Raw genomic sequence first — 54,738 nt, forward strand, 5'->3', positions numbered from 1 at the left:
ATAAACATCCTGAGTGTCTAAGTTCAAATTCGTTAAGTGATATAATTTGTTCTGGTCAATGTTATAAAGAACAAGAAGTCCAAAAACAAAGAGAGGTAACTAAATATAGGTCAACGACTAAATCTCGTTTGGTGACAAGCACAGAAGATAGAAACTTTTGTGGCGAATCTATTAGGCATGTTTGTACTATAAGTTCAGAAGGACAAATTACTTGCCCTGAAAGTTGCAAAGAAACAAGTTTAGGAGATATCACTTGTCAAACCAAAAGGTAATGAGAAAGAAAATGCCTAAAAAAGTAACAACAAAAGAACATCGGATGTTATTTGTAACTATATTCGCCACTATTTTAGTTGCTCAAATTGCCGATAAAATTTTTGATTCTTTTTTAAGAGTATGGGGTTCACCAGATTTTAATTTTATTAGTAAAATAGCAGGTATTGTTGCTTACGTTTTGCTTGTAGGCATTATTTTGTTTTTTACAATGCTCATTGCATTAAAACTTTTTGGGTTTAAGACAAATAAATATTTTTAGGGTGATTTAAATGGCTAAATTTGAAGGTTCAGCAAAAATATCGAAAAAAGAAGGTGATACCTCTATCAATGTTAGTTTGGGTAAAAAAGGATTTTTTGAAAGATTAAGAGAAAGAAGAGAATCTCAACTAAAACAAAAGCAACAATTTTGCGGTAATTGTGGTAAATTTATGAAAGAATCCTTTGCTATTTGTGCTGAAGATCAGAGAAAGCTGATGTATGATTGGCAAAGAACTTTTTTGTGTAAAGATTGTGCTAAAAAATGCAACAAATGCGGTAAATATTATTGTCCTACACATTTAAAGAAGCATAAATGCATTTGATAGAAGACGAGTATAAAAAGTAAAAGGTAATGCAAAATGATATTAGATGTTTTATTTGGTTTAGTGCCAAAAGAATACTATATTTTGATTAGTCCAATCTCATTGATTATTTTAGGCATAGTGATAGACACAAAAATAAAAGAAGGCGAAGGTTTTGTTGGGCGTCTTAGTATGTTTTCACATTCTATGGCCTTAGCTAGCTTTTATTCATCTATACCAAAAACACCTTTAATTATGAAAATAATTGTGAATATTGCGATCATCTTAGGTCTTATTGGGGTAATTGCATATGCTATGAATAAAAGTTTAAGCCATGAAAATTACTATAAATTTACAAAAATATTTAATCCTTTAATAACAGGTCTATTGATTTTAATTTATTATATTTTTCCAACGTGGTTTATTTAATTACAGCCAAGATTACTACATCATCGCAGAACTTACCGTAAACTTTATAAATTCTGAAATTATTATTCTCTATTATGCCAAAAACAAGCATTCCAGAATGCTGCATTGACTGCATCAAATGGGAAAAGTTCAGGGAAGACTGCCATGTCTATTGGGAAGGGAAGAAGAACTGCACCCAGCATTCCAGGCTTTGGGGCAGTGAACAGCCTATTCTCTGACAAAATAAGGAAAATAAACAAAAACATTTATAAATAAATTTCAAATCTTTATTTCTTAAGCCCTCGTAGCTTAGACGCATTGGGTTTAGGCTCATGTGGAGCAATAGGTAGAGCGCATGACTGTTAATCATGAGGTCGGCAGTCCGAGTCTGCCCGAGGGCGCTTTTGGCCCCGTAGCTTAGCCTGGTTAGAGCGTACGAGTAGAAGCTACGAAACTGATAACCGGCTTAGACATCGTAAGGATGAAAAATCCCGATTAAGGTCTGGAGTTCAAATCTCCGCGGGGCCATTTTCTTATGAAAAAAACAAGTATGCCTCCGAAAGAAATAGAGCAATTGACAGATGACCCTTCGCTAAATATTGCGCTCGACACAATCAAAATAAAAAAACAGGCTTTGATTTTCGTAAATACAAAAAGATCAGCTGAAAAAACAGCTGAAGAAATTGCAAAAAAGCTCAGAATAGGGGATGAAAGCCTTAACGAGTTATCAGAAAAAGCATTGCATGCAATTGCGCAGCCGACAAGGCAATGCATAAGGCTTTCAGAGTGCCTAAAAAAAGGCGTCGCATTCCATCATGCCGGGCTGCATCACAAGCAGAAAGAGCTGATTGAAGAAAGTTTTAGGAAAGGTGCAATAAAAATAATTTGTTCTACACCAACACTTGCATATGGTTTGGATTTGCCGGCATTCCGCTCTGTGCTGAAGGATCTCAAAAGATACGGGCATCAGGGCTATCAATACATTCCTGTGCTTGAATTCTTGCAGATGGCTGGCAGAGCCGGGCGCCCTAAATTCGACAGCTTCGGGGAAGCAATCTGCATTGCATCATCAGAGCCTGAAAAAGAAAAGATATATGAAAAATTCATTTTAGGCGAGCCGGAAGAGATATCTTCAAAGCTTGCAGTTGAGCCTGTTTTAAGGACTTATCTGCTTTCGTTAATCGCTTCAAATCTTGTAAATACAAAAATCCAGATAATGGAGTTTTTTGAAAAAACATTCTGGGCATTCCAGTTCAAGGACATGGAAAAGTTAGAAGCGATAATTTTGAGGATGCTTGGCTTATTGGAAGAATGGAAATTCATAAAAAGCTCCGCAAAAGAGGATTTTAAATCTGCGAATGCTCTTGAAAACGAATCTTATGACGCAACATTGATTGGAAAAAGAGTTGCAGAGCTTTACATTGATCCATTGACAGCGCATCATCTGATAACATGCCTAAAAAACAGCAGCGTTGTGACTGTGCATTCTTTTTCGCTTCTGCAAATTATATCGCATACTTTGGAAATGCGGCCTTTGCTGACTGTCAAAACAAAAGAATGGGATGAAGTGCAGGAAAAGCTTGCAAGTTACGAAAATAATCTGCTGGAAAAAGAGCCGACTCTTTACGAAGAAGAATATGATGAATATCTTAATTCTGTTAAAACAGCATTGTTTTTTGAAGAATGGGTTAATGAAAAGAACGAGGAATATTTGCTGGAGCAATACAATATAAGGCCTGGCGAAACCAGGGCAAAGCTGAATATTGCAGACTGGCTGCTTTATGCTTCTGAGGAATTGTCGAGAATTTTGGAAATAAAGCCTATGCTTAAAGAAATTCTGAAATTAAGGTTCAGGCTGAAATACGGCGTTAAGGAAGAATTATTGCCTTTGATGAAATTAAAGCACATTGGGAGAGCCAGGGGAAGAATGCTTTTCAATAATGGAATCAAAGATATTGCAGATGTCAAAAAAGCTGATTTGACTGCATTGACGCAGATCCTTGGATCCAATACTGCAATAGACATTAAGAAGCAGGTTGGAGAGGATTTTGAGAAGATGAAAGTCAAGGAGAACAAAAGAAAAGGGCAGATTTCTCTGGCAGATTGGGGCGAGTAAGTTGTTTTTATTTATTTGATCTGTAAAATATTTCTCTTACAGACTGATTGTAGTGTAATCTGTTAATTGTGTAAGTAATTCTTTCCGTCAATGCGTGAACCTTTACAAACGGCAGTTCTAAAACTTCTTTTGTCTGAGGAATTGAGTCTGTAACATGCAACTCTTTAAGATTGTACTTTTCATTGGCTTCAATTAGTTTAGGTATTGATTTTTTATTTAACTTATTATGAGAAATAGCGGCATATATTTCATTAATATTGCGCTCCTCCGATAAAGACTTAGCAGCGCCTATTATTGAGTTGGCTGTGACTGTTTCATCATCTGTTATTAATGCTATATTTTTCCCATCTAGTTCACCTATGACTCCTAAAATATTTGCTTCTTGATCTTTCGGCCTGACTTTGCTTGTGATGCCATAGTCGATACCCATTGCTTCTGCATAATGTATTGTAAATTTAGCTCCACCTGCATCTGTTGAAATAGCTATCACATTTTTTAAGCCCCTGAATTTTTCAGATGTTTCGATAAACAAATCCAGGCCAGTTAGTGCTATTACCCCGTGAGGCTCATAAAATCCTTTTATAGCGTCTGTATGCAAATGGTAAAATAAAATCTCATCCATGCCTGCAGTTATTAACAAATCAGCAACTAGTTTCGCTAATGTTGCCTCTCTTTGATGAAATGTTGGCTTATCTTGCCTCGAGTATGCAGAATAAGGAGTTACAGCAGTTATTTTTTTTGCTCTATGTACTTTTAAAGTCCTAATCATTTGTAAAAGCTGCATCAGATTATCATTTACAGTTATGTTGGATGTTCTGTCAAGGACAGACTGGAAAACAAATGCATTTGAGCCTGCAACATGTTCGGGAAGCCTGGGTCTTGTTTCTGTATCATCAAATATCATGGTCATTGGCTCTCCATTTTTGCCTCCGCATAATAATGGAACCACTTTTAATTCGCTTTTGTTCTCTTTAAGTCTTTTTTCATAACTTTCTTCTACCTTTTTAGCCAATTCTATTCCAGAATTACAGGCTACAAATAACAGCCAGCCATTAGGCCCTGCCAATTCTTTGAATTTAAGCTCTTCAAATTTTTCAGGTGTTATAAATGTGTCTTTAAAATTAGCCATGCACTCCCCCTTAAGTTTTAAATCACATTGTAATTTAAATATCTTTCTCTTTTATTAACTACTTAAAAACAATAATTACGTAATGGAGCGTAAAAATTAAATAATAGCATCACGTATAACTAAAATAAAATGGCATCACTTAATTTCAACGAAAAGGTTCTTGCTCTTGTCAGGAAAATACCTGAAGGAAACGTAACGACATACAAGGAGATCGGCAGGGCATTAAAGAGAAAAGGACAGATTTACAGGGCAGTCGGAAGAGCATTGCATGAGAATAAATGTCCTGTGATCATACCATGCCATAGGGTTGTGAAAAGCGATGGAAGCATTGGAGGGTATTCAGGAGGAGTTAAGGAAAAAATAAAATTATTAAGAAAGGAAGGGATTGAAATAAACAAGAACAAAGTTGTGGGGTTTGAAAAGAGAATGTTAAAATTTTGATTATTTTTCAGTCCTATAAGCAACCAAATGCCCTAATGATGATAATTCTTCTATTCTGTTCCATGTATCAAATATGTTCAAGAAAGGATCGCCAAATCTATTGAACATCTGCACCCTTTCATATTTTTGATTTTTTGTGTTAAATCTTTTCAGGCTATCAAGAAATCCCCCAATCACTTGTACACCTTCATAACTGGCTTTAATCATTTCAGACATTTCATGATCTGACTTTTTTTCGCCGCTTAATATTGCAGTTAGCAGGTTATTGACATTTTCTAATTTCTCTACATCTAGCTTCTCTAAACCAGGAGGTACAGCAGGTGAGAACCTGATCTTTTTATTTTTATACCGGGGGTGATTTTTATTGTGAAGATAAAAGACATCCACTCCTTCTTTATAGCATTCTACTCCATGAGGGACACATTTTGCAAGCGGAAATACCCTCCTTATTTTAGTTAGTTCTCCATCTGGAATTTTCGTGGTGTCTAAATATTCCTTGTATCTTCGTATATCTGGATTAAATGGCTTAAGCGTCTCTTTTATAGTATCACCTATTTCTCTTTCAAAATAAACTTCAATGCCAATGGGGTGGCCCATTATTTTGTCTGTTCTTTCTTCTGCAATCTTGGCATAGTTGCCTAAAAATTTGTTTAGTCTTTTATGCAAATCATCAAATCCTTGAAGGTCACCTGAAAGAGCTAGATTTTCTAGATGGTCTAAATTCTTCTTTAATAAAGCATATACTTCTTTAGTTATTGGATTTTCAATTTGTATGGCGCCATACATTTTGCCTTGATTGGGATTTGCTACAACTCTTCCAGCTGCATCCAGCATCAGCCTAAAAAGCAATGTGGAATGCTTCTGCAGCCTTTCAAGACCGACCTTTTCAGACAGCTGTTCAAGCATTGACAGGAATAAATAAGCTATTGCCTGGGGCTTAACCTGTAAAGGGCCCATTTCTAAATCATGGTCGTGAGAATCGCGTAATATGTCTGTATTCGCCCTATTTTTGTCAAAAATAGCCATTAATCTGTTAAACCAGGGGCCGCCCTCTTTAGGCCTCTCGGGAACAAACAGCACATTCTGCCCTAAAGGCGATACAGTCGGCCTATACATTCCATGGACGCTAAATATCTCTACATTCGGCTTTGAATATTTAATCATGGCTTGGACAGACTTTGTTTTTGTAGAAGTAAGATCAGCTATGGCTTCATTAGCTTTGCCAGCCAATCTTTTTATTTCTGATTCCGTAATCCTCTCAATATTTTTTCCGATAATGTCCATGATCGGCAAAGAAAAAATCACAAGATTGCTTTTATCAACTAGCTCTTCAGAACTCATATGAATATAGCCCCTTTCAGAACATAATCTTTTGGCTTTTTCAACATCAATATCAGATATGGCAATTTCTAAATTCTGCTTTTTTGCATTTTTTATAATGTCTGCAAAATGAGATCCCTCTTCCCCCGCTCCGCCGATTATTCCAACTAGTTCTGTCATTTTATTACTTCTAGATCATTCCTTCTAAATTTCTAAGCCCATCTAATACGTTCTTTTCATCAAGCCCGCTGTTTCCTACAACCTCTTTGCGCAATTCATCAATTCTTTTTTGAATTCCATGCACTTCCTCTTTTGTAAAACCGTCTCCGGCGGCCACGTCTATTTCGTGTTCAATACTTTTAATCTCTTTGTTTTTTGAGGTATATTCCTCCTTTGTTAATGAACCAGTCACAACAGTCAGAATTATGTATTTGTCAATTATCGATAGTTCGTACCTAAGGCTGTTAGCCATACAAGGCGTAGATAACTGGCTTACGTCTTCTCTTAGATCTTCTACATCCCTTTGGTTATTCTTCATTACTTCTATAGCTCTATGATCATACCTGCTGAGAAAATAAGCAGAAATCAACATACCAGACACAAAAGTTAAAGCGTAGGTAATGATTTTTCCAATTGGTTTCATTTTGCCTGCTAAATAACTTCCCTAAGAACGATCTTAGAGGATATTTATGCCCCTCTTTTTTTAATTTAATCAAACATATTTAAATTTATTTCTTCCTTTTCTTCTTCACTTTCTTAATCTCTTTCTCAAGATCAAGCTCATCCAGTAATTCCTTGTATCTGTTCCTGATCGTGACTTCTGTCACGCCTGCAACATCTGCGACTTCCCTCTGCGTTCTTTTCTCTCCGTGCATCAAGGCTGCGACGTACAAAGCAGCTGCTGCAATTCCTGTTGGCCCTCTTCCGGATGTTAATTCGGCTTTCTGCGCCCTTTCCAATATCTCAACAGACTTGCTCTGTGTTTCAGGGCTTAATTTCAGGGCAGATGCAAATCTTGGAATGTAATCAGCAGGATTTGAAGGCAGTATTGTTATGCCCAATTCTCTTGTTACAAAACGATAAGTTCTTCCGATTTCCTTTTTCTCAATTCCAGATGCCTCGCTTAATTCATCCAATGTACGAGGAACTTCATGCCTTCTGCAGGCAGCATATAAAGCTCCGGCAACAACAGATTCCATGCTTCTTCCTCTAACCAGACCGCGCTGCACAGCCAAAGTGTAAATTCTTGATGATTCTTCTTCAACAGACTTTGGAAGCTTCAGATAAGAGCTGACTCTTTTCAATTCAGCCAGCGCAAGCTTTAAGTTCCTTTCAATAGCTGTAGAAATCCTATACTGCCATTTTCTTAACCTGAAAAACTTGTTTCTGGCTTTGCTTCCTAATTGATATAAATCGCCATGCTGGCCGACTTCTGTACCTAATCCCTGATCATACTGCGTGTATGTCATAGGAGCGCCGCCCCTTCTTTTTGATTCGCCCCCTTCGTCTTCAAAATTACGCCATTCCTGCGTGAAATCAACCATTTTGTCTTCAATAACAAGTCCGCAGTCTTTGCAGATAATCTCCCCTTTATCTTTATTCCAGAATAAGTTTATTCCGCCGCATTCAGGGCATTTTTTGACCATTTCAGGCATTTTTTTCACCAGATAGCTTTATTCTTATAGCTCAAATATGGATCTTTTGCTGTTATACCCTTTTTCTTTCCCCAACATATATAATGAAGTATAACAATATTTATAAAGGAAATGCGTAACTCATATTTAAAGCTTTCGGTATTTTTGGACTTTTAGACGGTGAATTTTTTCAAAATTTTTATAGAAAACTTTAAAAAAGTTGTTATTTTCAAAATGAATGATACAAAAATTTATATAATAACCCCTTATACGTTCTTTCATGCCGCGATGGCACAACCTGGTACTGCGTCAGCCTTGAGAGCTGATGGCCGAAAGGCCTTTCCGGTTCAAAACAATGATGTGTTAAATGGTCCTTAAAAAGATTTTTTGCACAGAGCCTGCTTCGCAGGCTCGATTGTCGAAAGTCCGGATCGCGGCGTTTTTATTTTACAATAAATGGCAAAAAACATGGCACAAGCATTAAAATTAAATGACTCAGTCAAGTACCAGAAAGGATCTGTTGTAAGCAAGGAAATAATACGTAAAGGCACAGGAACAATCACTCTGTTTGCTTTTGATCAGGGCCAGGGATTGAGCGAGCACACTGCTCCGTTTGACGCATTTGTTTATATACTTGACGGAGAAGCTGAAATCTCCATAGATAAGAAGCCATTTCAGTTAAAAGAAGGCGAAATGATCATAATGCCTGCCAATCATCCGCATTCATTGAAAGCAAAAAAGCAGTTCAAGATGATGCTTGTGATGATAAGATCTTGAGTTGAAACTGTCTGGAGAAAAAAGAGCGCTAAACGAAAAGTTTATATTTAACTACTCAATACTAGTGAATTATGTTTAGAAAAGGAATAGAGGGCATCACAAAAGATGCGCTAAAGGAAATCGAAAATGGGCACATTCATACTTCTGAAAGAGATAGGCCAGGAGAAACTTACGTCAAAGTGAACAAAGGGTATAGAGTATATTTTGAACACTATGGCCCCCGCCATATTCCTCCGCAGATAACCGGCATTTATAAAAAAGAATCCTGTGGTGAAAGATTTAGCAGAAGGACAAGAAGATTTATTCATAATTTAAAATATATGAAAACAAGCCACGCTCTTTTGCTGGCCAGTGCAACTATTTCTGTTTTTTCAATGTTCTATCTTATGGGACCACCTTCGCATAAAGAAAAACTTTTGTCTCTTCTGCTCCCCGGGCGTGTTGAATATAATGATGGAAGCATAGTTATGAAAGGTGTTAGAACAAGGTCGTCAAATGGAACTAAAGAAGAATGCGACATTATCTGGAATCCCGGCGAGTGGTTAACATACCAAAAAGGAGGCCTACAAATTGAAAGAGAAGGAGTTGGAAAACCATGGGACATGTCTTGGGGGGAAAGAGGTAATTTTTATTTGGGAACGCATGATAGAGGCACTATTGAAGGCCAGATGACCCGAGATGGTGTTAAATACAATCAATCTCAAGGGGCAAACAGGCAGATTCAAGGAGAAGAAATAACTTCGAAAGACAAGAAGATTGAAATCAAAGATTATTAAGCTAGTATAAATGTTATTTAGTGAGAAAATGAAATGCTTTACATGCGGAAAATCGGAATTAGTCAGGAAAAAATCAGAATATATGCAGTTTGGAATGAGCCTTGGCAGATTCGATGCTTTAGTCTGCCCGCAATGCAGGGAAACTTTGTTTGAAGGCAACGTAAGCGAGCAAATTGAAAAGAAGGCAAAAGAACTGGGGATCTGGGGCTTAGCGAGAAAGACGCGGATCGGCACTTCAGGATCGTCACTTGATGTTAAGCTACCAAAGCAGATCGCTGAATTCTTGGGCTTAAAAAAGGGCCAGGAAGTTGTTATAGAGCCCACAGCAAAGAGGAAGATAGAGATAACGGTGGTTTGATTTATTTCTGAATTTTTAATAAAAAGATTAATAAAGAACAGATAAAATAATTGCATTGCAATGGATAAAGAAAAAACAAAGGCAGAAATAAAGGAACTTATTGATAAGTACAATAAAGTTGTAGAAGAAAAAAGAGTTAATAAATACAATGAAGAAATGACTAAAAAGGATTTTATTCTGCCTTTATTCCGTGCTTTGGGCTGGAATATTGAAGAGTCTAACGAAGTTTCAGCAGAAGAAAAAATCTCTAAAGGCAGAGTGGATTATTCTTTCAGGATAAATGGGATTCCTAAGTTTTTCTTGGAAGCAAAAGCTTTGAAAGAGGACTTGGATGACCCTAAATTTATTGAGCAAACCATAAACTACGCATGGCATAAGGGCTGTACTTGGGCGGTTCTTACTGATTTTGAAAGCGTTAGGATATTTAATGCAGAATGGAAAAGTGCTAATCCTTTACAGGCTCAATTTGGGCAATCATTGCCTTGCCATTTGTTTTTAGAGAGATTTGATCAATTATGGCTTTTGTCAAGAGAGAGCTTTGAGCAGGGTTTGATAGACAAAGAAGCAGAAAAATGGGGAAAGAAAACTAAAAAGACTTCTGTTGATAAACAGCTTTTGGCAGATTTTACTAGGTTCAGGGAGTTGCTTTCCAAAAACATAATGAAGCTTAACCAAAGCAGGAATTTAAAAGAAGAAGAACTAGACGAGTCTATCCAAAGGATTTTGGACAGATTGATTTTTATAAGAAACTGCGAAGATAGAGAACTAGAAGAAAGAAAATTATGGGAAGCTAAGAACGAAGCAAACATCCTTAAAAAGCTCAGGGAAGTTTTTGTTTATTTTGATAAACAATACAACAGCAAAATCTTTGCCAATCATTTATGCGATAGTTTGGGTATAGATAATGAGGTTTTACATGAAATAATTGAAGGAATATATCACACCAAAGATAAATCAGTTTCTTACGATTTCTCAGCTATTGAGGCAGATGTTTTAGGCAACATTTACGAGCAGTATCTAGGGCATATTTTAAAGAAAAGCGAAAAAAGGGCAAAACTTACAGAAAATCACGCACATAGAAAAGAGCAGGGAATTTACTACACACCCACTTACATAGTGGATTATATTGTAAGAAACACTTTGGGAGAATTACTCAAAGATAAAAATATGAATGCTGAAAAGATAAGGATTTTAGACCCTGCCTGCGGCTCTGGTTCGTTCTTGATTAAGGCTTTTGATGTTCTGAACGAACACTACTCAAAAAATGACAAAGACTACAATCAGACAAAGCTGGACTTGAAGACAGGAACGCCATTTACAACAAAAGTAAAAATTTTGCAGAATAATATTTTTGGCGTTGATTTGGACAAGCAGGCAGTTGAAATAGCGCAGCTTAATCTTCTATTGAAAATCGCAGAACGAGGGCATCGGTTGCCTTTGCTTCAGCAGAATATCCAGAATGGAAACAGCCTAATTGATGACTCAAGTATCGCAGGTGATAAAGCTTTCAATTGGAATGAGAAATTTAAGCAAATAATGGACGAAGGTGGTTTTGATGTTGTTATTGGGAATCCGCCGTATGGTTATCGTGGAATTCCAACTCCTGAAATAAAGGGAGCGTATGGCAAAAAATATGTAACCGCTGAAGGTAATTTTGATATGTATCGCTTCTTTATCGAACGTTCGATTAATCTTCTGCGGGAAGGAGGAACACTGGGTTTTATCATCCCTAACACCTTTTTAACTGCAATATCATACAAAAAATTACGAACGTATATCCTTGATAACTGCACCATAGAAGAAATTGTGGATGTAGGCTTAGCCGTTTTTGAAGGAGTGACAGTTGAGAGTATTATATTGATACTCGAAAAGAATTCTGTCAAGAACGAAAGAAATAGACAGAATGTCAGTATATCCATCTGTCGCTCAAGAGATAAGTCCATAACCGACCCTACTAGCACTTACTTTATATCTCAATCAAAATTTAACGAAACGAAAGACAACAACTTTAACATTTATCTAGACCAGAAGACAAGCCACATAACTAAAAGGATTGAAAACAGCTCGGTATCTCTTGAAAAGATAGCCTATGTAACTGTGGGGATAAATACGGGTTACATAAAAAACGTTTTGGTGGCCAACAAGAAGGTAGACAACAGATACCATAAACTTCTAAGTGGAAGGGACATATCTCGGTACTTCCTTAAGTGGCCTGGGCAATGGATATTATACGATAAAAAAGTTGTAGACAGTTATGGGGACAAAGGACGAACATTACCTGATGAATCAATCTTTAAAGAAGATAAGATACTTGTACAAAGAACAAGAAGAGGTATGGCAAGAAAACTTATCTGCACTCTTGATAACGAGCAGTACTACAATCTCAATAGGCTTGGCAATATAGTAATGCGAGACAAAGGTTTTTCATTAAAGTACTGTTTAGGTATCCTAAACTCAAAGCTAATGGATTACTATTTCCAAAAAACGTTTAATGAATATGAAGTAAAACCTGCACACCTACGGCAGCTACCGATTAAGCAAGTCACTCTATCTCAACAGCAACCCCTAATAAAACTTGTAGATAAAATGCTCTCCCTAAACAAACGCCTAAACGAAATCGGCGAGAAGAAGACAGATGAAAGGGCTAAAATCGAGGAAGAAATAAAGAAAACTGACGCTGAAATTGACGAGCTTGTCTATAAGATTTATGACATAACTACAGAAGAAAAGAAGATCATTGAGGAGAATTTGAAATGAGTGAGATAGAATCCATCATAGACTATTTTAAGAATGAATTATCTTTGTTATCTGGTAATTTTGAACAACTTGAACAGGAAAGAAAGTTCAATATGAGCCTAATAATTCTTGTTTTCTCAGCCATTGTTGTATTATCTTCCTCATTGTTTCAATCTTTTTTACAACTAGAATTAATTTTATTATACCCAGGAAGTATTTTTATTATTAAGTTAATCTTATTTTTAATATTGTTTTTTATAATAAGCTTTATTTTTTTAAACACATATATTCCTTATAAAACTAATAAATTTTATTTTGATATGAAAATAAAACTCGAAACGATTCTAAAGTGTTTATTTTATTTTAAAGCGATAAAAATAGATAGCAAAAATGTGTCTTTGCTTACAGATAGACTAAAATTTGATTTATGGGATAATAGACCCAAGAATATTTTTAAAAGGAAAGATTATCAAAAATATGAAAATTTGAGGTTAAAAGAGTATTTACAGGTAATAAGTAAAATCAAAAACAAATTGGTCGCTGAAGAAAAGAAGATCATTGAGGAAAGCCTGAAATGAAAAAACTAACAAATCCGAAAGACTATTCTTCATTAATAACAGATATAGGCTCTTTACTCGAGCAAGGCAGAAAGCAGGCATATCAGGCAGTTAATACAATTCTTGTCAGAACATACTGGGAAATAGGTAAGAGAATAGTTGAATTTGAGCAGCACGGAAAAGAAAAGGCAGAATACGGCTCTGCGCTTTTGGAAAACCTTTCCAAAGACTTGAAACTAAGGCATGGAAAAGGGTTTAGCAAAAGCAATCTGATATACATGAGGCTGTTTTATCTTAAATACAAAAAAAGTGAGACGCTGTCTCACCAATTGTCATGGAGCCATTATTTTGAGCTTCTAAAGATAGAAGATGATTTAGAAAGGTCATTTTATGAAATAGAGCTATCAAAAAAAAGGCAAGTTATAGAAACTGCCAAAGATTTGATAAAAGATCCGTATGTGCTGGAATTTCTGAAAATACCTGAAGATTACAGCTACTCTGAAAAAGAACTTGAACAGAAGATTATTGATAATAGTACAAACTTAACGAAAACTTTATAAATAACTGCACTATAACATTAAACAAATAAGAGGTTGCTAAAATGGAGTTCATCTCATTAAAAAATGTTTCTTTAAACTCGAAGATACTTTTACTAAAGGAATTAGGCTATAACTCAGATGGTGAGTTTGTTGTAGGTTCTGATGGGAATAAGGTAGTGGACAGGTATCTAAACATACCAATAATGGTGAATAATATGGTAATTTTTCCTGGTAGCGAAATTATTTTGGACGATAATGAATTAAGTATTTCTTCCTATATACAAGAGTTTGGAGAAGATGTCCTCGAATAATCCTGTCTCTGATGCTGCTGAGGGTATTACAAAGGGGGTTTTAGAATGGTCTTCTGAGAAAATAGCTTCGTGGGTAAAAAAATTTAGAGATAGAAAACTTGCATTTATACAAGACCAAAAAACAATAGAGGTGGTCAAAGAGCAATATAATTCTGGTGAAACAAAATTTTACAAAAATTACATAAAAGATGAAAAACTTTTATTTCTTGTAAGATTAGGGTTAACGCTAAGAAAGTTAGAAGAAGAAGATGAGAGGCTACATAATCTTAGAGGTAAAATTTTTAAAAAATATAATGTAGAAGGATTGCATATAGCGGAATTTGCTCAAAATGGTGTGTTGAACATGTATGTAGGAATTCTTTTAGAGGAACTAACTTCGATACAAAAACTTGAAGATGATATAGGCGAGCTCTTGAAAAATATAGAGAAATATACGCTTTTTGTTCAAGGAACAAGTAAAAAAGCAGATGTTATAAAAACTGTAGATGTAAAGGCAAAATCTCATTCGCCAAAAATTTTTATTATTTCAGGTTTTAAACAAGCGGCTAAACTTGTTTCAGAAAGCGTAGATTCGATTAAGATCATTCTGGAAGATTATGATTTTGAAAGATTTAGTGGTGGAGAAAAAGAGATCTTATTTTTTAAAAAGAAAAAACCAGCAACATAGCAGAGCAAAATTAATGAGGAAAGCCTGAAATGACTGAAACCGGAATTAAAATCGAATTGGCAAAATCTTGGTTTATAATGGCCCAACTAACAATGATATTGGCTGGGTTTTTGTTTGCAACAGGAGGAGTTGCATGGACTAATTCTTTGAATTCCTTGAACTTCGGGTTTAATTTGATTAGTGATGTTTGTCAGAATTTAAATAAAAGTGCGATTCCTACTGCATCGTATGCAGATTTAGTACCTAATTTGGTGACTAGCCAAATTGAGCTAGCTAGATTTTGTATTTTATTTGGAGTCATAATGACCATCATCTCTCTTCTCTTTTTCATAATCGGGCAAACACAATTAAGAAATAGCGACAAATAATTATTAAGATTTTTAAACTATCTTATCAAACAAAATCCTTATCTCCTTCCCTTTAATGCTCTCTTTCACTTCAACATTATGCTTCCTTGCAGGCTCCTGATCAGATATCTTTATCTTATCTGCTCCGCACTTCTCCTTTATTGCATCTTCCCATTTTGCAAGCATCTCTTTCAGATCTTCATCAACTTTAACGAATAAAACAATCCTGTCCTTCTTTTCAAGGCCGTTCTTCTTCCTTGCTTCCTGCACTCTCCTCATGATCTCCCTGGAATATCCTTCTGCTTCCAATTCATCGTTTCTTTCAGCATTAAGATAAAGCTGCCCATATCTAAATTCAACTTCCTTGAACGGAAAAGGAACTTCTCTTGTGACAACAATATGGTCCCTGAGAAGATTTATGCTCTCATTATCGACTTTCAAAACAAACTTTCCTTCTTTTTTAATGTGGCTTAAGACATTCTCTGCACTTTCTGTTGAAAGCTTTGCAATTATCTTTGGAACTTTATTGCCGAAAGCCGGGCCAAGCTTGTTAAAATCTGCTTTGACAATGGTCTTTGACTGCGGGAATATTTTCTGTATTTTCAATTCTTTAACATTAGTCTGTTTTTTAATCGCATCTTCAAGCTTTTCAACAGCGCTTACTGCCTTTTCATCATCAATAATTAAAATAACTTCTTTTAGCGGCCATCTCACTCCAAGGCTTATTTTCTCCCTCCCGGCAAGTATTGACTGTATGAAATCTTTCACAACGCTGAAATCATTTTCTAGCTCTGCATTAATTTTGTTTTTATCATAAACAGGCCAGTCAAACAAGTGTATGCTCTCTTCATTTAATCCAAAAGCTTCTTTTAAATTAAGGTAAATCTGCTCTGAAATAAACGGCGCAACTGCTGCAAACATTTTCAGAATATGCATTGTATTTTCATAAAGCGCGAATAAAATAACTTTTTTCTCATTATCTTCTCCTGAAAATTTATCCCTCACAAGCTGCACATAGGTTCTTGATAATTCAAGATAAAGCTCTTCAATGGCAAGCGGAACTTCATTTAATCTATATTCCTCGAAAAGCCCTGTAACTTTCTTGATTGTTGAATTAAGCTTTGAAAAAATATATTTTTCTTCTATTTCAAAATTCTTCTCAACGCTTTCAGCAGTTATTTTAGAAGGGTTGATGCCGCTGTTTTGCGCCAAATCAACCATGTAATTGGCAAGATTCCAAAGCACAAACAGGTTTTTGTTTTTTATCTTCAGGTCATCAAAATTATAATTGATGTCAACCCCGGGATTTGCTCCGCATATCATATAGTACCGCAGCGTATCTGCCCCGTATTTTTCAATGACTTCATAAGGAGAAACCTGATTTCCAAGGGATTTTGACATTTTTCTTCCAAGTGCATCCTGAACAAATCCGTGCATATAAACTGCCTTGAAAGAAGGCCTGTTCATGCTCACAAACGATGCAACCATTAAAAGATTGAACCATCCTCTAATCTGGTCTTTTCCTTCCAGAATAAATTCAGGCGGAAACATTTTTTCAAATAAATCTTTTCTCTGCGGATAATCTAAACAGCTCCATGATGTTGTCCCTGCATCAACCCATACGTCTAAAATGTCAGGGATTCTTTTCTTTATGCCCCCGCAGCTGCATTTTATTGTGACTTCATCAATATATGGCTTATGAAGATCTTCAGGAACTTTATTTGCTAATGCTTTCAGCTCATTAGCAGATCCTATTACAACATAATCATTGCATTTCTCGCATTTCCATACTGGCAATGGGCAGCCCCAATACCTTTGTTTTGTAATTGAATTGTCCCTTAAATTTTTCAGCCACGACTCAAATGCATTGAAGGCAGCTTCAGGCACCCATTTTATTTTTTTATTCGCTTCAATCATCTTTTCTTTAAGATCTTCCACTTCGAAGAACCACTGCTTTGTTGTTTTATAGATAACTGGATTATGGCATCTCCAGCAATGCGCGTATTCATGCTCTACTTTTGTTGTTGCAATCAGAGAATTTGCTTCTTCCAAAGCTTCTATGAATTTTTTATCATCTTTTTTTGCGATCAAGCCTGCAAATATGCCCATCTCTTTTGGGAATTCCCCTCTTTCGCTTAGATTGTTGAACGGCTTTATTTCGTTTTTATGGCCCACTTCATAATCCTCTGGGCCGCAGCCAGGGGCGCAATGCACTAATCCTGAGCCTGCGCTCAGATCAACATATTCTGAAGATAAAATCACAGAATGCACTTTCAAAGATTCTTTTTCAAGCTCGTCATAAACATTTTTAAGCTCTTTGTAAAGAGGATGCTCATACCTTGTTCCCTCTAATTTATTGCCTTTGAATTCTTCCAAAATAGTAAAATCCTTGTTTGCAACTCCTCCTATAAATGCTCCTGCCAATCCTTTTGCAACAATCCAGACTTCACTTCCAACTTTCGCCCTTACATAATCAAGTTCAGGATTAACCATTACTGCTAAATTGAATGGAATTGTCCATGGTGTTGTTGTCCATATCACCAGATACTCGTTTGGCTTGTCTTTTACCTTGAATTTCAGGAAAATAGAATCATCTTCAACTGTTTCATATTCCAGTTCGTGCTTTGCAAGCGCTGTTTCGCAATGGCCACACCACGTCATTGTTCTTAAACCTTCATACAGCCTTTTGTTCTCATGCGCTCTTTTTATAAGCCACCATTCGCCTTCAATAAACTCGTTTTTCAAGGACTGATAGGCATTTTCAAAATCCATCCATATGCCGAGCCTTATAAAATCATCATTCATCAGCTTCATGTTTTCTGTTGAAAGCGTTTTGCATTCTTTTATAAACTTTTCAACTCCGAACTTTACAATGTCTTCTTTCTGCTTTATTCCAAGTTTTTCCTCGACTTTATGCTCTGTCGGCAAACCATGCATGTCATAGCCTGCCCTGTCCCAGATGTTGAAGCCATTCATTCTTTTAAATCTGATGAAGCAGTCCTTTAGCGATTTGTTCCATGCCGTCCCAATATGCACTCTGCCCGATGTGTATGGCGGCCCATCTAAGAAATAGAAGATCTTTCCTTTCCTGTTCTTTTCTTTTGCTTTCTCGTAGATCTTTTTCTCTTTCCAGAACTTCAGAGTATTCTCTTCAACTTCCCTGAAATTATAATTTTTGAGCATATAGTGTTAGTTTTTATATTCATTTAAATATATTATGGTTAAATGGTGGTTAAAAAAAGAATATAGCCCCAGGCGGATTCGAACCGCCGTCAGAGCCTCCAGAGGGCCCTATCCTTAGTCTTCTTGAAACTTTCAAGAATTGACCGCTAGACTATGGGGCTTTATGTTGATTAATTATGTTTTGTTTTAAAAAGCTTTCTACATAAACATTTAAAAACAAACTGATTATTCTTTATGCAATGAAACAGATCGGATCAGGGGCAGAGGCAATCATCTACCTTGACAGGGATGTTATAAAGGACAGGGTCAGAAAATCCTACAGGATCCCTGAAATAGACGTGCCTTTAAGGAAAACCAGGACAAGAAGAGAAGCAAATATTTTGGTTAAATTAAACAAAATAGGTTTTCCTGCGCCCAAATTAGTCTATTCTGATGATAAAGAAAAAATAAAGATGGATTTTATTGAAGGCGATAAATTGAGAGATGCTCTGAATAAAGAGAATTGCAGAAAATTGTGCTTTGAGCTTGGGAAAAAGATCGGAATTTTGCATAATAACAACATTATTCACGGCGATCTGACAACATCAAATATGATCCTGAACAAAAAAGACAGCAACAAGATTTACTTTATTGATTTTGGATTGAGCTTTATATCTTATAAAGTAGAGGACATGGCTGTCGATCTCCATTTGTTAAGGCAGGCCCTTGAAAGCAAGCACTATGAGATATGGAAGGAATGCTTTGATTCTACTGTCGCAGGCTATAAGAAAGAAATGAAAGATAACAATGAAGTGCTGAAAAGATTTGAGATTGTTGAAATGAGAGGAAGGCATAAAAGAAAAAGCAGTTAGCTCTATGAAAAAAATAAAAGCAGTTGCATTATTGTCAGGCGGATTGGACAGCTCTCTCGCTGTAAAATTAATCAAAGACCAGGGCATTGATGTTCACGCGCTTAACTGCACTTCTATTTTCTGCCTTTGCAACACAAGGGGAAGATGCGAGTCTGCCGAGGTTGCAAAAAAGTTTAATGTCCCGATAAAGATGATCAAAAAGGGAATGGAATACATAAAAATTGTCAGAAACCCTAAGCACGGCTATGGCTCTTCAATGAACCCGTGCATTGACTGCAGGATTTATCTTCTTAAGAAGGCAAAAAAATATGCCAAGGAGATCGGGGCAAAGTTTATCTTCACTGGAGAAGTGCTTGACCAAAGGCCAATGTCGCAGCATTTCAATACCTTGATGCTCATTGAAAAAGAATCTGGCCTGAAAGGAAAATTATTAAGGCCGCTGTCAGCGAAATTGCTGCCTGAAACAGAGGCTGAAAAAAAAGGCTGGGTTAAAAGGGAGTTGCTATTGGGGATAAAAGGAAGGCAGAGAAAAGAGCAGATTGAGCTTGCTAAAAAGCTTAATTTTTCAGACTATCCCTGCCCATCTGGTGGCTGTTTATTGACGGACAAGTGTTTCGGCAATAAAATCAGGGATTTATTCGATCATAAAAAAACAATTTCAATGAAGGACCTGCTGATGCTGAAATACGGGAGGCATTTCAGGCTTGACGGAAGCAAAATAATTGTGGGAAGGAATGAAGCTGAAAACAAGGAATTGCTGAGATTGAAAAATAAATCAGATTATTATTTTGAAGTTCCTGATTGCGGAAGCCCGGTAACAGTATTGCAGGATAAAAAGACGAAAGAGGCAATTAAGCTGGCAGCGCAGCTTACAGCAAGGTACAGCGATGATAAAAATGATGAAGTGCTTGTGAAATATGGCAGAAGCAGATCAGATAAAGAAATAAAAATCAATAAAATAAGCGAAGATGAAATAAATAAATTTTTTATAAAATAAGATTAATTTCCAATAAATTTTTATAGTAATAACTTAAGGTGTTTTAAAAGAGGTGTTTTTGTGAGGAAGATAATTTTATTTTCGGTGTTATTAATCCCGTTAATTTTGATTATTGGCTGTTCTCAGGAAGGTGAATTTGGCAAAAGGCCGGGAAGCCAGGAAATATACAATCCTGAGTTGCCCGGGGACAAAGGAATAAATGAGCCGCCAACACAGCAAGAAAAATGGCCGGAAGAAAGAAGCGATGAGTTGATGCTGCCTCCAATAAATACAGATTTGCCTTTGCCGCAATCCCCTGAAGGAGTTCCAAAAGGGGAATTGATAAAAAAACAGCTTGGAGATGTTGAAGTTGCTTATTTCTCAACCGGAATTATCAGAGGCATGACTGAAAGCGGGCTTGACTATTTTATTGCACTAAAAAATAAAGGCAGCAGCGAGGCTTTTATCTCAATAACACCGGATCAGGAATTAATCAAGCAAGTTCCGGAATGGAATCTTCATTTTTTCTCATTCCAGAATTCTCCTGTAAAAATAGCCCCGGGTGAGGAAAAAAAGCTCTGGTATTTCATCTCTCTTGACAGAGGCGGTGAAGAGACTTTCACAGTAAATTTTGAACTGAGCCAAGGAGGTAATAGCCTCAATTTGCCTGTAGTTTTTGGCACAGTTGATGATGATTTAAGGGGAAAAGAAACAAGCAGGATTTATGGTTATGTAAAAGACGAAAATGGGAATCCAGTCAGCAATGTAAGAGTCGATGCCACGATGAATTGCGGCAGGTATGGGTTCAGAGGGGATAGTGACCGGCTTGGAAGATACAACATCAATGTACTTGGGATGGAAGATATTAACGCAATCTATGCAAGAGAAACCGCATGCGACTCAAATGATTATTTTATTTCTGCTGATAAGGAAGGATACGAATATTATTTCAAAGGGCAGGTTGCGCCTACAAGAAAAGATTTTGTAAGGCTAGATATCATTCTTGAAAGTAAAAAAGAAACTGTTTCCTACAGTATGGAATGGGAAAAGCAGGTTGATGATAATTATGGCTTCTTTTGGATAAAAGCTGCAAACGATTTCAGCGTATTTGCTGCTGATCAGGCAAAGCATCCGCCTCAATTGGATAAGCCAACAAATTTTTATCTGTTTGACTCAAAAGGCAATGTTTTATGGAAGCAGCCTGCTGGCAACGAGTGCTGGGGCATTGATATTGCAGAAGATGGCAGTAAAGTTACAGCTGGCTGCCACGATAATAAGATATACACTGTCGATAAAAGCGGCAAATTGCTGTGGTCTTTTGATGCAGGAGGAATGGTGAGGAGTGCCTGCTTTTCAAGAGACGGCAAAGAGGTTTTGTCTGGCGCTATCCAGAAATTGTATTTGTTTGATTCAGACACCGGAGCTAAAGAAGAAGTATCCTGGATTGATGAATGGTTTAGGAATTGCCGGTTTTATTATGATGACTCCGGGTTTATCGTTGGGGCAAGAACCTTGGCAGGATTTGATTCCGATGGAAACAAAAAATGGGATTTTGTAATGGGCGAGTTCCCTATGTTCTTGGGGGTTGATAATAAGAAAAATGTTTTTGCTGCTGGAAAAAGCAGGACTTTGTTTTCATTCGATGCCGACGGCAACCTGCGATGGAAGCACAGGATTCCTGATCACGTTGCCGGAGCAGGCGCTGTAACGCCAGATGGCAGCAGAATTGTTCTTGGCACTGTTGGTGCTATGGTTTATATGTTTGACAATAATGGAAACCTTTTATGGAAAAGATCTATGATTGGGATAGGAGAAGAAGGGGGAATGGGGCATAATGCAATTACAATTTCCAATGATGGAAAAAGAATCGTTGTAGGCGGAGCACCAAGCAATTGTGTTATGGTTTATAACGAAAAGGGAACAATGCTGTGGAAAGGCTGCAACAAAATAGGAAATGTCTCAAAAGATTTTCTTGTTGGAATAAACAGCGTTCAAATATCTGATGATAAAACAAAAATAGTCGCAGCTTATGGCGATAATTATGTTCGTGAATTTATCGGGGGTTAAAATAAAAATCAGGTTTAAGGAAAAATGACCCGCCGCGAAGAGATTGAAAAATTATTGGGAGAGAAAGCGCATTCTGTCCAGGACTTAGCGAATTATTTCAGGGTCACAGCCAAAGAAATTAAGGAAGATCTCAGCCATGTTGCCCGTTCTATAAAGCCGAGAAAGTTAAAGCTTGATCCAGCATACTGCAAGAGCTGCGGATTTGTTTTCAAGGAGAGATCCAAATTAAGCAGGCCAAGCAAATGCCCTAAATGCAGAAAAGAATGGATCGAAGAGGCGAGGTTCAGCATAAAATAGGTTTCTTGCATACAAAAAAAGTGCAGTTTCCAGTTATTAATTTTTCATCTTCTTTTGCAATGCTGTTTCTTTTATCATAAAACACCAGTTCAAAGCCTGCTTTTTTAATTTGTTTGATTATCTTTGAAAGTCTCGGTATATGGATAAACTGCTCATTTTCATATTCCTCTATACGCGCCCTTTTAAAGAACTGGTCGCCGTACTCTATTTCCCTTATATTCAGCCCAATAGGCTTAAAAATGTAAAGCCTGAGCCACTGTTTTATCCAAAACCAGAAATATTTCTTATTCAACTGCCTCAAATGCGATGTGAAAATAAAATATCCTCCTGGCTTTATTGCCCTGTTTGCTTCTTTTAATGCCTTCAGCCTGTTTTCTTCTCCTGGAATTTGATCCCAGCCGTTAAATGAGAACAATGCATTGTCAAAGCTTTCATTCCTGATTTTCAGGTTTGCTGCGTTGCCAACTCTAAAATCAATCTTTATCCTGAATTCTTTTGAAAGCCTTTTAGCTGTTTTGATCATTGCAGGAGTCAGGTCTATTCCTATCACTTTATAGCCTATTTTAACAAGAGAAAAAGTTGTTCTTCCGGAGCCGCAGCCTATATCAAATATTCTTGATCCTGGCTTAAAATATTTTTTAAATAGTTTTTCTTCTGATTTCCACAAGCCTTCCCTTGTTGCTTCTTCGTATGATTTCTGGACTTTTTCATTTGAAAATTCCCTTACGACCAGATTTTGAAGTGGTTTGTAGCTACTCATAATAATTAAAAATGCGGTTGTGTTTATAAATTTTACCGGCGTAAAACACAAAACCGAAAGTTATTTAAACAAAAAACACATTCCAAATGACTATGATAAACAACACAATTGGTGGTTATCGGCATTGTTTTGAGCTGTAATTCTGTTTTGATTAGCTTGATCGCCAAGATTAATTCTGCATTCTTTCATTGCTGGCTCAAAGCTAGCTCTATAAACTAAAACAAATTCTTTTAATTTCCGATAAGGAAAAATAAGCTCATTTCGGGCTTATTTAAAGTTGATTTTGTCGTCGATAAAATCTAAGAAAGATCAAATAAAAAATAGCGTGAGCTATGAAAAATTCAAGACGGCGATAGTGGTGTAATGGCAGCACAGGAGATTGTGGATCTTCAGGACTGGGTTCGAATCCCGGCTATCGCCCTTAAGGTGAAAAATGAAAGGACCAATAATAATAAAGCCAACAAACAAAAGGCTACAGGAATTTGTGGAGAAAGGATTAGGATTTTTTAATAGATTGGAGGCTAAAGAAATGATGGAAGCAAGAGGTGAAGACATCCCAAGCATTACAGAGCAATTTGTAGAAGACAAGATGGTTGCTTTCGGCTTGACAGGAGAAGACCTTTTTAATGATTACATGCTAAGCAAAAGCTGTAATTCTAGGATAGAGATCATTAAAAGGATCGTGTGGCGTGATGAAAAAGCATTATTTGGCAAGCCAACATTATGTTTGCTTGGTCCCGATGGCGGCAATCCGCTGAGCAAAAATCCAAGAATTTGCATCAATGCAAAATACAAAAATATGGCGCTTGCATTTCTTAAGTCAAAAGGCATTAAGTTCAAACCCCTTTACGTTAATGGGCAAACAGAATCTTGTGTTGGAAAGATAGCTGACTTAGCAATTGACATTGTTTACAGCGGTTCTACTATAAGGGAGCTTAAGCTCGCAGTCTATGATAGGATATTTTCATCAGATTTTGTAATTATTGGAGGTAAAAATGGAAGCAAGGAACTATATTAAAAATCTGAACGGGTATGCGCCGCCAAATTCCGGAAGAAAGGATTTCATCAGGCTCGACTTTAATGAGAACACAAAGGGATGTTCAAAAAAAGTGCTTGATAAAATGAAAAGCATAGATAAAATGTATCTTTCGACTTATCCCGATTATAGCGGCTTAAATGAAAAAGTGGCCGGATACTGCAAAGTAAAACCGAATAATATTGTGGTGACAAATGGCTGTGATGCAGCCTTAAAGTTAGTAGCAGATTGTTTTGTTGACAAAAATGACTCAGCTGTGATTATCGAACCAACTTTTTCCATGTATGAATTTTTTCTAACAATTGCTGGAGCAAAAATAAAAAAAATAAAATATAATAAAAATCTTAGTTTCCCAACAGAGAATTTATTAAAAGCTGTCAATAAAAAGACAAAAATTATCATCTTATGCAACCCAAACAACCCTACTGGAACATCAATAGATCAAAAAAGCATTATGAGGATACTCAAAAAAGCAAAAAATTCAGTTGTTTTAATTGACGAAGCATATGGTGAATTTTCTAATTTTACAGCAAGCAATATGATTGAAAAATATGGCAATTTGATCATAACGAGAACTTTTTCCAAGGCTTTTGGATTAGCTGGGTTAAGGGCAGGATATATAATATCAAATAACAAAAATATTGAAATTTTGAAAAAGGCTTATGGCCCTTTTGAGGTGAATTCGATTGCTAAAACAGCCATAGAAGCGGCCTTGGACGATGTTGCTTGGATGAAAAAGAGCATTAAAGATGTCAAAGAAAACAAGAAAGTGCTTGAAAGCGAATTTAGAAAATTGAGCATAGAGTTTTACCCAAGCAAAGCTAATTTTTTGCTTGCAAGATTTGATGATGCGGAATATATCAGAGGCAGACTAAAGGAAAACAAGATTCTGGTTAGAGGCATGAGCAGATATCCTCTAATTAAAAATTGCCTGAGAATCACGATAGGGACAAAAAAACAGATGAGGAAACTGGCCAAATCCCTGGAACAAATACTAAAGCCTGCCTTAATCTTTGACATGGATGGTGTTCTGGTTGATGTTGGCAGATCTTACAGGACGGCAATAAAAAAAACAGCAGAGTTCTTTACAGGCTCCAGAGTTAGTTATGGTGAAATTCAGGCATATAAGGAAAAAACAGGGTTTAATAACGACTGGAATATAACAGAAGCCATAATCAAAAGCAGGGGCAAATTGATAAAAAGAGGAAAAATAATAGATAAATTTCAGAACTGCTATTTGGGAAATGATTTTGATGGATTGGTAAAAAATGAAAAATGGCTGCTGAAGAGAAAGATTTTGGAAAAATTATCTAAAAAATACGAGTTGGCAATTGTGACGGGCAGACCCAAGAAAGAAGCAGAGTATGCATTAATAAGAAACAATGTTAAAAGTTTTTTCTCTGTGGTCATGGCTCTTGAGGACGTTTCCAAAGATAAGCCAAATCCGGAAGGCATTATCAAAGCGATGAATGCGCTTAGCGTCAGCAGAGCAATCTATTTCGGAGATACAAAAAATGACAAGCTAGCAGCTTCCAATGCAAAAATTGGCTTTGAATTTGTTAATAAAAACATAAATAAGATTGTCAGAGGCTATGCAAAATGAGAACTTCCAAGATTGAAAGAAAAACAAAGGAAACAGAGATATGTGTAGAATTAAATCTCGATGGAAGCGGGAAATACAATGTAGATGCGCCAATAAGATTTTTTGCGCACATGATTGAATCTTTCTCAAAGCACGGGCTCTTTGACATCGCTATGCAGGCAAAAGGAGATGTTGAAGTGGATCAGCATCACATAATAGAAGATTGCGGAATAGTGTTGGGACAGGCATTCAGGGAGGCATTGGATGACAAAAAGGGAATTAACAGGGCAGGATATTTCATTTATCCAATGGATGATGCTCTTGCAATTGTGGCATTAGACATATCAGGAAGACCTTACCTGAGGTTTGAGGGAAAGCCAAGAAGGAGATTCTGCGGAGATTTTGATGCAGATTTGCTTGAGGATTTTTTTTATGGTTTTTCAACGGGCTTGCAGGCAAATATAGCCATTCGGATGAAATATGGAAGAAGCGACCACCACAAAATCGAGGCTTTATTCAAGGCTTTTGCAAAAGCAATGAAAACTGCATGCTCAAGGGACAAGCGAGCCTTGAAAGAAACGCCATCAACTAAGGGTTTGATTGAAAAATGATAGGAATAATAGACTGCGGAACTGGAAATTTGAATAGTGTAAAAAATGCACTTGATTATTTAAGAACGAAATCTAAGGTAGTGAATACTCCGGAAGAAATAGAAAATGCTGATGCGATAATCCTGCCCGGTGTTGGTGCATTTGGGTTTGTGATGGATAATTTAAGGGACAAAGGATTAGAAATGCCTATAAGAAACTCAATTAAGGACGGAAAACCATTTTTGGGCATTTGTTTGGGTCTTCAAGCGCTTTTTGAAGAAAGTGAGGAAAGCAAAGGAGTAAAGGGTCTTGGCATCTTTAAAGGCAAGGCGGTGAAATTCTCAAAAGGAAAAGTTCCACAAGTGGGGTGGAATAAGGTAATTCCCACCAAAAAAGGCATTTTCAGAGAAAGCTATTTCTATTTTGTCAATTCATATTATGTTGTACCTGAAGAAAAAGAGATTGTTGCAGCAACGACAGATTACTTTGGCAGCTTTGTTAGCGGAATTCAGTATAAGAATGTGGCTGCTGTCCAATTCCACCCTGAGAAAAGCGGTAAATCTGGCTTAGAACTATTAAGGAGATGGTTAAAATGCTCGCTAAAAGAATAATCCCTTGCTTGGATGTAAAAGAAGGCATTGTTGTAAAAGGAACTAATTTCGTTAATTTAAGGTGCGCTGGCGATGCAGTCAGGTTAGCAAAGAAATATGATAGCGAAGGTGCAGACGAACTTGTATTTTTGGATATTGCTGCATCCTCTGAAAAAAGGAAAATAACGATTGAACTAGTCAAAAAAGTAGCAAAACAAATATTTATCCCCCTGACTGTCGGTGGAGGGATAAACACAATCGAAGATATAAGAGACGTGCTTAATGCGGGCGCAGACAAGGTTTCAATTAACACAGCAGCAGTCAAAAATCCGCAGTTGATCAAAAAAGCCGCAAAAAAATTTGGAAGCCAATGCATAGTCGTAGCTGTAGATGTCAAGAAGATCAATGGGAAATATGAAGTTTTTATCGAAGGAGGAAGGCGATCTGCAGGAATTAGCGCTGTAAGATGGGCTAAACAAGCCGAGCTTCTGGGTGCAGGTGAAATTCTCTTGACATCTATGGACAAAGATGGGACAAAAGAAGGTTATGATATTGAACTTACTAAAGCAATCTCCCAATCAGTTAATATCCCGGTAATAGCGTCTGGGGGGGCAGGCTCATTGCCGAGTTTAGCCGAGGTTTTCAGGAAAGGGAAAGCAGATGCTGTATTGGCGGCATCAATCTTCCACTATGGCACATATTCAATATCTGAAGTAAAAGATTATTTGAATAATGAAGGCATCGAGGTAAGAAAATGATAATTCCCAGCATTGATTTAATGGATGGGAAAGCAGTTCAATTGAAGCAGGGGAAATCAAAAGTGCTTGAAAGGCAGGATGTATTAGATTTGGCTCTGGAATTCAGGAAGTATGGAGAACTTGCTGTAATTGATTTGGATGCAGCTCTAGGCAAAGGCAACAATACAGCGTTGGTGAAAGACATTTGTAAGATAGCAGACTGCAGAGTCGGCGGCGGGATAAGGACTGTGAAGAAAGCGTATGAGATCTTGCGGTCAGGCGCCAAAAAAATCATAATTGGAACAAAGGCAGAGCCAAGGTTTTTAAAACAGCTGCCAAAAGAACGCCTTATTGCAGCAATAGATGTAAAAAACAATTATGTCGCAAGCGAAGGCTGGACTAAGAACACAGGGGAAAAACCAGAAGATGTCATAAAACAACTGGAAAATTATTGTTCCGAATTTCTCTTTACAGATATTGAAAGGGAAGGGCTTATGCAGGGCTTTGATTTTAAAAGAATTGCAGCATTAAAAAAGCTTACAAAAAACAAAATAACGGCCGCAGGCGGAATAACATCAATAGATGAAATCAAAAAGCTTGAGAACCTCGGAATTAATTCACAGATAGGAATGTCCATTTATAAAAATAAAATAAAACTAGATGAAGCGTTTATTTCATTATTGGACTTTAGCAAAAACAACTGCTTAATGCCCACAATTGCACAAGATGACAAAAAACAGGTCCTAATGCTGGCTTTTTCAACAAAAGAATCGTTGTTGAAAACATTCAGGACTAATAAAGCAACATACTACAGCAGGTCAAAGAAAAAACTTTGGACAAAGGGCGAAACTTCAGGAAACTTTCAGGAACTTATCAAGGCACGATACGATTGTGACAGGGACTGTTTGCTGTTTACTGTAATGCAAAAGAATTCAGCATGCCACACTAAAGCTTATTCGTGCTTCGGTGAGAAGGAATTTGAGCTGGAAGACCTTTACGACATCATATTAGACAGGCTAAAAAATCCGAAAGAAGAGTCTTATACATCAAAGCTATTGAAGAACGAAGATTTAATAAAGCGAAAAATTAAAGAAGAAGCGTATGAGGTCATAAACTACAAGGACGAAAATAATCTGGTTTGGGAAATCGCAGATCTGATGTATTTCGTGATGGTTTTAATGGCCAAAAAAAGAATAAATATAATGGATGTGAAGAATGAACTATGGAGCAGAAGAAAATGAAGACCACAAATATTGCAAGTAAAATAATAAAAGAAGTAAGAGAGAAAGGAGATTCTGCTATTTTAAGATATAATATTTTATTTGATAAAAAGTATAATAAAAGATTTGAAATAACTAGAAAACAGATAAGAGAATGTTATAAAAAAGCAGATAAAGAAACAATTAAGGCAATAAAATATGCGATTAAAAATATCGAAGAATTTGCAAAAGCGCAGCTAAAACAGCTTAAAAACTTCGAGTTAAAAAGAGAGTATGGCATCATAGGCCAAAAAATCGTTCCAATAGAAAAAGTTGGCTGCTATGTTCCGGGTGGCAATTTTCCTCTGCTTAGTTCAGCATTAATGTCAATCATCCCCGCAAAAATTGCTGGGGTGAATGATATTATTGTTTGTTCGCCTAAAATTAAACCAGATGTCATTGTCGCAGCAGATTTAGCGGGTGCGAATAGAATATTTGATGTTGGTGGAGTACAAGCAATTGCTGCCTTAGCGTATGGAACAAAACAAATTCCAAAAGTTGATAAAATAGTTGGTCCTGGAAACAAGTATGTTCAAGAAGCAAAAAAACAAGTTTTCGGGGATGTTGGAATTGATTTTATTGCCGGCCCTAGTGAAATAATGATCATAGCTGACGAAACTGCAAATATGAATTTTATAAATGCAGATCTTGCTGCTCAGAAAGAACACGATAAAGGCGTAAAAGTATGGTTAATCAAAGCATCATCAAAATCAGATAAACAAATAGAAGAAGCCATTAAAAAAGCCAATGAAATAGCACCAGAACACTTGGAACTGTTTGTTAAAAAGTTCAATAAGTACATCAAAGGACTTAGAAACTATGGCTCTTTGTTTATTGGTTATAATTCAGGAGTTGTTTTTGGCGATTATTGCAGCGGAACAAACCACATTTTACCTACAAATAAGGCTTCAAAATATGCTGGCGGTTTATCTGTAAGGGATTTTATTAAAGTACAAACCTATCAAAAAATAAAACCGAACAAAAAACTGATGAAAATGACCATTAAATTGGCGGAATTGGAAGGTTTAAAAAAACACAAAAAATCTGCAGAAATAAGGCTGAAGAAAAAGAACTGATTTTTTTCAAAACCTTTTTAAACTTTGCAATAAAAAGGCATGATGAGGAGCAAAATGGCATTCCAAAAAGTAAAAGGAACAGCGGATTTTTATCCGGAAGAAAAGGAGATCCAGAACAGAGTATTTTCAATACTCAGAGCTATGGCGATCAAATACGGATTCAGCGAGGTTGAAAGCCCGGCTTTTGAACATCTGAAAGTATTGACTGAAAAGGAAGGGGAAGAGATAAAGAAACAAGTATTCGTGCTTGAAAAGAGAAGCGATGAAGAGCTTGGACTGAGGTTTGATCTGACTGTTCCTTTGGCGAGAATGTTCATCGAAAAGCAGAAGACAGTTCCAAAGCCTGTAAAATGGTTTTATTTGACTAGAATGTGGAGATATGAGCAGCCTCAGCAGGGCAGAGCAAGGGAATTTTATCAGTTTGGGGTGGAGCTATTCGGAAGCGACAAGCCCGAAGCAGATGCCGAGGTTATTAATTTAGTAATTGATTCTTTAACGGCATTAGGGCTGACAAAAAAGGATTTTTTCATAAAAATAAACAACAGGAAATTATTGGAAGGTTTATTGACTGATTTTATTGATAAAAACAAGCTTGAAGAAACAATAAGGATCATTGATAAAAAATCAAAAGTTTCTGAAAAAGAGTTTGAAACAGAGCTGAAAGGCATTAAATTAAATGATGAACAAATAACTAAAATAAAAAACATCCTGAAAATAAATAAAATCGAGGAAATAGAAAAATTAAAGCTAAATGAAGAAGCTTCTAGAGGCTGTGAAGAATTAAAGAATATCTTAAAATTTGTCAAAAAAGAATTTGTAATGATTGACCTTTCAGCTGCCCGCGGCCTGGCCTACTATACCGGAACTGTGTTTGAGTGCTTTGATTCAGAGCAGAAGTTCAGGGCAATTGCAGGCGGCGGGAGATACGATAAGATGATTGAGCAGTTTGGCGGAGAACCATGCCCGGCAACAGGATTTGGAATGGGCTACTCGACATTGATGCTTTTACTGGAAGATAAGAAGCTAATTCCCAAAATTGATCTTGGCCCTGATTATTTTGTCGCTATATTGAATGATGATGTAAGGGAAGATGCACTTAAAATAGTTGATAAATTAAGGAAGAAATATTCTGTTGACTACGATCTGAGCAGGAGAAATTTAGGCAACCAATTAAAATATGCAAATTCAATAAAAGCAAAAAAAGCAATAGTTATCGGTGAAGACGAAGTTAAGAAAAAAGAGGTGAAAGTAAAGGATATGAATACGGGTAAGGAGGAAAAGGTTTTTTTGGATAAGTTATAAAATGGAAGTTAAAATATATTCAGGTTGGGCGAGATGAATGAGAAATATGCTGATGCCATTAAAGCAGCATTAAATCTTGGTTAATTTCAATCGAAAAGATGGCTAACGATTTATAGGGACATTTTTAACTACGAAACAAAAACGAATGGGTGAGTTAAGTTACTTCTTACTTTTATCTTCTAACTTCTTCTTTTTCATTTCTTCAGTCAAATGCAAATAATTTTCTGATGAGATGACTGTTTTTCCAATTTTCTGCTCCAGTTCTTTTCGTGTATTTTTAGCGATGTCTCCGCCTTCCTTAGCGGTTTGTTTTAATTGTGGAAACTCCTTTGCGTCTTTCGCAACAGTAATGTCTGTCGTTGCTTTCTCCCCAACCATTGTTAAAATCAGTTCCCAATCAGTCATATGATCCCTGAGATTTTGATTTTGTTTCTTCAATCCCTTAAATTGTTTGTATTCTCCTATGGTCTTCCCAAATGTTGCTTTGGATATTTCATTTGTCAGAATGGCGAAATCTCTTTCTTCTTCAATACCTCTGTTTTTCCATTCATCGGTTAAATCCTGCCTGATGGCAATCCCCCTTATCCTTTTGTCTATCCAATCTTTTGGATAACCCTTGAATTCATAATATTCTTTAACCCTGTCTTGAGCAAGTTCCGGGTTTTCAATCTCTTCTATACGCTCTTTAGCTAACTGAGCTAGCCATTGCTTAAACGGCTCTGCCTTTTTTGATGGAATGGATTGAATAAGCCGAAAGGCATTTTTTGTATTGACGCAGTCGGTGTATCGTAATTTGCCATCTTCAGCGGGCATTTTCAACTGTACCCAAATTGGGGACAGTTCAAGTTGAATAAATTCTCGGTCTTTAACTTTCCCCCAGTATTGTCTTGGTGTTGGACTATCTGTTAAAACTTCAACTATATCAACAACAGAATAAAACCACTCATCATTATACCAAATCCTACGGATTTTCCTGTCCTGAAAAACAATCAGTCCTTTTTGAACTTCTTCTGCCATCTCAACAATCACAAACAGCTTCTAATTTAAATACTTTTTTAAAATGAATTTGCAGAATCTCCTGAATTTCTACAGCGCTTCAGCGTTTAGGTTTAAAAAAATAAAAACTTAAGAAAAAACTTTTTCAAAAACCTGAACTACCTTGGCTTTTACTTTTTTTGAATCCAATAAAGTATTACCAAGGAATTCATTATATTTGTCCAATCCGTTACGCAATGATTCTACTGCTGCATCATAATTCTGTCCAAATACATTCTTCATCTCACTTTTAAATTGAGATTTCTTCTCTTCATCCAGATTAATTGTATCTGTAAGTATTCCTTTGTAAATCTCTAAAGCGACAATGTCTTTGACTTTATTTTTAACCGTATAAAGGTAGCATCCATCTGATTTTATTTCAACGTTATATGATTCAAATATTTCTCCCAGACCTGAAATTGCCAAAGCGATATATAGTTTTGAATATTTTTGGATACAATTAGCACTCATAAAATCATAGTATTTTTTTACATACCCTCCATCTCCATCGCAGCCTCCACCTCCATTACCAAACATACTCAATATTCTTGCTTCAACTGAGTCTAGACTTTCTATGATATGATCTCCAGATTCTCCTTTGATTAGATAGTCCAACTTATAGCAACCGCAACCAAAAGACGCATATTCTATATCTTTTCCAGACTCTAGCTTGAGAAAGTATTTAGCAAATTTAAATGTCTCTTCTATAGTCTCTTTTCTATACTTATATTGTTCTTCTCTAGTCTCTTCTCTATATGTATATTGTTCTCTATACAGAGGGTTATTATAACCGTCGTGTGCACTTTCTCTTTTTCCAATTTTTGACATGACTCTATCTTGAAATATGCCAAATACCTCTTCTTTTGTTTTGCATTCTTGCAATCGTTTTTCTAAATCTCGAAGTTTTTCAAGTCTTTCTTCTTTAAGTTTTTCTAAATCTTTTTTCTTCTTATCTTCCTTCAACATTTGCGCGATTGATTTCATTTTCATTTACCTCCAAAATCATACTCAAATTTTATTTTCTTATTCAGCTGAGATCTTTCTTTTAGATCCATACCTACATACCTCACGATCGAGCTGACGTAACTTTGATCAATAGCGAAGTCTTTAGCTGCATCAATTTTGTCTTCTACACTTAATTTTTCCATTATCATTTTCTTTTCCTCCACGCTTTAAGCCCGTGCGGCTTTATTATTTTTATCTTGATATAGTAGTAACGTAATAACTATATAAACAAGGGTGTCCTTGTACAGGACTACTTTAGAAAGATTTATATAGCAGATCAGCTAACTTAACACTATGGAGCTTTCGGATCTCAGAAAAATAGGCCTTACAGAAGGCGAAATCAAGGTTTATGATGCTTTGCTCGAGCTTGGAGAATGCACAAAAACAGCATTGGCAAAGAAATCAGGCATCTCCCCTTCCAATATCTATGACGTAACTAACAGATTGGTTGAAAAAGGCATAATCTCAAAAGTAGAAAAAAACGGCATTGCGCATTTCAGCCCGGCAAATCCAAGTCACATTATGGATTTTCTGGATCAAAAGGAAAAAGAGCTTCAAAACGAAAGAAATTTTGTAAATCAAATGCTTCCAACCCTGCTTCTCAAATTCAGCGAAACAAAAGAAAAGGTCAATGTTGAGGTATTCCAGGGATGGAGCGGCATGAAAACAATATTTGAGGATTTGATTAATGAATGCAAAAAAGGAGACCAAAACTATGTTTTCGGAGCAAGCAAAGGCGAATCAGAAAATCAGGCAGACATGTTCTTTGTCAAATACTCGAAATTAAGGGCTGAGAAAGGAATAGCCACAAGCATAATCTTCAATGAAGAGCTGAGAAAAAGAAAGGAAAGGATTGATTTCTTCCTAAAATCAAGAAAATACCAGGTAAGATTTTTGCAGCAGGCAACCCCTGCTGAAATAATGCTTTATAAAAACAGGTCATGCATAATGATCCTGACAAAAGATCCGCTGGCCATAAGGATAACTGGAAAAGAAGTTGCTGATTCTTTCAGGCAGTACTTCGAGATAATGTGGAATGCAGCAAAGCAGTAAGGCGGCGAAGAGTAAATTTGACTCCTATCACTTTTCGCGCCAATTCAACCACGCCTTCTTAAAGAAATCAAGAGTTAAAGTAGATAACAAAAATGCTATTGCAGGAACAATCGAATTCACAAAGGGATTTGGCAGTCCAGCGAAATAAAAGAATGAAACTATAACCAAATAAGTTAATACTATTATAAGAGTTCTTCTAGACCAGCTCGTTTCCCAAGCCTTATCTTTCTCAACCCTTTTATTTCGCTCTTTTATTTGATCTATTTCTCGCTTTAGCTCTCCAAGCGTAACCATAATGAGATACGTGGCAATCTTATATATAAAGCTTTTTACGGGGTTAAAATTTACTCTTTGTTGGGATTTGCCTTCCTAATCTAAGCACTGCGTAGTCTCGGGAACATAACACACACATAGGTTATATTTCATTTCAACGCTGTCAGAATTTCAACATTATCGTCAACTAAAACAGTATGCTCTGCCTGCGAAACAATTCCATGCTTCTTGTCAGGCAATGGAGGAAATTCTTTCAGGATCCCAATATTCCTCAATTCCCTTAATGCAAACTGGGTCTGCGGCATTGAAAACTTCTTTGCAAGCCATCTTGTGCAGAACGGAAGATTTTTGTAATTTGCGATCTCCTGCAGCACTTTTCTTGTTATCGGGTTTCTGACTGGCTTTACGTCAATCAGCATAAAAATATTTGCATTAGAGCTTTCATAAACAACTCCTGCTCCGTTTGTTGCGAATGGCTCGATTGCAACTATGGTGCCTTTCTCTAATTTTGTTTTATCGCCAGTGTCAAAATTTGGTATTGTGGGCTTTGTATGAATATCATACAGATCAAGGCCATGACCGGATAAATTTGTTATTGGCGAAAAGCCGTGTTTTGCTATTGCAGCATGGATTGCTTTTCCTATTTCTCCTAATGCAATGCCTGGCTTTATTATTTTTATTGCTTCCTGAAGCGCCTCTTCAGCTGCTTTTACCAGATCAGCATATTTCCCGGACAAATCAACTGTGCAAGCTGTGTCGCCGATTGCGCCGTTGACATGAACGCCAACATCTAAGCTGACTAATTGATCTGTAAATTTAATGTCCTCGCCAGGCTCAACTGTAAAATGCGCTGCAATATCATTAAGGCTAAGCTGAACCGGAAAAGCGCATTCTCCGCCTAATTCCATTATTTTTGCCTCTATCTTTTCAGTTACATCTGAGTAAGAAGCTCCATTTATGATCAGCGACTTTCCATAATCCAAAGCTTCAGCAGCTATTCTTCCGGCTTTTCTCCAGTCTTCAATGTTTTCCATAATAAAGAGAAAAATTGATTTATATATAAAGATTTAGTTTAATTCAATCTGAAGTCAATGGGTGTTTTATTAAATACATATCCAGGCAATTCGCAATTAGTTGTTAGTGCAACTTTCTCTAAGAATTTTATTGTAGGAAATCTTTCATATAAGATGCTGTTCGATGTTTTGGTCTCAACACAATTATAAAGAGATGGGCATTTGAGCTCTAAGTTTGAAAGTGGGCGTATCAAGTTTAATCTATGCCCCAACTTCTTTTGTTCGCCAGAGAGGGTTAGCGCAGTGATTATCTTGCCATCTTTAGCTAAAACATAATCGAATTCCAGTTCTTGCTGTCGCTTATATTCTCCTATTACAATAATTACATTTTTTAAAGGAATATAATGTAAAGATTCATATTTTTTAACTTCAGTATCTATTAATGTATTCGGAACAGACTTCGTAAATGGAATCTTTTTTTTTCCGTTCATTTCAATGCACCTATGATCGTCAATATGATTATTAAAGCCATCAGCGCGAAATAAAATATTTCCTCTGCTCTCGTGTATGATATAAGAGCTTTTATGGTTTTGTTGCTTATCATTTTAGAGTCTCCTTTAATAAATTATCGCGACAACCAGCCTTTGGATCTGAGAAAACCTTATCCTGCCCGGATCTGGCTCAGGGTTGTTGTCGCCTTTCATCATGGCATACCAGCCATCTGAATCCTGGCCAACAGCTATAACACGGTGGATTATGGATCCGTCAGCGTATTCTGATTTGTAAGATACGATATCGCCTACATTGATGTAGCTTTCATCCTTAGGCACTATTTCAATTGCATTTGATCCCTTGCTTAAAACAGGCTCCATTGAATGCGTATCTGTGAAAGTTGCCCATTGAGCATCCTTTAAGTCAATAACAACGTTATTATTCAGAACATGTATCTGATCCTCTTTTATCCAGTCAGAAGGAGATGCCTTTGGCTGATGCCCATCATTAAAAGCCATAGTTGACGTTATCTCATTGTTCTTGTTTGTCTTTTCATTGGTAAACTGAACAGCAAGCAAGCTAGCCAGAACAGCTAAAACAAGAATCCCCGCAGCAATGAATGCCATAAACAGCTTGTTCGCCATATAAATAGAACAGCAGAGCAAGTATATAAAGCTTTCGGTTTATAACTACTATTTAGTAATTACACTAGAAACGACATTAATTGCCTGGCTTCCACCATGCTTAACAGGATAAGAATAGCTGCCATTGCTGTATCTGTCTATTTTCACATGATCTCCAATATCAAATTCATTATCCAATGCAACCATTCTTTCTAGACCGTCATCTTTGAATGCATAAGAAAACGAATTCGCCTCTCCTTTTTTATCTTCAACCCAAATCTTCCATCCGGGGTGGTTCTGATTGGATTCGTCTGTATGAAAGATATGGTCAAGTATAAGGCTCATAGGAAAAGACGGCCCTGCTGATGTTTTTGTTTTAATTTCTCCGATAAACGGCCCTTCTTTTGCAGGCAATTCAATTACTTTGCCAACAGTATGGTACATGACTTCATATAAAAAAGATCTTTTTACAGGGGTGTTTATTTCTACCCCCAGGTATTCTTTCATTTTATTAAGGGCAAATTGACAGGCTGCTTTATGAAAATCTCTGAATTCTTGAGAATATGCATCATATTTTGGGTGCAGATCACAAGACATATCACAAGAGATTTCATCACTATGAAAAAACTCATCAAAAAAAGTTGGCGATAGCCGCCTGCCGAGTTTTCCAAGTTTTTGTTTAGCCTCTTCTAAAATTTCGGGCTTTAATTCCATAAGTTTTTCAAAATAAGAATATACAAGTCCGCTCCCCATATATCGTCCTGGGTAGCATTCAAGTCTTTTCTGCATAAACTCGACATCTTTTTCATTTTCTGCTGCCCAGAAGATCTTAGCAACGCCATCTATGGTTCTCGGGTCTGTGTCCAAGGTCTTCAATTTTTTTTTAATTCCTTCAATCACATTTTCGTTCTTTTCTTGGTTAGTCATTTAAATTCACCTTATCGGCTTAAGTTTAACTATCCCGTCAGGGAATTCTTTGTCTAAGTTTCTGGCAAATTTTTTGTAAGATAACATTTCACTTAATGGCATGTATCCTTCATCGCCAGTCTGTTTTCCATTATAGCCTTGATCCAAGTAACTAAAAACCATCTCTTTAGCAACTGCTGTTGTTAATTCTTCGTTGTAAAATGGAATAAATACAAGATCCACATCGCTCTTTCTTTCAAAGTTGACCTTCCTGTAGTCTTCTTCTGAAATATCTTCCAATGTAGGAACTCCCATTCTGCCCAAACAACCGCCTCTTCCAACTTGCTTAATGATGCCTTTAAGTAATTTTTTGCTGCTTGTCTCATCTGTATAAAATCCGATATTTCTCTTGCCTCTGTCCTTGCTGTACTTTTTAGCAAAAGGCAAGACGCGCGTATTTATAATATGATTTACAGCGCTTTCATATCCTCTATCAGCAGCCAGATAATAAAGCGGAGTGAAGTGCAGGCCATCATTCTCAGGAACATCCCAAACATCATATGCAACAACGCCCACTATTTTTCCCTTTACTTCGCCCTCAAATGCAGTTTTATCCTTTTCCCGGATAACTATCCATCTGTATGCATCATTTGTATAAGTGCCATCATTATTTTTCTTAGATAAAAAATCTACTGCATCATCAAGTGAGATTAATTTGTCTTTAGCTTTACTTTTGGGGTATGTTGTTAATAGATATGCTAGAACATCGTTAAGATCATCAGTTCTTTGCCAATAATTCTTATTAGTTATTGTTGGTTTTACTTCCACACCACCCAGAACATCAGTGTCTTTTTTATTCATTTTTTCTTTTTACCCCGGAATATGAGTGCTAGAGCTACTATTTAAACCTTTCGTTTTATAGTTACTAATTAGTGGTTATAAATTTAAGAGAAAACGCGTTGTTTAGTTTTGCCCTTGATAATTCTTCGCTTCTTCCTTATATTGTGATCCTGGTGAAGATGAAATATTAAGCGCATGTTCAACTTCTTCGTGATTTGTAAAATCATTTAGAAACAATTTCTCTACTCTTTTTACTAAAGATTCTCTAAATTTGCCTATTTTTGTGAATTCCATATTTTTAGAAAAAGCCTCCTGTTTAAATACTTTACTATTCCTTAGTTACAATTACTTAATCCTCACTGCTTCCAGAACCTTCGGAGCAGATGTTTCTATTCTCTGAGCTTTATGTATTGAACTTGCAAGATCTAAGCAGCGCGAGTTCTCTCCGTGATTGACAATAACTTTCTTGGGTCTTGGATTGCAGTCATAAATAAAGTTCATCAGCTGCTTCCTGTCGCTGTGGTCTGTTATTTCTATCTTCTCAACTTCCATTTTGATATGGCACACTTCCTGCTTTATGCCGCTCTTAAACACTATCTCCCTTTCGCCATTATGGATTCTTCTTCCTAGAGAGCCTTCGCCCTGGTAGCATGAAAAAACAAGTGAATTGTTTGGATTGTCAGCAAGCTGCTTCAGATATTCTACTGAAGGCCCTCCAACCAGCATCCCGGAAGTTGCCAATATTATGCATGGCCCTGTTTCTTCTATTACTTCTTTTCTTTCTTTAGGGCTGCCCACTCTTCTGAATATGTCGGATAAGAAAGGATTCTCATCCTTATGAAATATCTGCTTTCTTATTGTATTGTTCAAAAACTCAGGATACGCTGTATGGATTGCCGTAACATCCCATACCATGCCATCTATGAAAACAGGCACCTTCTCTAATTGCCCGGTTCTGACCATCTGCTCTATCAGGATTATCATGTCCTGCGCCCTTCCTGATCCTAAAACAGGCATCAGAACTTTGCCCTTTCTGTCAATAGTTCTTTTAATGATATTGCGCAGCTCTTCATCCTCTTCTTTCGGAGAAGGCAGAATATTGTCTTTGCCGCCGTATGTGGCTTCTATCATTAATGTTTCCAATCTTGGGAATTGTGTTGCTGCTGGCTCCAATAGCTGCGATCTTCCATATTTAAGGTCGCCGGTATAAAGTATATTGTGCAGGCCGTTTCCGACATGCATGTGAATCATTGAGCTGCCAAGAATGTGGCCGGAATTATAGAGTGTTACTCTTACGTCAGGAGTTACATCAGTAACTTCTTCATATTCCAGCGTTATGGTATGCTTCACCATTTCCCTTATATCATCCACGCTATATATTGCCTCTTTTCTTTCGCTCTGCATTATCTTGACATAATCAAGCATTAGCAAAGACATTACATCCCGAGTCGGAGCAGTGCAGTAAACCGGTCCCCTATATTGAAGCTTAAATAGATAAGGCAATAAGCCGCAATGGTCCAGATGAGAATGCGAGATTATGACAGCATCAAGCTCCTGCAGCTTGAATTCAGGCACCTCAAAGAGAGGATATGCATGCTCTTCGCTGGCAACATTAACCCCGCAATCCAGCAATATCCTTGATTCTGGAGTCTGAAGCAGAATGCAGCTTCTCCCAACTTCTCTTGCCCCGCCCAAAAATGTTACCCTGATCCATTCTTCTTTCTTCGCCCTCAGCCAGCCGTCATATACGCGATGGCCGACCCTGTCAAGAAATTTTCTTCTGTAATCTGAATTCTGGTAAAGTACTGAGCGTATGCTTTCTATCAATGGCGACTTTATTGCAGGAGTCCTTCTTATCAAAGGCACCCATAATGTTTTCTCCCTTATCTCCCTCAAAAGCTCGCCTTGCTTGCCGATTGCCAGCCCCGGCTTTTCAGCTTCAATTATGACGCTTGAGCGCTGCGGGTCAAATATTATATTGCCCACTCCGGATTCCTCAGGCATTATTTTCTTTATCTCTTTTTCAGCCTTTTCAAGCTCCATTGTAATGCTTGGATCCGGCCTTAACTCTACTCTTTTCTTTATTTTGTTAACTATTTCGCGTATAATGCCTTCATTATTAAGGAAGAAATCCTTGTCTTTTGTGTAGAGGACAATATTTGCGCCCTCAAAACACGCATCAGATATCTTTTCCTTTGGCAAATCTTTTAAGATTTCCTCAATTATTGTAGTCATTTTAACTTAATTTATTTGAACTGAAAAATCACAGAACCTTAATCCTCAAGTTTTATTCTTATTTCCTTTTCAAAAACTTTCTTGACAGCTTCCTTGGTTATGGTGACAACATCAATGCCGTCGCCGCTTGCTATATCCCTCTGCAATGCTGCGTTTACTGACTGGATAGCGAGCTTTACGCCTTCTGCCACAGAAAGGCCTTTCTTGTACAAAGTTTCCAAAACACCATAAACCATTACACTGCCTGATCCTGAAGAAATAAAATCGTCAATCTCTGTTATTGTTCCGTCCGGGAAGATTTCGTAAATAAAGAACCCGCCTTCATCCTTGCCGCCCATCACAAAATGCGACACACCAGGAATCATGCTCATTTTCCTTATATTTGAGTAAACTAAGCGTGAGAAAAGGTTTGCAGCTTCCTTTACAGTGGCTTCCTTTCCTGTCCTTATTTTTTTAAGCCTAAGCTCTGATTGGCCGTATCTTATTAGCAATTGGGAATCTGAAGCTGTTCCAGCCATTGTAACTGCAATATTATCTGTAACTTTATGTATTTTTTCTGTCTTTTTGCTGGCTATTAAATAGCCTGCTGTGGCTCTCTTGTCTGCTGCAAGAACAATCCCGTCTTTGCAGAGTATTCCTACTGTTGTTGTTCCAGTTTTCATTATGTTTTCGTTTTTGTCCATTTTAACCAGAATTCCCCTCTAAGACTAAGGTATGAATAGGGGGTATTTAAATATTGCGGTTTTTGTGCATCAACTCATCTCAACGCAAATCTTTGCCCCAAGCTTTGATGTTATGCTGTTAATGTCTTTTTTAGGATTTATTTCAGCTATATCAAGGGCTTTTAGGTTTTTTAAAAACTTTAATCTTTGCAGGAAGTAAAGCAATTCCCTTGAAGTCAGTCCGCCTGGCTCAATATAACCTGTTCCAGGCGCAAAAGCAGGATCAACAGCATCAATATCTATGGAAATATACAAAGCATCAAAGTTCTTTGCTATCGACATTACTGCTTCGCAGCTTTCATGCAGGCCTTCTTCAGTTATTTCCTTCATATTAAAGAATCTTATCTTGTTTTTCTTAAGAAATTCAAGCTCGTTAGTATGCCAGTTTCTGATGCCCACCAAAATTATATTGGCGGCTTTTATTAAATTCTCATTTATCATCGCAGGCAGCAAGTCCTCTTGTGTAGGCGGCATAAAATAGTCCTCTGCGTCAGGGTGCGCATCAAATACTATAATGCCCGGATTCTTGTTAAATGTATTCGAGAACGCCCTCACAACAGGATAGGTTATTGCGTGGTCTCCACCTATGAAAATCGCCTTTTCATTTTTTTTGAAGATCTCCATTGCTTTGTTGAATATGTTTTTGTTTGTTTCCTCTAGATTTGAGCTTGCGATCTTGACTTCATCTATTTCAAAAACAGGCAGTTCGCCTTTCTCGTTCAGGAACAAGTCACGAGTTTGCTTAATAACTTCGTCTGGGGCAAGCTCTGATCCGTCTGACTTTCCCAGCCCTCCCTGTGAAGAGGGGATTTTTATGAGCTTCATTTTGTTATCCTTATGGCATTTTGCACTTTTCTGATCTTTTCTACAAGTACATCTGCAAACTTATCAACAATTTCTTTATCAAAGAAATGACCGTCTGCTTTCTCGTACAATGCGCTTCTTCCGCTTGTCAGCAGTCTGTAAATTTCATCCCTCTCTTCCCTTGAATATGCGCTTAAGAAAAGCTGTTCAGTGCCAAGCATAAAAGGCGTTAGTATTTCATCGTACTCTTCTTCTTTGTACAGCAATGTAGGCGCGAATAAATGATGTTTGATGTAATCTGCTGCTTTTCCTGGAGTCTCTGATAAAATGTGCAAATTAATGGAATGGGCATATATTTCAGTTTCTTCCTTATTAATAGTTCTATGCGAATCGTATTCAACCACAGCATTTCCAAACCTAACTATGATGTTGCTCAATCTGTTTTTGGAACCGCCGCCACATCCCAAAACATCCAACATCTTATACAGCACCAAGCCATCTTTCATTAAAAATTCTCGAATTTCAGCGTCAAGGCTTTTTATTGCCGTTAAGCTATTGCTGCTCAATCCGCTGTATTCTATTGCAAGGGTTTTTGATTTTTTCATGTTGAATAGGAATAAAGACTTATTTAAAAAACTATCCTCTGAGGATCTCTATTCTTTTGATCGCATCGTCTATTGTTAATATGTCGGAAATATACCCTCAGTCTATGACTGATGGACAAGCTATCTGCGTATTTCGCTGCAGGGTATATTTCCGAGCATGCTCAAATGTCAAAAATGTTTGCATTTTTGAGCAAATTGGAAATGTGAACATTTCCAATTAACCACCTGATGCGTGGAACTACAGCAACATGCCACCCATCTTTGATGGGTGGTTTTTGACATTTCCGGGTTTTTAAACAGAAAGGGATCAGTTTTTTCAGGATTTTGGTAGAAAACAAGGAAGTGGCGGATTCCTACAGGAGTTATTTTGAGATGGTATGGAAAATAGCCAAGCCTTAATTTACTGGCTTAAGATTTCCTCGATCTTTGTAATGAACTCATCTGCATCATCTAAGGCAAGTTTAGCCATTTCTCTTGTGATAGAAGGGGTAGCATCATATTGGGCAGTTTCTCTTTTTATTTTCGTCTGGATAAGTTTAGCAACGAGTTGTTCGCTTAAAGCATAAGCTTTCGCAAGTTTATGAATATCTTTTGCTTCAAGATTCTTTCCATCGGCTTTATCCATAAAATCATGCTCCAAAACTGTGATTGTTGCAGCGTGGCTTTTTGATTTATAACTGAGGCGGGCCAATGCAGACAAAGCAGAAGTGTACATCGCATAATAAGAAACAACAATCACCCAATCGTGCGCTTCAAAGTCAGAGGCAAGATTAAGCAGTTTTCTCGTATCTTCCTGCTCTGAGATCTTAAAGAGAAGGTTGGCTACAGTAAAATTCTTTCTTGATTTCGCTAAAAATGGCTTCTCCAGCTTTTTATGCTCGTCATTTTTAAAAAGCTGTTCTTTTTTCAGATATCTCTCAATCTTTTTCTTTAGCATTTCTATCCTCTTCTTCATGCTGCAATCCTCCAAAACATTTCATGCCCATACATGGATATCCCATGTTCCCTTGCTTCTTTTCCGGCATTCATCTCGCTTGCTTTCAGCATCTTTCTCAGCTCCGCTATATCTGTGATTAGCGGGCTTATTTTAATATTGTGCGAATATTGGTAGCTTGCGCTTTCTTGGTCTATTGCTTCCCTTAATTTTTTGTACTTTAAATCATTCACTATAAACAGCAAGTCTATATCGGATTGTTTTGTCGCTGTGCCTTTTGCATAGCTTCCGAACAAAACAATTGAGTGAATTTCAGAGATAAATCTTTCAGTTAGTTTTGAGATTAAGCTTTCAACAGCTGCTTTTAGCTTTTGGTTTTTCCCATATATTTCTTCTTTTTTGGCCATGTCCCATGATTCAAGTAAATGCCTTGTTTTTGGGCTATTGAAATCCAGTTTGCATTGCTTTGAGCTTCCCACTCTTTCTATCTGGATTATTCCCTCTTTTTCCATCTCGCCTATGTGGTTGTAAGCGGGGCGATAGCCTATTTTCAATTGTTTAGAAATCTCCAATATCGTGAGCCCGCCAGCTAATTTGCTCCTCATCAGCCCTATGATTTTTAATAGTGTTTCCTGCCTCATGTTAGTTATTCACTTTATGAATAATGTTATTCACTTTAGTATATAAGTCTTTCGCTTTTAACATGGCAATTTTAGGGCGCAAGAAAACAAGGAAGTGGCGGATTCCTACAGGAGTTATTTTGAGATGGTATGGAAGATAGCCAATAAAGAAGAGGTAGCTTTTTAATCAGTTCTATGCGCGTTTAATTCGCATTGTTAAGAATAATCTTGCCCAGTGAATATGGCAGAATTAAATGTGTGTTTCCTGATGTTTTTTGAGAGCCAAAATTAATCAAATAACTCTTCTTTGTCTTCGGGTAGTCATTCAAAAACGCATTTGTGCCCCTAAAATCTTCTGATTTAAGGCTCTGTTTAAATTTTACCTCTATTGGTATTAAAACCGAATTTTCTTCCAGCAGCATATCAACCTCATGTCCATTCTTATCTTGCCAGAATCTGATATTTTTGGCGCCCTTTTTTAAGAATTCGGACAACACAAATCCCTCAAATAAGAAGCCAGAATCATCCCTTAAAGACAGCTCATTAAAATTATTGATGAAGAAGTTTCTTACACCATTATCTATAAAGTATATTTTGGGTATTTTAACAAGTTCCTTGTTCTTATTTGTATAAAATGGCCTTAGAATTTCCACCATGTAGGTTTCCCTGAGTATTTCTAAATATCTTTTTGTTTCGTTAAATTTTAAGGAAGTTAAACTTGATATCTCTTCATATTTTATCTTTTTGCCATTGTTTATCGCTAAAAACTCAATTAATTTTTTCATCTCGAGTATTCTTTCAATATTAAGATATTCTACAAGGTCCTTTTTTACGTATAAATCAAATATGCCTGATAAGACATCTATTTTTTCCTGCTTTGAGATCTTTAATACAACTTCAGGATAGCCGCCAAAAATGAGAAACTCCTTAAGCAAGTCATTAAATTCCTTCAAGGAAGAATGCAGATTTTCGCCTTTCAAGCCTTTAATGTTCTGAAATTTGTTGAGGAGCTTATCATTCTGCTTGAACCATAAAAATTCCTCAAAATCCAACGGAAAAATCACATTTATTTTTTTTCTTCCTGCTAAGGATTCCTGTATCTGGCTTTTTATTGCTAATGATGAAGAGCCAGAGGCGTAAATCTTAACATTGTTGAAGTTGTCATAAACGTTCTTCATTATTTTTGCAAGAGCCGGATATCTCTGAAATTCGTCTAAAAACAGGTAAAAGAACTCTTTTTGCTCTTCTTTATAGCCGTTTAACTTAATCGTGTTGATTAAATTTTCGAAAGTGCCTACTTTCTCATAATTAGAGATAATGTCAAGGTCAAGAAAAAGGCATCTATTTGATTCGGATAATTCTAAATAAAGCTCTTTAAGCAGGGTTGTTTTTCCTACCTGCCTTGCTCCTAAAAGCAAGGCTATCTTTTTATCCTTTGCCTGATCCTTCAATTTTTTAAATATTTTTCTCGGTAACATCTTACTCCAAAGTTTATATGACCTAAATTTTAGTTTAGACTAAAATTAAAGATTAATGAATAATAGAGTGAACTAGTTTATAAACCTTTCGCTTTTTAAATGGTAAATTGATAGGCAGAATAAACCTTGTTCTTTAACATGGCAATTTCATGGAAAACAAGGAGGTGGCGGATTCTGAGATGGTGTAGAGTATTGCTCTTTCTTAATTGAAAATCCCCTTTTCCTCTGTTTTAATTGTATAATTAGTTTTATACTAATTTAAATTATACTAATAATAAAATCCTTCGGTTTTCTTTCGTTTTTACATCCTCTCCAAAACATCAATCCCTAGCATCTTAAGCCCGTTCTCTAAAACCTGCTTTGCGCAGCTCACCAGCAGCAGCCTTGCCTTCTTCAGATCTTCATCTTCCTTGAGGATCTGGCATGCATGATAGAATTCAGAGAATAATTTCGCCAGCTCAGAGAGGTAATTGGCGATCATATGCGGCCTTAAATTTTCTGTTGCGTCATCAACTGTGTTTTTAAATTCAGACATTTTTTTTATTAATTCAACTTCTTCTTTTGAATTCAGCAGTGAATAATCAATCTTCTCATCTATTTCCTTGCCGTATTTTTTAAGTATTGAGCAAGCCCTCACATAAGCATACTGCATATAAGGGCCGGAATCGCCTTCAAAGTTCAAAGCCCGCTCCCAGTTGAAATTAACATTTTTCTCAGCGCTCACCCTTAAAATAGAGTATTTTATTGCGCCATAGCCGATTATCCTTGAATTTTTCTCCAGCAGCTTCTTGCTTATCTTCGGCTCTCTTTTCAGTATCTCCTTTTCAGCCTTTTGCCTTGCCTCTTTCATAAAGTCTTCCAGTAAAACAAGGTTGCCCTCTCTTGTCGACATCTTGCTTTCCTGCAGCAAAACATGGGAATAATGCACAGCTTCAGGAGCTTTTAAATTCAGCAATTCAAGCGCTGCTTTTATCTGCTGGAAATAAAGCTTGTGGTCTTCCCCCAGTACAAGAATATTCCTGTCAGCTTTTTTGTTTATCTTGTCAGTTGTATAAGCAAGATCCCTTAAAGGATATAAAGAAGTTCCGTCTGCCCTTGTAAGAACTAAAACAGGGGATTTCATTGCAAGATCATGGCCTTCCTGGTTCAAAACAAGCCTCCCCTCATCATCAGTAAACAACTTGCCTGTTTTTTTCAGCTTTTCCAGGACTTCTTTTGTAAGGTTTTTCCATAAATAGCCTGATTCATAGTCGAACTCGTCGTATTTTATTCCTAACTCAGAGAATATCTTTGTCTGGCCTTTGATGCAGATCCCGACAACATCCTTGAATCTTTTTATTGTCTTTTTGTCTTTTTTCTCCAGTTCATTCAGCAGCCCGAAAATCTGCTTCTCGATTTCCGGGTTTGCCTCAGCCTTTTTGTTTATTTCAACATAAATTTTCAGCAGGTCATCGAATTCTATTTTTTTCCTAGCATTCCCGCATCCAAGAACAAGCATTGCAATCTGCTTTCCGACATCATTTACAAAGTAATGCGTTTCTACATCATATCCCTGAAATTTCAGAATCCTTACAATGGAGTCGCCGATCAATGCATTTCTTGCCCTGCCTACATGAGGCGAGGCATTTGGGTTAATGGAAGTGTGCTCAATCAGCGCTTTTTTATTTTTTCCGGTTCTGGATGCCCCGTATTTCTCTTTCTCATCCAATATTTTTTTCAGGGTATCTTTAATAATATCAATTTTCTTGATGAAAAAATTAACATAAGGCCCTTTCACTTCAACCTTTTCAATAAAGGGGATTTTCTCCTTTTCGATCTTTGCCTTTAATTCATTCGCTATCTCAACCGGGTTTTTTCTGTAGATCTTTGACAATGAAAAGCACGGAAAAGCATAATCTCCAAGAGAATTATCAGGAGGGATCTCTAAATTGATTTCCGCCCTGATCTCTTTTTTCAGGATCTTTGTTATTTCTTCTTTATAATCCATGATGCAGAAAAGAGAACAGCTTAAATATAAAGTTTTGGGTTTATTTGTTAAGCTTTTTCATACCCTTCCATAAACCCTTCTTCCCAGTCATTTAGCTCGTCATTATCCCTTCCTTCTTCAGCTTTATTGTAAATGTCCATATCATCCTCATCATCAAACCAGTCGTCGACTTTCATTCTATCACCCCCTGCGCTTTTTTAACTTCTTGAAATGCCTTGCGAATTCAGGATAATCCCGCTTTGAAAGGTTTAATTTAAGAAATTCTGCCAATTTTTTGATGTCCACTATTTTTTCCTTGATCATTCTATCACCTTACAAAAACGTCGGAAGCCTTGTCTGAATCGCGCTTTTCCTTGGCGCTTCGTTTATTTTGTATTTTTTACTGTAAAGCAATCTCAAAAATGAACTTAAAATGCCTTTCTTTCCCAACTCTTTTTTGGCATAGCTCATCTTACCACCCCGCGTCTATTGATTATCAATAACGTATAACGATGTAGATAAACAACTATTTAAATATTTCTATGCCAGAACATAGATAATCAATAATGATAATCTTTATATACAAATCAGGCTTTATATGGCTATGGTGAGTCTGGAAACGAAAAACAGGATTCTTGAGTTTGTAAAAAACAACGAGATGTGCTCTTCCACCGAGATTGCTGAAAAGCTGGGCATTAACCGGGTGACAATTACCAAGTACCTTGCAATACTGTGCTCTGAAAGAATGATAAATTTCAAGCGCATAGGCATGGCGAAAGTCTGGTTCATTGAAAAATCTCCTCTTTTGGGGATATTTGGCAGTGAAAACTACAATGAGAATCTTAAAAGGATGATGGACCTCATAGGGGAAGGGGTGATTGTTTTAAATGACAAAGGAGAAATAGTGTGGGTAAATGACTTAATCGAAAAGATAAATGGCAAATTAAAAAGCATAAAGGGCAGAATGTGCTATGAGATATTTAACAACGGCAAAATAAATGAGAATTGCCCGGCCATGCAGACCCTTAAGAACAGTAAAGTTCACCGCTCCAAATATCATACGATCTGCTCATTTTTCAAGAAGCGCTCTGCGCAGATAACGTCTTCTCCGATATTTGACACTCACAAAAAGGTTGTCGGAGTGATAGAGATCGTCAAGTTCGAGGAAGAAGTGAAATAATGGATTTAAATTGCTCAACCCAAGCAAAAACCTTATAAATGAAATAATAAATTCTTGCGTTATGCCTCCGTGGCATAGTAGCTATTGCGGCTGACTTGTATCTATGCAAGCCATCAGCAGGTCGGGAGTGCAAATCTCCCCGGAGGCTTTAAATCAAATTTAAGGCAAGCAAAAGCCGACGCAGGAGGCTTTGGTTACAATGAAAATAATTTTACTGGGCCCGCCAGGCATCGGAAAGGGAACAATTGCTAAGATGATCTCTTCTAAATACAGCATTCCGCAGGTTTCAACCGGAGATCTTCTCAGGACAAACATTGCAAAAGGCACATCATTGGGAAAAGAAGCTAAAAAATACATGGATGCCGGCAAGCTTGTTCCTGATAACTTGGTTATTGATGTGCTTGCTGATAGATTGAACAAAACAGACTGCAAAAATGGATTTATTCTGGACGGTTTTCCAAGGACTATTCCGCAGGCCGAAGCATTGGATAAAATAGCCAAAATTGATGTTGTGATTAATTTTGAAGCGTCTGAGAAAACAATAATAAAAAGGTTGGGCGGAAGAAGGACGTGCAGCAAATGCGGCCATATTTTTCATATTGAAAACATACCGCCGAAAAAAGAGAATGTTTGCGACAAATGCGGCGGCAAGCTTTATTTGAGGGACGATGACAAACCAGAAGTTATAAAGCAGAGATTAAAGACATATAATGAGCTGACAGCTCCGCTAATAGCATATTATTCTGCCAAAGATCTATTGGAAGAAATAAACGCAGAGAAAACTCCGGAAGAGATATTTGAAAGCGTTGTTTGTGTTTTGGAATGAATGATTAAAAATTCTTAGAATACACTCATTTCTCTTTTCTGTAAAACTTCGCTGCCTTCTCCGGGCTTATTGTGTTCATCACGTCATTTGTTGAGAATTCAAACCCCGCCCAGTAGGCAATTCTTGGGGCGATCTCGACATGGAAATGAAAGTCATGCTGCGCCGGGGCGTAATGGAAGTACAGGTTGTAGGAATCTGTAACCTTCATCACCCTGTCTAAAATCAAATTTATTATTTCAGCAAGGCTATGAAATTCTCTGTCGGTAAAATCTGTAAAAGTCTTAAAGTGCTTCTTCGGAAAGATCCATGCTTCATAGTTGAAGCGCGAGGCATAAGGCGCAAATGCAATAAAGGATCCATTTTCTTTTATAAACCTCGGAGAATTCCTTTCCTGCTTTATTATCTTGCAGTACGGGCAGCCATAGTTCTTGTCCATATATGCATCGAAGGCATTAAGCTCCTCTCTGACAAGTGTCGGAATAATCGGATATGAAATGATCTGGGCATGTGAGTGCTGCAATGAAGCCCCTCCTTCTTTTCCTTCATTCTTGAAAACAACAACGTATTTTGCTTTCGGGTCCTTCAGCAGCTCTTTCACCCTTAATGCATACACCTTGAAGATTTCTTTTTGGTCTTCTATTGGAAGATCTGACAGCTGCTTTGTGTGAAAAGGAGTTTCAATGACTATTTCATGCGAGCCATAGGCAGATGTTCTTTCAAGGAAGCCGCGTGTTATTATATTCGCAGACCCTACCTTGCTCACAGCAGGAAACTTATTTGGAATAACCCTTGCGCTCCATTTGCCGTCTTTTGTCACCCTGTAAATTTCAGGCGGGGAGAGGTTTTCATGGCCAGGGCAAAATGGGCAGGTTTTCTGTGGCTCAATCCTCACAAGTCTTTTGAATTCCCTAGGCCTCCTTTTCCTGCCTTCAGTTATTATGACCCATCTGTCCAATAAGTAGTCTTTTCTTAATTCCATTTTGTATTCAATTCATTCTTTTAATCGTTGTTTAAATAGTTTATTGTTTTTTGAACAGGAAGTCAACTGCAACAGTCGCATAGCTTCCTTTTTGAAGGCTGAATTTTATTGTTATTTTTTCTTTGTTTTTATTTAGCTCATCTTTTTCTTTTTTAATAATTTTAAAGCCTTTAATCTTAATGAACAAATTTCTCAATCCGCCTTCAGAACTTAATTCGGGAAGAAACTTTAAAACAAAATCCCTCGGATTGATCTTTTCAGCTTCAAGGGTTTTTTTAATTATTTTTTTTAATTTTGGATTTTTAACGGCATCAAGATCCAAGCCAAATCCGATTAGCGGGATCTTCAGGTTTTTTTTATTTTTATAATTTTTCAAGAACACAGAAACAATATCATTCCATAAAAAGCTCTGATATGAGTGAATATACAGCCTTAAAACGCGCTTTGGAATGATCTTCAATGCAGCGTTATAGTTGTTTTTGTTATTTTCCAAAAAACCATTTATTTTTTCTTTCAGAAAGCCATCGTTTTCAATAATCAGCTCAATTGCTTCTTTAATTTTATTCTTTAGGATCAATTTTCCTATCTCGATGTTGTTTTTTGAGAATCTCTGCTCACCGTAATAATTCGGAATCTTTAATTTGTTGCTTTTTATCATTTTTGTATTTTTCAAAAATACATTTATCTCTTTTTTATCTAAATTCCTAATAATAATCTCAAAACTATTGCCTTCTAAATCGCCTAATGAGATTGGCTGGTCAGAATAACCAAGGAATTTCAGTTCGATATTTTTTATTTTCAGGTTGTTTATTTTTTCAAAAAAAGCATCATTGAAAATTTTAATAGAAACAATCTGTTCGGTTATTGCTTCTTTATCTTTATTCCCGGCATAACCTATTTCTTTATTTTTTATATTTAATGAATGAGAAATAAGCTCTATTGCTTCTGGAGTTGAACAATTTCTTTTTTTCAATAAAAAAACCCCGTGACTGCCTTTTTCTTTCAACTTGATATTGCTTATCTCCTTTACAGCAAAATCCTCAGGAATCTGCTTTATTCTGTACATAATCAGAAATAATCAAAAACTATTTAAAACCTTTACTAATAATATTGCATGTGGACCTGTAGCGCAGTCTGGTAACTTCAATGTTGGACAAATAGCGCGGCAGCCCCCTAAGCTGTAGGTCGGGAGTTCGAAACAAATGCGAAAGTCTCCCCAGGTCCGCTATTAAAAATGAAAAAATGGATCATAATCTCAACATTGATCGGCATTGCATTATTCATATCTGTCTTCTTCAGGCTTGGATTGGGCGATGTCATTGAAACATTCAAAAAAGCCAATTTCATTTACCTTATCCCTTACTTGATCTTTTTCATTGCAATATTCATAGGCATACAGTACAGATTAAAAATCATATTAAAAGCCCATGGCTTCAGCATAAGCCTGCTGAAATTGCTGCCAATAGGCTTTTCAGGGTTTGCAGTAAGCTATTTGACGCCAAGCGCGCAGGTTGGCGGAGAGCCAGTCAGGGCTTATCTTTTAAGCAAGCAGGGCATGAAATATTCCAAAGCTTTGGCATCTGCTGTTATAGATAAATCGCTTGAATTGAGCGTCAATGCATTCTTCGCTTTTGTCGGCCTGATCCTTTTTTTACTGAAATTTGCATTGCCAAGAAAGGCTGAAATTGTGATATCTTTCAGCATAGTGCTTCTTATTGTTTTCCTATTTGTTCTTTATTACAGGCTTGCCCGCGGGCTTGGATTTTTCAGCGAACTGTTCAGGATTCTGGGCTTTAACAGAATAAAATATAAGCACATCCTGAAAATAGAGAAGACAATACTGGATATGGAAAGCCACATAACCAAGTTCTTCAAGCACAAAACTAAAACATTGATATTGACTTTGCTTCTCTCGCTGTTTTTATGGATATGCATGTTTCTGGAGTACAAGCTGGCATTGCTCATGTTCGGCCTTGATGCATCATTCTATGTAATATTTCTCGTCATAACAGTTGTCGGAATTGCTTATATTTTTCCTATCCCGGCAGCTCTTGGGGTGCTGGAAGTCGGCCAAGCGTCTTTGTTCGCCATTATAGGCCTTCCCGTCAGCATTGGCGTTGCTGCAAGCATTCTGCTGAGAGCAAGGGATTTAACATGGACTTTTCTTGGTTTGATAAATCTGTTTTTGCACGGCTTTAAAAGAAAATAACATGAAACTGATTCATTTAAAAGAAGGATTTAGAATTTTTAAAAAAAGCTTGAAGAGAAGATTTTTTGGGGTTAAAAAATACAATGGGAGTGCTGAGCAGATATGCAGGCAAATAATCAAAGATTGCTGGAATGGAAGATATTTTCAGGCAAGCTCAGGCCATTTCTGCGAATTCTACACAAGGGATTTCGGTTTTTGCATTGAGGCATTGCTGAAACTCGGCTATAAAGATGAAATTAAAAAAACACTGGAATATGTCCTGAACATTTTCGAAAAAAACAGGAAAATAACAACAACTATATCGCCCGATGGAATTCCGTTTGACTTCCCTTATTACGCAGTTGACTCTGTTCCTTATCTTATAAGAAGCTTGAGGATTTTTAATGATAAAAATTTAATCATAAGATATAATGCTTTTTTAAATAAAGAAATAAAAAAATTCTATGAAATTGTCTTCGATAAGGAAAAAGGGCTTGTCAAGGAGAATGCCTGCTTTTCCTCGATGAAGGACTATTCTGTAAGAAAAAGCAGCTGCTATGATAATGTGATGGCTGCAATGCTCAGCAATGAATTAAAAAAAATAGAAATCCTGGAAAATCCTTTTAAGGACTATGACTTTAAAAAAACAATAAAAGAAAAGTTCTGGACTGGCTCTTATTTTCTTGATGACCTGTCCGGCTCAAGCCATGTTGCAGGAGACGCAAATGTCTTTCCTTTCTGGAGCAATGTTTTTGATGACAAAAAAATGCTGAGATCATCAATTGAAGCGATCCAAAAAGAAGGGCTTGACAGTCCGTTTCCGTTGAAATACACAGGTAATACGGAAAAATTAAGAATGATAAATGCCGAATTTTTTGTCCCCGGCTATGAAAGAAGCAGCATATGGATGCACATGGGCCCTTTGTTTATTGGCTTGGTTAAAAAAATAAATAAGAATAAAGCCGAAGATTATGTTCAGCAATACAGATCGCTTATTGAAAAATATAAAAATTATCCTGAAGTGTTTGATGCAGATGGAAAGCCGTACAAAACCCCTTTTTATTATTCTGATGAAGGGATGCTGTGGGCAGCTATGTTTCTGGATTTAATATATTAAAGGTGGCCATTTTATTTTTCTTATCAAATTATTTTTTATATGCTGAAATTCCAACTGCTCTTACTCCATTACAATAGGATAGAACATATTTCCCAACTAATTCTTTAGCTTTATCAACTCCGACATCATGCATTATCCCTTTTATGTCCTTCTTACAAAGATAACTCACACCTGCTGTTCCTAAATTAGAATCAAGCATAAGGTGTAAGCCATATAAGCCATAATCAGGTTCTCTTCCCATATATGCTTCTGTGATCTCGTTTTTTCGTTTGGTCAACAAACCTTCTTTTCTTAAATCCTCCAGTCTTGAATGATCTTCCCAAGTATTGCAGTGGTAATAAATTTTTGATTCGTTTTTTGGTTCTTTTGTTTTTTTCATTTTTTGCTCCAAGATTATTTTACAGGTTTTATTTCATATGGCTGTAATACAGCTCTTCCAGAGTCATCATATTTTAGCAAGTAAGGAACACCATTAATTTTCTCTATTGTTTCTTTTTCCCCATTTTGATCTAAATCGCTAACTGTTATTTCTATTTTGCTTGGCGGGATATATCTCTCTTGAACTTTATTTACATTAGGGATTGTACTA

The 54,738-nt window shown here is 36.8% G+C and carries 64 protein-coding genes and 6 tRNA genes (2 of these 70 running past the window's edge); 38 read left to right on the forward strand and 32 right to left on the reverse strand.

Going from position 1 to position 54,738, the window contains the following annotated elements:
- The 8 genes from Q7J54_07515 to Q7J54_07550 all read left to right on the forward strand — a co-directional run.
- A protein-coding gene (locus Q7J54_07515; protein MDO8741386.1) for a hypothetical protein crosses the window boundary here: on the forward strand, window positions 1–272 show its 3' portion. The gene continues 439 nt to the left of window position 1, outside the view; only the last 272 of its 711 coding nucleotides appear in the window; its start codon lies beyond the left edge, outside the window; it ends in the stop codon at window positions 270–272.
- Between the two features lie 11 nt (window positions 273–283).
- The gene (locus Q7J54_07520; protein MDO8741387.1) at window positions 284–532 is read left to right on the forward strand and encodes a hypothetical protein; all 249 of its coding nucleotides are present in this window, start codon (window positions 284–286) and stop codon (window positions 530–532) included.
- Window positions 533–542: 10 nt separating this feature from the next.
- Complete coding sequence (locus tag Q7J54_07525; protein MDO8741388.1) at window positions 543–854, forward strand: hypothetical protein; 312 nt, start codon at window positions 543–545, stop codon at window positions 852–854.
- Window positions 855–890: 36 nt separating this feature from the next.
- Window positions 891–1,262, forward strand: a complete 372-nt coding sequence (locus tag Q7J54_07530; protein ID MDO8741389.1) for a hypothetical protein — start codon at window positions 891–893, stop codon at window positions 1,260–1,262.
- A gap of 74 nt (window positions 1,263–1,336) precedes the next feature.
- Window positions 1,337–1,480 carry a hypothetical protein gene (locus Q7J54_07535; GenBank protein MDO8741390.1) on the forward strand — a complete coding sequence of 48 codons (144 nt, stop codon included), beginning with the start codon at window positions 1,337–1,339 and terminating at the stop codon, window positions 1,478–1,480.
- Between the two features lie 59 nt (window positions 1,481–1,539).
- A tRNA-Asn gene (locus Q7J54_07540) sits at window positions 1,540–1,642 on the forward strand.
- A gap of 5 nt (window positions 1,643–1,647) precedes the next feature.
- A tRNA-Ile gene (locus Q7J54_07545) sits at window positions 1,648–1,769 on the forward strand.
- A 7-nt stretch (window positions 1,770–1,776) separates the two neighbouring features.
- Entirely contained in the window at window positions 1,777–3,357 is a 1,581-nt protein-coding gene (locus Q7J54_07550) for a helicase-related protein (protein MDO8741391.1), read from the forward strand.
- Between the two features lie 7 nt (window positions 3,358–3,364).
- Here Q7J54_07550 and prs read toward each other — a convergent pair whose 3' ends face one another.
- Window positions 3,365–4,486 carry a ribose-phosphate diphosphokinase gene (gene prs / locus Q7J54_07555; protein MDO8741392.1) on the reverse strand — a complete coding sequence of 374 codons (1,122 nt, stop codon included), beginning with the start codon at window positions 4,484–4,486 and terminating at the stop codon, window positions 3,365–3,367.
- A 129-nt stretch (window positions 4,487–4,615) separates the two neighbouring features.
- On the opposite strand from prs, the gene Q7J54_07560 reads away from it, so the two are divergent.
- Window positions 4,616–4,927, forward strand: a complete 312-nt coding sequence (locus Q7J54_07560; protein ID MDO8741393.1) for an MGMT family protein — start codon at window positions 4,616–4,618, stop codon at window positions 4,925–4,927.
- On the opposite strand, the gene Q7J54_07565 is transcribed toward Q7J54_07560, so the two are convergent.
- From Q7J54_07565 to Q7J54_07575, 3 genes are all read right to left on the reverse strand, one after another.
- On the reverse strand, window positions 4,928–6,427 hold the full coding sequence (locus tag Q7J54_07565; protein MDO8741394.1) for a prephenate dehydrogenase/arogenate dehydrogenase family protein: 1,500 nt from the start codon (window positions 6,425–6,427) through the stop codon (window positions 4,928–4,930).
- Between the two features lie 10 nt (window positions 6,428–6,437).
- Window positions 6,438–6,890 carry a hypothetical protein gene (locus tag Q7J54_07570; GenBank protein MDO8741395.1) on the reverse strand — a complete coding sequence of 151 codons (453 nt, stop codon included), beginning with the start codon at window positions 6,888–6,890 and terminating at the stop codon, window positions 6,438–6,440.
- Between the two features lie 85 nt (window positions 6,891–6,975).
- Window positions 6,976–7,902: a transcription initiation factor IIB gene (locus Q7J54_07575; protein ID MDO8741396.1), complete on the reverse strand. Its 927-nt coding sequence runs from the start codon at window positions 7,900–7,902 to the stop codon at window positions 6,976–6,978.
- Window positions 7,903–8,163: 261 nt separating this feature from the next.
- Here Q7J54_07575 and Q7J54_07580 point away from each other — a divergent pair.
- From Q7J54_07580 to Q7J54_07625, 10 genes are all read left to right on the forward strand, one after another.
- Window positions 8,164–8,320, forward strand: a tRNA-Ser gene (locus Q7J54_07580).
- Window positions 8,321–8,349: 29 nt separating this feature from the next.
- Window positions 8,350–8,658 carry a cupin domain-containing protein gene (locus Q7J54_07585; GenBank protein ID MDO8741397.1) on the forward strand — a complete coding sequence of 103 codons (309 nt, stop codon included), beginning with the start codon at window positions 8,350–8,352 and terminating at the stop codon, window positions 8,656–8,658.
- 71 nt (window positions 8,659–8,729) lie between these two features.
- Window positions 8,730–9,434, forward strand: a complete 705-nt coding sequence (locus Q7J54_07590; protein MDO8741398.1) for a hypothetical protein — start codon at window positions 8,730–8,732, stop codon at window positions 9,432–9,434.
- 10 nt (window positions 9,435–9,444) lie between these two features.
- Window positions 9,445–9,792 carry an AbrB/MazE/SpoVT family DNA-binding domain-containing protein gene (locus tag Q7J54_07595; GenBank protein MDO8741399.1) on the forward strand — a complete coding sequence of 116 codons (348 nt, stop codon included), beginning with the start codon at window positions 9,445–9,447 and terminating at the stop codon, window positions 9,790–9,792.
- 60 nt (window positions 9,793–9,852) lie between these two features.
- A complete protein-coding gene (locus tag Q7J54_07600) occupies window positions 9,853–12,549 on the forward strand; it encodes an N-6 DNA methylase (GenBank protein ID MDO8741400.1) in 2,697 nt (898 codons plus the stop codon).
- Window positions 12,546–13,106 (forward strand): hypothetical protein, encoded by a 561-nt coding sequence (locus Q7J54_07605; GenBank protein ID MDO8741401.1) that lies wholly within the window; start codon window positions 12,546–12,548, stop codon window positions 13,104–13,106. The genes Q7J54_07600 and Q7J54_07605 overlap by 4 nt, the downstream gene beginning before the upstream one ends.
- Window positions 13,103–13,645, forward strand: coding sequence for a DUF1016 N-terminal domain-containing protein (locus Q7J54_07610; GenBank protein ID MDO8741402.1), 543 nt, complete (start codon window positions 13,103–13,105; stop codon window positions 13,643–13,645). The genes Q7J54_07605 and Q7J54_07610 overlap by 4 nt, the downstream gene beginning before the upstream one ends.
- Window positions 13,646–13,686: 41 nt before the next feature.
- The gene (locus Q7J54_07615) at window positions 13,687–13,935 is read left to right on the forward strand and encodes a hypothetical protein (GenBank protein MDO8741403.1); all 249 of its coding nucleotides are present in this window, start codon (window positions 13,687–13,689) and stop codon (window positions 13,933–13,935) included.
- Window positions 13,922–14,602, forward strand: coding sequence for a hypothetical protein (locus Q7J54_07620; protein MDO8741404.1), 681 nt, complete (start codon window positions 13,922–13,924; stop codon window positions 14,600–14,602). Before Q7J54_07615 ends, Q7J54_07620 begins: the two co-directional genes overlap by 14 nt.
- Window positions 14,603–14,631: 29 nt before the next feature.
- The gene (locus Q7J54_07625; protein ID MDO8741405.1) at window positions 14,632–14,970 is read left to right on the forward strand and encodes a hypothetical protein; all 339 of its coding nucleotides are present in this window, start codon (window positions 14,632–14,634) and stop codon (window positions 14,968–14,970) included.
- Window positions 14,971–14,982: 12 nt separating this feature from the next.
- Here Q7J54_07625 and ileS read toward each other — a convergent pair whose 3' ends face one another.
- Both ileS and Q7J54_07635 read right to left on the reverse strand, forming a co-directional pair.
- Window positions 14,983–18,132: an isoleucine--tRNA ligase gene (gene ileS, locus Q7J54_07630; GenBank protein MDO8741406.1), complete on the reverse strand. Its 3,150-nt coding sequence runs from the start codon at window positions 18,130–18,132 to the stop codon at window positions 14,983–14,985.
- Window positions 18,133–18,195: 63 nt separating this feature from the next.
- Window positions 18,196–18,293, reverse strand: a tRNA-Gln gene (locus Q7J54_07635).
- A 78-nt stretch (window positions 18,294–18,371) separates the two neighbouring features.
- On the opposite strand from Q7J54_07635, the gene Q7J54_07640 reads away from it, so the two are divergent.
- Genes Q7J54_07640 through Q7J54_07655 form a run of 4 tightly spaced genes read left to right on the forward strand, consistent with a single transcriptional unit; the run spans window position 18,372 to window position 22,323 of the window.
- On the forward strand, window positions 18,372–18,983 hold the full coding sequence (locus Q7J54_07640; GenBank protein ID MDO8741407.1) for a KEOPS complex kinase/ATPase Bud32: 612 nt from the start codon (window positions 18,372–18,374) through the stop codon (window positions 18,981–18,983).
- A gap of 4 nt (window positions 18,984–18,987) precedes the next feature.
- Complete coding sequence (locus Q7J54_07645) at window positions 18,988–19,980, forward strand: hypothetical protein (GenBank protein ID MDO8741408.1); 993 nt, start codon at window positions 18,988–18,990, stop codon at window positions 19,978–19,980.
- A gap of 60 nt (window positions 19,981–20,040) precedes the next feature.
- On the forward strand, window positions 20,041–22,026 hold the full coding sequence (locus tag Q7J54_07650; protein ID MDO8741409.1) for a PQQ-binding-like beta-propeller repeat protein: 1,986 nt from the start codon (window positions 20,041–20,043) through the stop codon (window positions 22,024–22,026).
- 24 nt (window positions 22,027–22,050) lie between these two features.
- Window positions 22,051–22,323, forward strand: coding sequence for a transcriptional regulator (locus tag Q7J54_07655; GenBank protein ID MDO8741410.1), 273 nt, complete (start codon window positions 22,051–22,053; stop codon window positions 22,321–22,323).
- On the opposite strand, the gene Q7J54_07660 is transcribed toward Q7J54_07655, so the two are convergent.
- The gene (locus Q7J54_07660) at window positions 22,310–23,083 is read right to left on the reverse strand and encodes a methyltransferase domain-containing protein (GenBank protein ID MDO8741411.1); all 774 of its coding nucleotides are present in this window, start codon (window positions 23,081–23,083) and stop codon (window positions 22,310–22,312) included. The genes Q7J54_07655 and Q7J54_07660 overlap by 14 nt on opposite strands.
- Before the next feature lie 349 nt (window positions 23,084–23,432).
- On the opposite strand from Q7J54_07660, the gene Q7J54_07665 reads away from it, so the two are divergent.
- The 9 genes from Q7J54_07665 (at window position 23,433) to hisS (ending at window position 31,255) form a co-directional block, all read left to right on the forward strand.
- Window positions 23,433–23,503 (forward strand) — tRNA-His (locus Q7J54_07665).
- Window positions 23,504–23,516: 13 nt separating this feature from the next.
- Window positions 23,517–24,101, forward strand: a complete 585-nt coding sequence (locus Q7J54_07670; GenBank protein MDO8741412.1) for a hypothetical protein — start codon at window positions 23,517–23,519, stop codon at window positions 24,099–24,101.
- Window positions 24,079–25,722, forward strand: a complete 1,644-nt coding sequence (hisC, locus tag Q7J54_07675; GenBank protein ID MDO8741413.1) for a histidinol-phosphate transaminase — start codon at window positions 24,079–24,081, stop codon at window positions 25,720–25,722. Before Q7J54_07670 ends, hisC begins: the two co-directional genes overlap by 23 nt.
- Window positions 25,719–26,312: an imidazoleglycerol-phosphate dehydratase HisB gene (hisB, locus tag Q7J54_07680; GenBank protein ID MDO8741414.1), complete on the forward strand. Its 594-nt coding sequence runs from the start codon at window positions 25,719–25,721 to the stop codon at window positions 26,310–26,312. Before hisC ends, hisB begins: the two co-directional genes overlap by 4 nt.
- Window positions 26,309–26,902, forward strand: a complete 594-nt coding sequence (hisH, locus tag Q7J54_07685) for an imidazole glycerol phosphate synthase subunit HisH (GenBank protein ID MDO8741415.1) — start codon at window positions 26,309–26,311, stop codon at window positions 26,900–26,902. Before hisB ends, hisH begins: the two co-directional genes overlap by 4 nt.
- Window positions 26,884–27,639: an imidazole glycerol phosphate synthase subunit HisF gene (gene hisF / locus Q7J54_07690; protein MDO8741416.1), complete on the forward strand. Its 756-nt coding sequence runs from the start codon at window positions 26,884–26,886 to the stop codon at window positions 27,637–27,639. Before hisH ends, hisF begins: the two co-directional genes overlap by 19 nt.
- A complete protein-coding gene (gene hisIE / locus Q7J54_07695) occupies window positions 27,636–28,859 on the forward strand; it encodes a bifunctional phosphoribosyl-AMP cyclohydrolase/phosphoribosyl-ATP diphosphatase HisIE (GenBank protein MDO8741417.1) in 1,224 nt (407 codons plus the stop codon). The genes hisF and hisIE overlap by 4 nt, the downstream gene beginning before the upstream one ends.
- Window positions 28,841–29,953 carry a histidinol dehydrogenase gene (gene hisD / locus Q7J54_07700; GenBank protein MDO8741418.1) on the forward strand — a complete coding sequence of 371 codons (1,113 nt, stop codon included), beginning with the start codon at window positions 28,841–28,843 and terminating at the stop codon, window positions 29,951–29,953. Before hisIE ends, hisD begins: the two co-directional genes overlap by 19 nt.
- 54 nt (window positions 29,954–30,007) lie before the next feature.
- Entirely contained in the window at window positions 30,008–31,255 is a 1,248-nt protein-coding gene (gene hisS, locus Q7J54_07705; protein ID MDO8741419.1) for a histidine--tRNA ligase, read from the forward strand.
- Window positions 31,256–31,414: 159 nt separating this feature from the next.
- On the opposite strand, the gene Q7J54_07710 is transcribed toward hisS, so the two are convergent.
- The 3 genes from Q7J54_07710 to Q7J54_07720 form a co-directional block, all read right to left on the reverse strand.
- Window positions 31,415–32,272, reverse strand: coding sequence for a Bro-N domain-containing protein (locus Q7J54_07710; protein MDO8741420.1), 858 nt, complete (start codon window positions 32,270–32,272; stop codon window positions 31,415–31,417).
- Window positions 32,273–32,380: 108 nt separating this feature from the next.
- Window positions 32,381–33,274, reverse strand: coding sequence for a hypothetical protein (locus Q7J54_07715; protein ID MDO8741421.1), 894 nt, complete (start codon window positions 33,272–33,274; stop codon window positions 32,381–32,383).
- Between the two features lie 2 nt (window positions 33,275–33,276).
- Window positions 33,277–33,444, reverse strand: coding sequence for a hypothetical protein (locus tag Q7J54_07720; GenBank protein MDO8741422.1), 168 nt, complete (start codon window positions 33,442–33,444; stop codon window positions 33,277–33,279).
- Window positions 33,445–33,589: 145 nt separating this feature from the next.
- Here Q7J54_07720 and Q7J54_07725 point away from each other — a divergent pair, with 145 nt between their 5' ends.
- Window positions 33,590–34,348, forward strand: a complete 759-nt coding sequence (locus tag Q7J54_07725) for a helix-turn-helix domain-containing protein (GenBank protein ID MDO8741423.1) — start codon at window positions 33,590–33,592, stop codon at window positions 34,346–34,348.
- Window positions 34,349–34,375: 27 nt separating this feature from the next.
- Here the strand turns inward: Q7J54_07725 and Q7J54_07730 are convergent, their stop codons facing one another.
- From Q7J54_07730 to Q7J54_07815, 18 genes are all read right to left on the reverse strand, one after another.
- Window positions 34,376–34,642 (reverse strand): hypothetical protein, encoded by a 267-nt coding sequence (locus Q7J54_07730; GenBank protein MDO8741424.1) that lies wholly within the window; start codon window positions 34,640–34,642, stop codon window positions 34,376–34,378.
- A gap of 128 nt (window positions 34,643–34,770) precedes the next feature.
- Window positions 34,771–35,655 (reverse strand): type II methionyl aminopeptidase, encoded by an 885-nt coding sequence (map, locus tag Q7J54_07735; GenBank protein MDO8741425.1) that lies wholly within the window; start codon window positions 35,653–35,655, stop codon window positions 34,771–34,773.
- Between the two features lie 38 nt (window positions 35,656–35,693).
- Window positions 35,694–36,125, reverse strand: coding sequence for a hypothetical protein (locus Q7J54_07740; protein MDO8741426.1), 432 nt, complete (start codon window positions 36,123–36,125; stop codon window positions 35,694–35,696).
- A gap of 126 nt (window positions 36,126–36,251) precedes the next feature.
- Entirely contained in the window at window positions 36,252–36,770 is a 519-nt protein-coding gene (locus Q7J54_07745; protein ID MDO8741427.1) for a hypothetical protein, read from the reverse strand.
- 48 nt (window positions 36,771–36,818) lie between these two features.
- Window positions 36,819–37,676, reverse strand: coding sequence for a hypothetical protein (locus Q7J54_07750; GenBank protein ID MDO8741428.1), 858 nt, complete (start codon window positions 37,674–37,676; stop codon window positions 36,819–36,821).
- A gap of 6 nt (window positions 37,677–37,682) precedes the next feature.
- Complete coding sequence (locus Q7J54_07755; GenBank protein ID MDO8741429.1) at window positions 37,683–38,516, reverse strand: hypothetical protein; 834 nt, start codon at window positions 38,514–38,516, stop codon at window positions 37,683–37,685.
- A 102-nt stretch (window positions 38,517–38,618) separates the two neighbouring features.
- Entirely contained in the window at window positions 38,619–38,789 is a 171-nt protein-coding gene (locus Q7J54_07760) for a hypothetical protein (protein ID MDO8741430.1), read from the reverse strand.
- Between the two features lie 51 nt (window positions 38,790–38,840).
- A complete protein-coding gene (locus Q7J54_07765; GenBank protein ID MDO8741431.1) occupies window positions 38,841–40,730 on the reverse strand; it encodes a beta-CASP ribonuclease aCPSF1 in 1,890 nt (629 codons plus the stop codon).
- 38 nt (window positions 40,731–40,768) lie between these two features.
- Window positions 40,769–41,413, reverse strand: a complete 645-nt coding sequence (locus Q7J54_07770; protein MDO8741432.1) for a proteasome subunit beta — start codon at window positions 41,411–41,413, stop codon at window positions 40,769–40,771.
- A 69-nt stretch (window positions 41,414–41,482) separates the two neighbouring features.
- A complete protein-coding gene (locus Q7J54_07775; protein ID MDO8741433.1) occupies window positions 41,483–42,277 on the reverse strand; it encodes an arginase family protein in 795 nt (264 codons plus the stop codon).
- Window positions 42,274–42,861, reverse strand: a complete 588-nt coding sequence (locus tag Q7J54_07780; GenBank protein MDO8741434.1) for a hypothetical protein — start codon at window positions 42,859–42,861, stop codon at window positions 42,274–42,276. Before Q7J54_07780 ends, Q7J54_07775 begins: the two co-directional genes overlap by 4 nt.
- A gap of 400 nt (window positions 42,862–43,261) precedes the next feature.
- Window positions 43,262–43,816, reverse strand: a complete 555-nt coding sequence (locus Q7J54_07785; protein MDO8741435.1) for a hypothetical protein — start codon at window positions 43,814–43,816, stop codon at window positions 43,262–43,264.
- Entirely contained in the window at window positions 43,813–44,436 is a 624-nt protein-coding gene (locus Q7J54_07790; GenBank protein MDO8741436.1) for a nucleotidyltransferase domain-containing protein, read from the reverse strand. Before Q7J54_07790 ends, Q7J54_07785 begins: the two co-directional genes overlap by 4 nt.
- Window positions 44,437–44,618: 182 nt before the next feature.
- Window positions 44,619–45,893 carry an ATP-binding protein gene (locus tag Q7J54_07795; protein MDO8741437.1) on the reverse strand — a complete coding sequence of 425 codons (1,275 nt, stop codon included), beginning with the start codon at window positions 45,891–45,893 and terminating at the stop codon, window positions 44,619–44,621.
- A gap of 301 nt (window positions 45,894–46,194) precedes the next feature.
- Window positions 46,195–47,880 carry an arginine--tRNA ligase gene (gene argS / locus Q7J54_07800; protein ID MDO8741438.1) on the reverse strand — a complete coding sequence of 562 codons (1,686 nt, stop codon included), beginning with the start codon at window positions 47,878–47,880 and terminating at the stop codon, window positions 46,195–46,197.
- Window positions 47,881–47,927: 47 nt separating this feature from the next.
- Window positions 47,928–48,056, reverse strand: coding sequence for a hypothetical protein (locus tag Q7J54_07805; GenBank protein MDO8741439.1), 129 nt, complete (start codon window positions 48,054–48,056; stop codon window positions 47,928–47,930).
- 4 nt (window positions 48,057–48,060) lie between these two features.
- Complete coding sequence (locus Q7J54_07810; GenBank protein ID MDO8741440.1) at window positions 48,061–48,183, reverse strand: hypothetical protein; 123 nt, start codon at window positions 48,181–48,183, stop codon at window positions 48,061–48,063.
- A gap of 9 nt (window positions 48,184–48,192) precedes the next feature.
- A complete protein-coding gene (locus Q7J54_07815; protein MDO8741441.1) occupies window positions 48,193–48,330 on the reverse strand; it encodes a hypothetical protein in 138 nt (45 codons plus the stop codon).
- Window positions 48,331–48,463: 133 nt separating this feature from the next.
- On the opposite strand from Q7J54_07815, the gene Q7J54_07820 reads away from it, so the two are divergent.
- Entirely contained in the window at window positions 48,464–49,039 is a 576-nt protein-coding gene (locus tag Q7J54_07820; GenBank protein MDO8741442.1) for a PAS domain-containing protein, read from the forward strand.
- A gap of 199 nt (window positions 49,040–49,238) precedes the next feature.
- Window positions 49,239–49,865 carry an adenylate kinase gene (locus tag Q7J54_07825; protein MDO8741443.1) on the forward strand — a complete coding sequence of 209 codons (627 nt, stop codon included), beginning with the start codon at window positions 49,239–49,241 and terminating at the stop codon, window positions 49,863–49,865.
- A gap of 25 nt (window positions 49,866–49,890) precedes the next feature.
- On the opposite strand, the gene Q7J54_07830 is transcribed toward Q7J54_07825, so the two are convergent.
- Window positions 49,891–50,844, reverse strand: coding sequence for a DUF4921 family protein (locus Q7J54_07830; GenBank protein ID MDO8741444.1), 954 nt, complete (start codon window positions 50,842–50,844; stop codon window positions 49,891–49,893).
- Between the two features lie 40 nt (window positions 50,845–50,884).
- Complete coding sequence (gene truD / locus Q7J54_07835) at window positions 50,885–51,910, reverse strand: tRNA pseudouridine(13) synthase TruD (protein ID MDO8741445.1); 1,026 nt, start codon at window positions 51,908–51,910, stop codon at window positions 50,885–50,887.
- Window positions 51,911–51,962: 52 nt separating this feature from the next.
- On the opposite strand from truD, the gene Q7J54_07840 reads away from it, so the two are divergent.
- The 3 genes from Q7J54_07840 (at window position 51,963) to Q7J54_07850 (ending at window position 54,149) form a co-directional block, all read left to right on the forward strand.
- A tRNA-Arg gene (locus tag Q7J54_07840) sits at window positions 51,963–52,069 on the forward strand.
- 9 nt (window positions 52,070–52,078) lie between these two features.
- Window positions 52,079–53,053, forward strand: coding sequence for a lysylphosphatidylglycerol synthase transmembrane domain-containing protein (locus Q7J54_07845; GenBank protein MDO8741446.1), 975 nt, complete (start codon window positions 52,079–52,081; stop codon window positions 53,051–53,053).
- A gap of 1 nt (window position 53,054) precedes the next feature.
- Window positions 53,055–54,149, forward strand: coding sequence for a hypothetical protein (locus Q7J54_07850; protein MDO8741447.1), 1,095 nt, complete (start codon window positions 53,055–53,057; stop codon window positions 54,147–54,149).
- Window positions 54,150–54,177: 28 nt separating this feature from the next.
- Here the strand turns inward: Q7J54_07850 and Q7J54_07855 are convergent, their stop codons facing one another.
- The gene (locus tag Q7J54_07855) at window positions 54,178–54,528 is read right to left on the reverse strand and encodes a hypothetical protein (protein MDO8741448.1); all 351 of its coding nucleotides are present in this window, start codon (window positions 54,526–54,528) and stop codon (window positions 54,178–54,180) included.
- Window positions 54,529–54,542: 14 nt separating this feature from the next.
- Window positions 54,543–54,738 carry the 3' portion of a hypothetical protein gene (locus Q7J54_07860; protein ID MDO8741449.1) on the reverse strand. The gene runs 152 nt beyond the window's last position, so the window shows 196 of its 348 coding nt (coding positions 153–348); its start codon lies beyond the right edge, outside the window — the gene reads right to left on this strand; its stop codon occupies window positions 54,543–54,545.

It is taken from the genome of Candidatus Woesearchaeota archaeon, from assembly GCA_030651135.1.
In the GTDB taxonomy this organism is placed as follows: domain Archaea; phylum Nanobdellota; class Nanobdellia; order Woesearchaeales; family JACPBO01; genus JACPBO01.

Excerpts from the sequence above, each read along its gene's own strand:
- Q7J54_07595 (MDO8741399.1), top strand. The coding sequence starts at position 9,445 with ATGTTATTTAGTGAGAAAATGAAATGCTTTACATGCGGAAAATCGGAA.
- Q7J54_07525 (MDO8741388.1), top strand. The coding sequence starts at position 543 with ATGGCTAAATTTGAAGGTTCAGCAAAAATATCGAAAAAAGAAGGTGAT.
- Q7J54_07590 (MDO8741398.1), top strand. The coding sequence starts at position 8,730 with ATGTTTAGAAAAGGAATAGAGGGCATCACAAAAGATGCGCTAAAGGAA.
- Q7J54_07655 (MDO8741410.1), top strand. The coding sequence starts at position 22,051 with ATGACCCGCCGCGAAGAGATTGAAAAATTATTGGGAGAGAAAGCGCAT.
- Q7J54_07645 (MDO8741408.1), top strand. The coding sequence starts at position 18,988 with ATGAAAAAAATAAAAGCAGTTGCATTATTGTCAGGCGGATTGGACAGC.
- Q7J54_07720 (MDO8741422.1), bottom strand. The coding sequence starts at position 33,444 with ATGATAATGGAAAAATTAAGTGTAGAAGACAAAATTGATGCAGCTAAA.
- hisD (MDO8741418.1), top strand. The coding sequence starts at position 28,841 with ATGGAGCAGAAGAAAATGAAGACCACAAATATTGCAAGTAAAATAATA.
- Q7J54_07730 (MDO8741424.1), bottom strand. The coding sequence starts at position 34,642 with ATGGTTACGCTTGGAGAGCTAAAGCGAGAAATAGATCAAATAAAAGAG.
- Q7J54_07755 (MDO8741429.1), bottom strand. The coding sequence starts at position 38,516 with ATGAATAAAAAAGACACTGATGTTCTGGGTGGTGTGGAAGTAAAACCA.
- Q7J54_07585 (MDO8741397.1), top strand. The coding sequence starts at position 8,350 with ATGGCACAAGCATTAAAATTAAATGACTCAGTCAAGTACCAGAAAGGA.
- Q7J54_07600 (MDO8741400.1), top strand. The coding sequence starts at position 9,853 with ATGGATAAAGAAAAAACAAAGGCAGAAATAAAGGAACTTATTGATAAG.
- ileS (MDO8741406.1), bottom strand. The coding sequence starts at position 18,132 with ATGCTCAAAAATTATAATTTCAGGGAAGTTGAAGAGAATACTCTGAAG.
- Q7J54_07725 (MDO8741423.1), top strand. The coding sequence starts at position 33,590 with ATGGAGCTTTCGGATCTCAGAAAAATAGGCCTTACAGAAGGCGAAATC.
- Q7J54_07790 (MDO8741436.1), bottom strand. The coding sequence starts at position 44,436 with ATGAGGCAGGAAACACTATTAAAAATCATAGGGCTGATGAGGAGCAAA.
- Q7J54_07610 (MDO8741402.1), top strand. The coding sequence starts at position 13,103 with ATGAAAAAACTAACAAATCCGAAAGACTATTCTTCATTAATAACAGAT.
- Q7J54_07775 (MDO8741433.1), bottom strand. The coding sequence starts at position 42,277 with ATGAAGCTCATAAAAATCCCCTCTTCACAGGGAGGGCTGGGAAAGTCA.
- Q7J54_07805 (MDO8741439.1), bottom strand. The coding sequence starts at position 48,056 with ATGAAAGTCGACGACTGGTTTGATGATGAGGATGATATGGACATTTAC.
- Q7J54_07560 (MDO8741393.1), top strand. The coding sequence starts at position 4,616 with ATGGCATCACTTAATTTCAACGAAAAGGTTCTTGCTCTTGTCAGGAAA.
- prs (MDO8741392.1), bottom strand. The coding sequence starts at position 4,486 with ATGGCTAATTTTAAAGACACATTTATAACACCTGAAAAATTTGAAGAG.
- Q7J54_07740 (MDO8741426.1), bottom strand. The coding sequence starts at position 36,125 with ATGAACGGAAAAAAAAAGATTCCATTTACGAAGTCTGTTCCGAATACA.
- Q7J54_07820 (MDO8741442.1), top strand. The coding sequence starts at position 48,464 with ATGGTGAGTCTGGAAACGAAAAACAGGATTCTTGAGTTTGTAAAAAAC.
- hisIE (MDO8741417.1), top strand. The coding sequence starts at position 27,636 with ATGATAATTCCCAGCATTGATTTAATGGATGGGAAAGCAGTTCAATTG.
- Q7J54_07780 (MDO8741434.1), bottom strand. The coding sequence starts at position 42,861 with ATGAAAAAATCAAAAACCCTTGCAATAGAATACAGCGGATTGAGCAGC.
- truD (MDO8741445.1), bottom strand. The coding sequence starts at position 51,910 with ATGTACAGAATAAAGCAGATTCCTGAGGATTTTGCTGTAAAGGAGATA.
- Q7J54_07810 (MDO8741440.1), bottom strand. The coding sequence starts at position 48,183 with ATGATCAAGGAAAAAATAGTGGACATCAAAAAATTGGCAGAATTTCTT.
- hisF (MDO8741416.1), top strand. The coding sequence starts at position 26,884 with ATGCTCGCTAAAAGAATAATCCCTTGCTTGGATGTAAAAGAAGGCATT.
- Q7J54_07660 (MDO8741411.1), bottom strand. The coding sequence starts at position 23,083 with ATGAGTAGCTACAAACCACTTCAAAATCTGGTCGTAAGGGAATTTTCA.
- Q7J54_07640 (MDO8741407.1), top strand. The coding sequence starts at position 18,372 with ATGAAACAGATCGGATCAGGGGCAGAGGCAATCATCTACCTTGACAGG.
- Q7J54_07795 (MDO8741437.1), bottom strand. The coding sequence starts at position 45,893 with ATGTTACCGAGAAAAATATTTAAAAAATTGAAGGATCAGGCAAAGGAT.
- Q7J54_07815 (MDO8741441.1), bottom strand. The coding sequence starts at position 48,330 with ATGAGCTATGCCAAAAAAGAGTTGGGAAAGAAAGGCATTTTAAGTTCA.
- Q7J54_07830 (MDO8741444.1), bottom strand. The coding sequence starts at position 50,844 with ATGGAATTAAGAAAAGACTACTTATTGGACAGATGGGTCATAATAACT.
- Q7J54_07845 (MDO8741446.1), top strand. The coding sequence starts at position 52,079 with ATGAAAAAATGGATCATAATCTCAACATTGATCGGCATTGCATTATTC.
- Q7J54_07625 (MDO8741405.1), top strand. The coding sequence starts at position 14,632 with ATGACTGAAACCGGAATTAAAATCGAATTGGCAAAATCTTGGTTTATA.
- Q7J54_07615 (MDO8741403.1), top strand. The coding sequence starts at position 13,687 with ATGGAGTTCATCTCATTAAAAAATGTTTCTTTAAACTCGAAGATACTT.
- Q7J54_07855 (MDO8741448.1), bottom strand. The coding sequence starts at position 54,528 with ATGAAAAAAACAAAAGAACCAAAAAACGAATCAAAAATTTATTACCAC.
- Q7J54_07785 (MDO8741435.1), bottom strand. The coding sequence starts at position 43,816 with ATGAAGAAGAGGATAGAAATGCTAAAGAAAAAGATTGAGAGATATCTG.
- Q7J54_07825 (MDO8741443.1), top strand. The coding sequence starts at position 49,239 with ATGAAAATAATTTTACTGGGCCCGCCAGGCATCGGAAAGGGAACAATT.
- map (MDO8741425.1), bottom strand. The coding sequence starts at position 35,655 with ATGGAAAACATTGAAGACTGGAGAAAAGCCGGAAGAATAGCTGCTGAA.
- Q7J54_07765 (MDO8741431.1), bottom strand. The coding sequence starts at position 40,730 with ATGACTACAATAATTGAGGAAATCTTAAAAGATTTGCCAAAGGAAAAG.
- Q7J54_07575 (MDO8741396.1), bottom strand. The coding sequence starts at position 7,902 with ATGCCTGAAATGGTCAAAAAATGCCCTGAATGCGGCGGAATAAACTTA.
- Q7J54_07565 (MDO8741394.1), bottom strand. The coding sequence starts at position 6,427 with ATGACAGAACTAGTTGGAATAATCGGCGGAGCGGGGGAAGAGGGATCT.
- Q7J54_07670 (MDO8741412.1), top strand. The coding sequence starts at position 23,517 with ATGAAAGGACCAATAATAATAAAGCCAACAAACAAAAGGCTACAGGAA.
- hisH (MDO8741415.1), top strand. The coding sequence starts at position 26,309 with ATGATAGGAATAATAGACTGCGGAACTGGAAATTTGAATAGTGTAAAA.
- Q7J54_07520 (MDO8741387.1), top strand. The coding sequence starts at position 284 with ATGCCTAAAAAAGTAACAACAAAAGAACATCGGATGTTATTTGTAACT.
- Q7J54_07530 (MDO8741389.1), top strand. The coding sequence starts at position 891 with ATGATATTAGATGTTTTATTTGGTTTAGTGCCAAAAGAATACTATATT.
- Q7J54_07750 (MDO8741428.1), bottom strand. The coding sequence starts at position 37,676 with ATGACTAACCAAGAAAAGAACGAAAATGTGATTGAAGGAATTAAAAAA.
- Q7J54_07605 (MDO8741401.1), top strand. The coding sequence starts at position 12,546 with ATGAGTGAGATAGAATCCATCATAGACTATTTTAAGAATGAATTATCT.
- hisS (MDO8741419.1), top strand. The coding sequence starts at position 30,008 with ATGGCATTCCAAAAAGTAAAAGGAACAGCGGATTTTTATCCGGAAGAA.
- Q7J54_07850 (MDO8741447.1), top strand. The coding sequence starts at position 53,055 with ATGAAACTGATTCATTTAAAAGAAGGATTTAGAATTTTTAAAAAAAGC.
- hisC (MDO8741413.1), top strand. The coding sequence starts at position 24,079 with ATGGAAGCAAGGAACTATATTAAAAATCTGAACGGGTATGCGCCGCCA.
- Q7J54_07620 (MDO8741404.1), top strand. The coding sequence starts at position 13,922 with ATGTCCTCGAATAATCCTGTCTCTGATGCTGCTGAGGGTATTACAAAG.
- Q7J54_07710 (MDO8741420.1), bottom strand. The coding sequence starts at position 32,272 with ATGGCAGAAGAAGTTCAAAAAGGACTGATTGTTTTTCAGGACAGGAAA.
- Q7J54_07770 (MDO8741432.1), bottom strand. The coding sequence starts at position 41,413 with ATGGACAAAAACGAAAACATAATGAAAACTGGAACAACAACAGTAGGA.
- Q7J54_07745 (MDO8741427.1), bottom strand. The coding sequence starts at position 36,770 with ATGGCGAACAAGCTGTTTATGGCATTCATTGCTGCGGGGATTCTTGTT.
- Q7J54_07715 (MDO8741421.1), bottom strand. The coding sequence starts at position 33,274 with ATGAAATCAATCGCGCAAATGTTGAAGGAAGATAAGAAGAAAAAAGAT.
- Q7J54_07760 (MDO8741430.1), bottom strand. The coding sequence starts at position 38,789 with ATGGAATTCACAAAAATAGGCAAATTTAGAGAATCTTTAGTAAAAAGA.
- Q7J54_07535 (MDO8741390.1), top strand. The coding sequence starts at position 1,337 with ATGCCAAAAACAAGCATTCCAGAATGCTGCATTGACTGCATCAAATGG.
- Q7J54_07570 (MDO8741395.1), bottom strand. The coding sequence starts at position 6,890 with ATGAAACCAATTGGAAAAATCATTACCTACGCTTTAACTTTTGTGTCT.
- hisB (MDO8741414.1), top strand. The coding sequence starts at position 25,719 with ATGAGAACTTCCAAGATTGAAAGAAAAACAAAGGAAACAGAGATATGT.
- argS (MDO8741438.1), bottom strand. The coding sequence starts at position 47,880 with ATGGATTATAAAGAAGAAATAACAAAGATCCTGAAAAAAGAGATCAGG.
- Q7J54_07550 (MDO8741391.1), top strand. The coding sequence starts at position 1,777 with ATGAAAAAAACAAGTATGCCTCCGAAAGAAATAGAGCAATTGACAGAT.